49 protein-coding genes and 2 pseudogenes are annotated in these 57,276 nt (G+C 56.2%); 45 read left to right on the top strand and 6 right to left on the bottom strand.

Annotated elements, in window-relative coordinates:
• The 14 genes from ABEV74_RS14260 to gyrA form a co-directional block, all read left to right on the top strand.
• On the top strand, nucleotides 1-1,875 hold a 1,875-nt coding region (locus tag ABEV74_RS14260; RefSeq protein ID WP_430146832.1), incomplete at its 5' end, for a dynamin family protein.
• Nucleotides 1,876-2,199: 324 nt separating this feature from the next.
• Nucleotides 2,200-2,901, top strand: a complete 702-nt coding sequence (locus tag ABEV74_RS14265) for a response regulator transcription factor (protein WP_062492817.1) — start codon at nucleotides 2,200-2,202, stop codon at nucleotides 2,899-2,901.
• Nucleotides 2,898-4,370, top strand: coding sequence for a HAMP domain-containing sensor histidine kinase (locus ABEV74_RS14270; protein ID WP_430146834.1), 1,473 nt, complete (start codon nucleotides 2,898-2,900; stop codon nucleotides 4,368-4,370). Before ABEV74_RS14265 ends, ABEV74_RS14270 begins: the two co-directional genes overlap by 4 nt.
• 200 nt (nucleotides 4,371-4,570) lie before the next feature.
• Nucleotides 4,571-5,479: a LolA family protein gene (locus tag ABEV74_RS14275; protein WP_244863784.1), complete on the top strand. Its 909-nt coding sequence runs from the start codon at nucleotides 4,571-4,573 to the stop codon at nucleotides 5,477-5,479.
• Nucleotides 5,480-5,483: 4 nt separating this feature from the next.
• Nucleotides 5,484-7,214 (top strand): M56 family metallopeptidase, encoded by a 1,731-nt coding sequence (locus ABEV74_RS14280; RefSeq protein ID WP_430146835.1) that lies wholly within the window; start codon nucleotides 5,484-5,486, stop codon nucleotides 7,212-7,214.
• Nucleotides 7,215-7,469: 255 nt separating this feature from the next.
• Nucleotides 7,470-7,646 carry a hypothetical protein gene (locus ABEV74_RS14285; protein ID WP_160327794.1) on the top strand — a complete coding sequence of 59 codons (177 nt, stop codon included), beginning with the start codon at nucleotides 7,470-7,472 and terminating at the stop codon, nucleotides 7,644-7,646.
• A gap of 764 nt (nucleotides 7,647-8,410) precedes the next feature.
• Nucleotides 8,411-10,204, top strand: coding sequence for an ABC transporter ATP-binding protein (locus ABEV74_RS14290; protein ID WP_430146837.1), 1,794 nt, complete (start codon nucleotides 8,411-8,413; stop codon nucleotides 10,202-10,204).
• Nucleotides 10,201-12,063 carry an ABC transporter ATP-binding protein gene (locus ABEV74_RS14295; protein WP_062492822.1) on the top strand — a complete coding sequence of 621 codons (1,863 nt, stop codon included), beginning with the start codon at nucleotides 10,201-10,203 and terminating at the stop codon, nucleotides 12,061-12,063. Before ABEV74_RS14290 ends, ABEV74_RS14295 begins: the two co-directional genes overlap by 4 nt.
• 112 nt (nucleotides 12,064-12,175) lie before the next feature.
• Nucleotides 12,176-13,363, top strand: a complete 1,188-nt coding sequence (gene purT / locus ABEV74_RS14300; protein ID WP_430146839.1) for a formate-dependent phosphoribosylglycinamide formyltransferase — start codon at nucleotides 12,176-12,178, stop codon at nucleotides 13,361-13,363.
• A 452-nt stretch (nucleotides 13,364-13,815) separates the two neighbouring features.
• A complete protein-coding gene (locus ABEV74_RS14305; protein ID WP_244863605.1) occupies nucleotides 13,816-14,640 on the top strand; it encodes a GDSL-type esterase/lipase family protein in 825 nt (274 codons plus the stop codon).
• 17 nt (nucleotides 14,641-14,657) lie between these two features.
• Nucleotides 14,658-15,677, top strand: a complete 1,020-nt coding sequence (locus tag ABEV74_RS14310) for an ABC transporter ATP-binding protein (protein WP_430146841.1) — start codon at nucleotides 14,658-14,660, stop codon at nucleotides 15,675-15,677.
• Entirely contained in the window at nucleotides 15,670-16,656 is a 987-nt protein-coding gene (locus ABEV74_RS14315) for an ABC transporter permease (protein ID WP_062492826.1), read from the top strand. Before ABEV74_RS14310 ends, ABEV74_RS14315 begins: the two co-directional genes overlap by 8 nt.
• 36 nt (nucleotides 16,657-16,692) lie before the next feature.
• Nucleotides 16,693-18,672, top strand: a complete 1,980-nt coding sequence (gene parE / locus ABEV74_RS14320) for a DNA topoisomerase IV subunit B (protein WP_430146843.1) — start codon at nucleotides 16,693-16,695, stop codon at nucleotides 18,670-18,672.
• Between the two features lie 42 nt (nucleotides 18,673-18,714).
• Nucleotides 18,715-21,165, top strand: a complete 2,451-nt coding sequence (gyrA, locus tag ABEV74_RS14325) for a DNA gyrase subunit A (protein WP_430146845.1) — start codon at nucleotides 18,715-18,717, stop codon at nucleotides 21,163-21,165.
• Here the strand turns inward: gyrA and ABEV74_RS14330 are convergent.
• On the bottom strand, nucleotides 21,156-21,383 hold the full coding sequence (locus ABEV74_RS14330; RefSeq protein ID WP_430146847.1) for a hypothetical protein: 228 nt from the start codon (nucleotides 21,381-21,383) through the stop codon (nucleotides 21,156-21,158). The two genes, gyrA and ABEV74_RS14330, sit on opposite strands and share 10 nt — an antisense overlap.
• 140 nt (nucleotides 21,384-21,523) lie before the next feature.
• Between ABEV74_RS14330 and ABEV74_RS14335 the strand changes: the two genes are divergently transcribed.
• Nucleotides 21,524-21,982 carry a MarR family winged helix-turn-helix transcriptional regulator gene (locus ABEV74_RS14335; protein ID WP_062492830.1) on the top strand — a complete coding sequence of 153 codons (459 nt, stop codon included), beginning with the start codon at nucleotides 21,524-21,526 and terminating at the stop codon, nucleotides 21,980-21,982.
• Between the two features lie 804 nt (nucleotides 21,983-22,786).
• On the opposite strand, the gene ABEV74_RS14340 is transcribed toward ABEV74_RS14335, so the two are convergent.
• From ABEV74_RS14340 to ABEV74_RS14350, 3 genes are read right to left on the bottom strand one after another with little or no spacing between them, the layout of a single operon-like run.
• Entirely contained in the window at nucleotides 22,787-23,524 is a 738-nt protein-coding gene (locus tag ABEV74_RS14340) for an RluA family pseudouridine synthase (RefSeq protein ID WP_430146849.1), read from the bottom strand.
• Complete coding sequence (locus tag ABEV74_RS14345; RefSeq protein ID WP_062492832.1) at nucleotides 23,521-24,390, bottom strand: class I SAM-dependent methyltransferase; 870 nt, start codon at nucleotides 24,388-24,390, stop codon at nucleotides 23,521-23,523. Before ABEV74_RS14345 ends, ABEV74_RS14340 begins: the two co-directional genes overlap by 4 nt.
• The gene (locus tag ABEV74_RS14350; protein ID WP_430146852.1) at nucleotides 24,377-25,102 is read right to left on the bottom strand and encodes a response regulator; all 726 of its coding nucleotides are present in this window, start codon (nucleotides 25,100-25,102) and stop codon (nucleotides 24,377-24,379) included. Before ABEV74_RS14350 ends, ABEV74_RS14345 begins: the two co-directional genes overlap by 14 nt.
• 76 nt (nucleotides 25,103-25,178) lie before the next feature.
• Here ABEV74_RS14350 and ABEV74_RS14355 point away from each other — a divergent pair, with 76 nt between their 5' ends.
• Entirely contained in the window at nucleotides 25,179-27,269 is a 2,091-nt protein-coding gene (locus ABEV74_RS14355; protein ID WP_430146854.1) for a sensor histidine kinase, read from the top strand.
• Between the two features lie 71 nt (nucleotides 27,270-27,340).
• Here the strand turns inward: ABEV74_RS14355 and ABEV74_RS14360 are convergent, their stop codons facing one another.
• Both ABEV74_RS14360 and ABEV74_RS14365 read right to left on the bottom strand, forming a co-directional pair.
• Nucleotides 27,341-27,466, bottom strand: a complete 126-nt coding sequence (locus ABEV74_RS14360; protein ID WP_430146856.1) for a hypothetical protein — start codon at nucleotides 27,464-27,466, stop codon at nucleotides 27,341-27,343.
• A 183-nt stretch (nucleotides 27,467-27,649) separates the two neighbouring features.
• On the bottom strand, nucleotides 27,650-27,967 hold the full coding sequence (locus ABEV74_RS14365; RefSeq protein ID WP_335338498.1) for a helix-turn-helix domain-containing protein: 318 nt from the start codon (nucleotides 27,965-27,967) through the stop codon (nucleotides 27,650-27,652).
• 138 nt (nucleotides 27,968-28,105) lie between these two features.
• On the opposite strand from ABEV74_RS14365, the gene ABEV74_RS14370 reads away from it, so the two are divergent.
• The 29 genes and pseudogenes from ABEV74_RS14370 to ABEV74_RS14510 all read left to right on the top strand — a co-directional run bounded on the left by ABEV74_RS14370 (nucleotide 28,106) and on the right by ABEV74_RS14510 (nucleotide 56,860).
• Nucleotides 28,106-28,297, top strand: a complete 192-nt coding sequence (locus tag ABEV74_RS14370; RefSeq protein ID WP_062492837.1) for a hypothetical protein — start codon at nucleotides 28,106-28,108, stop codon at nucleotides 28,295-28,297.
• A 126-nt stretch (nucleotides 28,298-28,423) separates the two neighbouring features.
• Complete coding sequence (araA, locus tag ABEV74_RS14375; RefSeq protein ID WP_430146858.1) at nucleotides 28,424-29,914, top strand: L-arabinose isomerase; 1,491 nt, start codon at nucleotides 28,424-28,426, stop codon at nucleotides 29,912-29,914.
• A 374-nt stretch (nucleotides 29,915-30,288) separates the two neighbouring features.
• On the top strand, nucleotides 30,289-31,344 hold the full coding sequence (locus tag ABEV74_RS14380; RefSeq protein WP_213527350.1) for a FecCD family ABC transporter permease: 1,056 nt from the start codon (nucleotides 30,289-30,291) through the stop codon (nucleotides 31,342-31,344).
• A gap of 59 nt (nucleotides 31,345-31,403) precedes the next feature.
• Nucleotides 31,404-32,372, top strand: coding sequence for a FecCD family ABC transporter permease (locus ABEV74_RS14385; protein ID WP_430146894.1), 969 nt, complete (start codon nucleotides 31,404-31,406; stop codon nucleotides 32,370-32,372).
• A 408-nt stretch (nucleotides 32,373-32,780) separates the two neighbouring features.
• Nucleotides 32,781-33,743 carry an ABC transporter permease gene (locus tag ABEV74_RS14390; RefSeq protein ID WP_430146860.1) on the top strand — a complete coding sequence of 321 codons (963 nt, stop codon included), beginning with the start codon at nucleotides 32,781-32,783 and terminating at the stop codon, nucleotides 33,741-33,743.
• A 16-nt stretch (nucleotides 33,744-33,759) separates the two neighbouring features.
• Complete coding sequence (locus ABEV74_RS14395) at nucleotides 33,760-34,539, top strand: carbohydrate ABC transporter permease (RefSeq protein WP_430146862.1); 780 nt, start codon at nucleotides 33,760-33,762, stop codon at nucleotides 34,537-34,539.
• A 104-nt stretch (nucleotides 34,540-34,643) separates the two neighbouring features.
• Nucleotides 34,644-36,029 carry an ADP-ribosylglycohydrolase family protein gene (locus ABEV74_RS14400; protein WP_430146864.1) on the top strand — a complete coding sequence of 462 codons (1,386 nt, stop codon included), beginning with the start codon at nucleotides 34,644-34,646 and terminating at the stop codon, nucleotides 36,027-36,029.
• A 4-nt stretch (nucleotides 36,030-36,033) separates the two neighbouring features.
• Nucleotides 36,034-36,924 (top strand): AraC family transcriptional regulator, encoded by an 891-nt coding sequence (locus tag ABEV74_RS14405; protein WP_430146866.1) that lies wholly within the window; start codon nucleotides 36,034-36,036, stop codon nucleotides 36,922-36,924.
• A gap of 115 nt (nucleotides 36,925-37,039) precedes the next feature.
• Complete coding sequence (locus tag ABEV74_RS14410; RefSeq protein WP_430146868.1) at nucleotides 37,040-38,434, top strand: ADP-ribosylglycohydrolase family protein; 1,395 nt, start codon at nucleotides 37,040-37,042, stop codon at nucleotides 38,432-38,434.
• A gap of 5 nt (nucleotides 38,435-38,439) precedes the next feature.
• Nucleotides 38,440-39,120 carry a hypothetical protein gene (locus ABEV74_RS14415; RefSeq protein ID WP_430146870.1) on the top strand — a complete coding sequence of 227 codons (681 nt, stop codon included), beginning with the start codon at nucleotides 38,440-38,442 and terminating at the stop codon, nucleotides 39,118-39,120.
• A 28-nt stretch (nucleotides 39,121-39,148) separates the two neighbouring features.
• A pseudogene (locus ABEV74_RS14420) lies at nucleotides 39,149-39,208 on the top strand (hypothetical protein); the annotation flags it as partial.
• On the top strand, nucleotides 39,209-39,928 hold the full coding sequence (locus ABEV74_RS14425; RefSeq protein ID WP_430146872.1) for a sensor histidine kinase: 720 nt from the start codon (nucleotides 39,209-39,211) through the stop codon (nucleotides 39,926-39,928).
• On the top strand, nucleotides 39,921-40,196 hold the full coding sequence (locus tag ABEV74_RS14430; RefSeq protein ID WP_430146874.1) for a response regulator: 276 nt from the start codon (nucleotides 39,921-39,923) through the stop codon (nucleotides 40,194-40,196). The genes ABEV74_RS14425 and ABEV74_RS14430 overlap by 8 nt, the downstream gene beginning before the upstream one ends.
• Nucleotides 40,197-40,214: 18 nt before the next feature.
• Nucleotides 40,215-40,583, top strand: a complete 369-nt coding sequence (locus tag ABEV74_RS14435; RefSeq protein WP_430146876.1) for a hypothetical protein — start codon at nucleotides 40,215-40,217, stop codon at nucleotides 40,581-40,583.
• Nucleotides 40,584-41,261: 678 nt separating this feature from the next.
• Nucleotides 41,262-42,302 carry a nucleotidyltransferase family protein gene (locus ABEV74_RS14440; RefSeq protein WP_062492857.1) on the top strand — a complete coding sequence of 347 codons (1,041 nt, stop codon included), beginning with the start codon at nucleotides 41,262-41,264 and terminating at the stop codon, nucleotides 42,300-42,302.
• On the top strand, nucleotides 42,299-43,450 hold the full coding sequence (locus ABEV74_RS14445; RefSeq protein ID WP_430146878.1) for a glycosyltransferase family 4 protein: 1,152 nt from the start codon (nucleotides 42,299-42,301) through the stop codon (nucleotides 43,448-43,450). The genes ABEV74_RS14440 and ABEV74_RS14445 overlap by 4 nt, the downstream gene beginning before the upstream one ends.
• Nucleotides 43,434-44,510: a glycosyl transferase gene (locus ABEV74_RS14450; RefSeq protein WP_430146880.1), complete on the top strand. Its 1,077-nt coding sequence runs from the start codon at nucleotides 43,434-43,436 to the stop codon at nucleotides 44,508-44,510. The genes ABEV74_RS14445 and ABEV74_RS14450 overlap by 17 nt, the downstream gene beginning before the upstream one ends.
• Nucleotides 44,491-45,912, top strand: coding sequence for a phosphomannomutase/phosphoglucomutase (locus ABEV74_RS14455; protein WP_430146882.1), 1,422 nt, complete (start codon nucleotides 44,491-44,493; stop codon nucleotides 45,910-45,912). The genes ABEV74_RS14450 and ABEV74_RS14455 overlap by 20 nt, the downstream gene beginning before the upstream one ends.
• A 477-nt stretch (nucleotides 45,913-46,389) precedes the next feature.
• A complete protein-coding gene (locus tag ABEV74_RS14460; protein WP_430146896.1) occupies nucleotides 46,390-46,770 on the top strand; it encodes an LLM class flavin-dependent oxidoreductase in 381 nt (126 codons plus the stop codon).
• Nucleotides 46,771-46,805: 35 nt separating this feature from the next.
• A complete protein-coding gene (locus ABEV74_RS14465) occupies nucleotides 46,806-48,314 on the top strand; it encodes a 4-hydroxyphenylacetate 3-hydroxylase family protein (protein ID WP_430146884.1) in 1,509 nt (502 codons plus the stop codon).
• Complete coding sequence (locus ABEV74_RS14470) at nucleotides 48,268-49,746, top strand: 4-hydroxyphenylacetate 3-hydroxylase family protein (RefSeq protein ID WP_430146886.1); 1,479 nt, start codon at nucleotides 48,268-48,270, stop codon at nucleotides 49,744-49,746. The genes ABEV74_RS14465 and ABEV74_RS14470 overlap by 47 nt, the downstream gene beginning before the upstream one ends.
• 24 nt (nucleotides 49,747-49,770) lie before the next feature.
• Complete coding sequence (locus ABEV74_RS14475; protein ID WP_430146887.1) at nucleotides 49,771-50,847, top strand: LLM class flavin-dependent oxidoreductase; 1,077 nt, start codon at nucleotides 49,771-49,773, stop codon at nucleotides 50,845-50,847.
• The gene (locus ABEV74_RS14480; RefSeq protein WP_430146889.1) at nucleotides 50,825-51,022 is read left to right on the top strand and encodes a MetQ/NlpA family ABC transporter substrate-binding protein; all 198 of its coding nucleotides are present in this window, start codon (nucleotides 50,825-50,827) and stop codon (nucleotides 51,020-51,022) included. Before ABEV74_RS14475 ends, ABEV74_RS14480 begins: the two co-directional genes overlap by 23 nt.
• A gap of 321 nt (nucleotides 51,023-51,343) precedes the next feature.
• Nucleotides 51,344-52,042 carry a DNA alkylation repair protein gene (locus ABEV74_RS14485; RefSeq protein ID WP_430146890.1) on the top strand — a complete coding sequence of 233 codons (699 nt, stop codon included), beginning with the start codon at nucleotides 51,344-51,346 and terminating at the stop codon, nucleotides 52,040-52,042.
• Nucleotides 52,043-52,190: 148 nt separating this feature from the next.
• Nucleotides 52,191-53,408, top strand: coding sequence for a GTP-binding protein (locus ABEV74_RS14490; protein WP_430146891.1), 1,218 nt, complete (start codon nucleotides 52,191-52,193; stop codon nucleotides 53,406-53,408).
• 142 nt (nucleotides 53,409-53,550) lie between these two features.
• Nucleotides 53,551-53,997, top strand: a complete 447-nt coding sequence (locus ABEV74_RS14495) for a Fur family transcriptional regulator (RefSeq protein ID WP_213526783.1) — start codon at nucleotides 53,551-53,553, stop codon at nucleotides 53,995-53,997.
• A gap of 189 nt (nucleotides 53,998-54,186) precedes the next feature.
• Nucleotides 54,187-54,489 carry an ArsR/SmtB family transcription factor gene (locus ABEV74_RS14500; RefSeq protein WP_062492869.1) on the top strand — a complete coding sequence of 101 codons (303 nt, stop codon included), beginning with the start codon at nucleotides 54,187-54,189 and terminating at the stop codon, nucleotides 54,487-54,489.
• Between the two features lie 106 nt (nucleotides 54,490-54,595).
• Nucleotides 54,596-55,570 (top strand): LLM class oxidoreductase, encoded by a 975-nt coding sequence (locus ABEV74_RS14505; protein WP_430146892.1) that lies wholly within the window; start codon nucleotides 54,596-54,598, stop codon nucleotides 55,568-55,570.
• A gap of 66 nt (nucleotides 55,571-55,636) precedes the next feature.
• A pseudogene (locus tag ABEV74_RS14510) lies at nucleotides 55,637-56,860 on the top strand (NAD(P)H oxidoreductase).
• Nucleotides 56,861-57,276: the final 416 nt, after the last annotated feature.

The raw sequence follows: 57,276 nt of genomic DNA on the forward strand, positions 1-57,276 counted from the left end.
GCGCCGCTGCGCGAAGCGGCCGCGCGGCTCGGCCGGGCCGCCGAGCTGCTCGCGCCGTTTCCGGCGCTCGGCACGCAGGCGGCCGCCATGCGCGCCCGCGCGGAGAGGCTCGCGCACAGCCGCTTCACGATCGCGCTGTTCGGCGCGTTCAGCGCGGGCAAGTCGTCGCTCGCCAACGCGCTGATCGGCGAGCCGGTGCTGCCGGTATCGCCGAATCCGACGACCGCGGCGATCAACCGCATCGTGCCGCCGGCGGAATCGTTTCCGCACGGCACGGCGCGCGTCGTCATGAAGACGCGCGAGGCGATGCTGAGCGATTTGCGCTATTCGCTCGCGCTGCTTGGCGAAGAGGTGGACGGCGTCGACGAGGCCGGTCTGCTGCGGCGGATCGCGTCGCTGTCGCCGGAAGCCGTTCGCGCCGGCGCGCGGCCGCATTACAGCTTCCTGAAAGCGGCGCATCAGGGCTGGGAGGAGAATGCGCCGCTGCTCGGCCGGGAGCTGGCCGCCGACCGGGAGCAGTACCGCCGCTTCGTAGCGGAGGAATCGCGTTCCTGCTTCGTCCGCGAAATCGAGCTGCATTACCGCTGCCCGATGACGGATCAGGGCATCGTGCTTGTCGATACGCCGGGCGCGGACTCGGTTAACGCCAGACATACCGATGTCGCGTTCAACTATATTAAAAACGCGGACGCGGTGCTGTTCGTCACCTACTACAACCACGCGTTTTCGCAGGCGGACCGGCAGTTTCTGACGCAGCTCGGCCGGGTGAAGGACCAGTTCGAGCTAGACAAAATGTTTTTCCTCGTCAACGCCGCCGATCTGGCCGCTTCCGCCGAAGAGCTGCAGGGCGTGCTGGCGCATGTCGAGCGCAACCTGCTGGAGCACGGCATCCGCTTCCCGCGGCTGTTCCCGGTATCGAGCCTCGAGGCGCTCGACGCCAAGCTCGCAGGCGACCGGGAGCGGCTGGCGCGCTCGGGGCTCGCCGCTTTCGAAGACGCGTTCATCGGCTTTACCCGCGGCGAGTTGGGACAAGTCGCGCTATCGGCCGCCGAGCAGGAACTGGAGCGGACGAGGTCGACGATTGCGGACTGGCTCGCGGCGGCGGAAGGCGACGCCGCGACACGGGAAGCCGAGCGCCGCAGATGGCGAAGCCTGGCTTCCTTCGCGGCGCGCCGCGCGGCCGAACTGGCGGTCGAACCGGTGCCGTCCCGTATGGCGGACGAGCTGCGGGAGCTGCTGTTCTACGTGCTGCAGCGCATCCGGTTCCGGTTCGGCGATTTCTACAATTTGGCGTTTAATCCGTCCGCGCTGCAGGACGACGGCCGCGATATGCGCAAGACGCTTTGGCTGGCGTGGCTGGAGCTGCAACGGCTGCTGCAGACGGAGCTGTCGCAGGAGCTGCTCGCGACATCGCTGCGGATGGAGAAGACGGTTACCGCGCTGTGCGGCGAAGCCTACGGCCGGGCGGCAGGGGAGCTCGCCGCCGAGCTGAGCGGATATGCGCCTGCGCCGTATGCTCCGGAAGAGCTGCCGACGCCGGAGCCGCCGGCCGACTGGACGACCGACGCGGTAGAGGCCAAGTGGCTGTGGAGCCGGTTCAAGTCGCCGCGTCACTTCTTCGAAGGCGACGGCAAAGCGGCGCTGCGCCAGGAGCTGGAGAAGCTGCTGGCGGAACCGCTGCAATCGTGGTCGTCGGCCCGCGAGGCGGAATGGAAGGAGCTGTACGCCGGACATTGGGAGCGTCTGTGCGCCGCGGCATCGGCCCGGCTCAAGGAAGATGCCGCTGCGTTCGTCGAAGGGAAGATCGCTTCCCTGGAAGACGGCGCCGATCCGCAGTCTCTCCGCAAGCTGCGGGACGATCTTGCGAAGCTATAGACGTCCGGACCGATAGGCCGGAACAGGAGAAGGGGCTATCCCAATAGGTCTTGAATGACCTGGGGATCGCCCCTCTTTTTTTAGCGCTTTGGTAAAATGAAAAGTAGTCCTCCCGCCAGATGCTTGCCCATAACTTGCTGAAAAAGGCGGCGGTGGATTAAAAATAATGGTGTCAAAAACGCGCACGGCATCAAACGGAGGCCGCTTGTATACATTTTACGCGGTTAGGGAAATTTCGGACAGACGGATCAATTATAAAGAAAGTATATAATTTGCGATGATCAAAACCTGATATGTTACATTGGGACACAGGAGGGAGCATTCATGAAGGGCAGCCTGCTGCTGGTAGAAGACGATCCGGAAATCGCCCGCGTTGTTCGCGATACGTTGAGGAGGGAAAACTATCATGTGACGTGGTCGACGAGCGGTCTGGAAGGGTGGGAAGATTTTTTAAAGCAAGCTTACGATCTTGTACTCGTCGATCTGATGCTGCCGGAGATGGACGGCTTTGACCTTTGCAAAAATATTCGCTGGAAAAGCGACGTCCCGATCCTGATCATCAGCGCACGCAAAGAAGACGAAGTCAAGGTGAAGGGCCTTCATCTCGGCGCAGACGACTACTTGACGAAACCGTTCAGCCTGGCGGAACTGAAAGCCCGCGTGGAGTCGCTGCTTCGCCGGTGGCGGCGTTACAAAGGGCAACCGGCGCCGGAGAACAAAACCGAATACATGGGCGGCCTGACCTTGTATTGGGACCGGCAGAAGGCTGAACTGGACGGCTCCGAAATTGCTTTGACGGCCAAAGAATTCGATTTATTGAGCGTGCTGGCGCAGCATCCCGAAACGGTCTTTTCCAAAAGCGAATTGTACCGGCACGTTTGGCAGCAAGCGGACGCGGCAGGACTGCATACCGTCACGGTCCACATTAAATCGCTTCGGGAGAAGCTTGCCGACCCGGTGAAAAATCCGCGGTTTATCCAGACCGTGTGGGGAAAAGGCTACCGGTTTATCGGTGAACCGCTATGAAAATCAAAACGTGGCTGTTGCTGTCCTATTTTATCGTCATGATTCTCCCTTTGACCGCCGCGTATGTCCTGTTCGTCTGGGTTCAGGCCTATCATAAAGATTTGAATGTGGAAGAATACGTGCAAAAACAGGCTCATTTGCAATACTTGATCTCCGTTTTGGACGATCCGAAATGGTATGAAATAAACGCGGAACGCGCGCAAGTTGAAAAGCTGATTCAACCGCAGGTTTCGATCGTTCTCTATAATCGCGACGGTGTTGTGCTCTACACTTCGGATCCTTTGCGCGTTTCGCCGCAATTTTCACTTGGCAGGAAACAATTGTACGAAAATCTGTATTCCCTGCAACAAGGCTACCGCGCTTACGGCTACAAGCAGCCGGTTTTTTCAGGCCCCGAACTGGTCGGGTTTTTCGACATCCAATTGAGCCGCGACGAATGGGTTTCGGGCGTATCGCAGCGCGGTTGGCTCGTGGCCGGCGTTTTTATAGGCTTGTTTACGCTGATCTACTTGGCCGTCGTGATGGGGGTCAATCGCAAGTTAAACAGCAGGTTGACTCATTTGATGCGGCAAATGACCGCTTTCGCCAAAGGGGACACCGTCCAGGAATTGCCCGGGGGGAAAGACGAGATCGGACAATTAACCGGACACTTTCACAAAATGCGCAGGCAAATCGAGGCTGCAAGAAAAAAGCTCGCGCAAGAGCAGCGGGAAAAAGAATTCATGATTGCGGCCATTTCCCATGACTTGAAAACGCCGCTGATGTCGATCTGCGCTTATGCCGAGTCGCTGGCTTCGGAGCAGGAGTTGTCCGCGAGCGAGCGGGAAGAGTACCGCGGCATTATCGTCGAGAAAGCCAACCACATGAAACAGATGCTGGACGATTTATTGATGTATATCTTGCTGCAGTCGCCTACCTATGAGATCGAACTGGTGGAAGTGGACGGCGGTGAATTTTTCGACATGCTGGTTTCCGATTATGAGCCATTGTGCAAAGAAAAACATATCCAGCTCCTCGTTCGCAGCGATGTGAGTGGCAATGTCCGGGTGAACCCGAATCAAATGATCCGCGTCGCGAACAATCTGATGAGCAATGCGCTGCGGCATACGAAAACGGGAATGCGGATCTGGCTTGCGGCCGCTTCGTCGGATCGCCTCCCCATGGAGTGGCTGTTCGATTTCGTGAAAGAAGAGGCCCGGTTGGATACGCCGGACAGCGTATTTTTTATCGTTCAAAATGAAGGGGAGGGCATTGCGCCAGACAAGCTTCCGCACGTGTTCGATCCGCTTTATCAGGCAGATCCGGCTCGAGGAAAACAAGCTGCCCGCGGGGCCGGCCTTGGACTTAGCATTACGAGGCGAATTTTGGAGAAGCATGGCGGCGACGTTGCGATTTATTCCAAGGAGAATATCGGCACTTGCGTAATCTGCCGCCTGCCCTTAATGAACGAAGAAGGTGAACGGACATGACAAAGATAAAAAGAAAAGGATGTTTGGGCTTGATCGGGCTAATGACGATCGGACTTTTCGGCTGTTCGTCCAACCCGGACTTTTTACCGGAACAAGTTCTTCAACATGCGCTGGATCGATCGCATGAACCTAGCGCGCATTACGTCGAAGTTGAAATGAAAACTACCGATGGGACAGGAAAAGAGCCGGAGCTGATCCTCATGAAAGAATGGGCGAGCAAGGACGGCAAAAGGCGGACCGAGGCGGAGGCTCAGGACGGAAGCGGGAAGACGGTTACCGTCCATGACGGCGCCCGGCTGATCATCTATATGCCTGAGCTCAAGCAGGCGATGGTCAGCGATGATCCGGAACTGCTCCAAATCGGACAAACGTCGCCGAAAAAGCAAGCCGAGCAGCTGCTGCAAATGATTCAGCAAACCCATGAGATTTCCGCCCGCGGGGAAGAAGAAATTGCCGGCCGAACAACGTACCGGCTCATGGCCAAGGCGAAAGACAGCACCGCGTTGTTAGGGGATCAGGAACTGTGGATCGACAAGGAAAATTGGATGGTTTTAAAATCGGTTTCGACATCCGGCAACATTCGAACGGAAACGACATACACCAAAGTGGAGCTGAATCCGGATATTCCGGCTGATACGTTTGCGCTTGAACTTCCCGAAGACGTTGAAATTCAAGATTTGAACGAAATGAATCCAACCCGCGAAATCACCATGGAGGAAGCGGTTGAAAGCATCGGAAAAACGTTTCTCCATATTCCCGAAAAGGACGGACTCGCCATTTCCCGCATCGAATTGACGGAATTGCAAGGCGAGCTGAAACGAAATGAGGTGAATCTGGATTACCGGAAGGACGGGGTTCCTTATTTCACGATGTCCGTGTTTCCGTCTCAGGAAGATTCCGAAGGGGAAGAGCAATCCGCGGCCCTTCCCGGCGAGAAACCTGTCAAGATTCGCGGCCAAGCAGGGGTATGGATGGAAATGAATGATTTCCGTTCGCTCGTTTGGCAGGAACAGGGGCTGAATTACTCTGTCTTGTTTATCGATCCTAACTTATCGCTGGATGAGTTCAAAGCGCTGGCGGATACGATGATTCCTGTTCAAAAGGGGTGAAGGGATGAACATTTTGCCCGATAATCTGGCCATGATATCGGTCGTTGCGCTGGCCGTCATCATGAACGTCGTTTCGGTCTGGCTGCCGAAAAAAGCCGCAACCGCTGCGGAAATTTTGTTGGCGGCAGCGGCGCTGACCGGGTTGTTCGTCCGCTTTCCGGTTGGACAGGCGATACTGCTGACGGCCATCGGCGCCCATGCATATGCCGCTTTTTCGGAGTTGATCGATCGAAACAAACGGGAGATGCGAATGGCGCTCCGGCAAAAACTGCAGGAAGTCCGGGCGGTCGAAATCGTTCAGCGCAAAGATGCGAGGCGATTGGCGGCGGATGTCGCGTTGACCGGCTTGGTCAGTCTGGGGGCGGTGCTGTTTTTTGGGCTGGCGCCTGAAACCTATGCGGCATTGAAGGTGTTTATCGTCTTTATGATGATTTCCGTATCGATACAGACGATAGAACGGGCGGCGAATTTTTATTCCGCCCGCCTGTATTGGCTTCCGGAGGAGGAACATCTTGTCGTGCTGTCCCGGTTTCAGCCGAGGGATTTTCCGCTCCGGGAATTGAAAGAGGCAAGCGTCTGGTCGTCTCCCGACCTGCTCAGGCTGCATCCGCTTTTTACGTTCATGTCTTCGCATCAGGATTATACCCGTTCGTTCGGACAAGTGCTGAAGCTTTCGTTTCCCGGGGAAACGATTTACTTGTCGCCGGATAACGCCGTTCATTGGCACCGGCTCCTTGCTCCTTTCGCTTCCGCTTCGGACGGGACCGGCGGGAAAGAGAAAAAAGTGCTGCCTTTGTGGCACCCTGCCGTGCTGAAACGGTTGTTTTGGAAAGGTTATTATGCCTCCACCGTTAAAGGCGTGTCCGCCTATACCGGACTTTTGGCGATTTTGCTTTGGCTTAAAGCGCCGGCATGGGCTGTCGGCCTGTTCGTCTTGTTATGGTGGGTTTTGAATTTCTACGTTTCGGATCGGGTGTTAATCGCCGCGACGGATGCCGAACCGATCACGGAAGGGGAAATTTTTGAGCGGGCGCAAACGATTTTCAGAAAAGCAGGCATTCCCCATACCCGCCTGTTTTCCGTCGATTCGCCGGATTATAACGGCTTTGCCACCGGGATGAATATCGGACGCGGCGCGATTATGCTGACGACAGCCACATTGCAATTGCCGTCCCCGTCCGTCGAAGCGATATTGGCGCACGAAGCGGCCCATATCCGCAAGCGCGATGTGTTGACGAATCAGCTGGCGCGGTTCCTTTTTATCGGATTGCTGGCCGGTATGGCGTATCTGTTTTTCGATGAACTGAAGTGGCTCGCGGAAAATTTCAAAATCGCGATGTTTTTGTTGATTTATGTTTTCATGCTCGTTTTCCCCATGTATCTTTCCTTTATCGCCCAGTGGACGGAGGTGAGAGCGGATTTTACCGGCGCAGCTTGGCTTTCCGGAGGAACCGTGCAGATGGCGCAAGGATTGACGGATTTGGCGGCCGCCCAGGACCGCGATCTCGAGAAATCGATGGCGCACCGCATGGCCGACGGCCGTTCGTCTAAGAGCCGCGCTTCGAGCGCTTCGAGTCTGGAACGGGATTCGTGGCTCTGGAGATTTCTCGAATTTCAATTCATGGCCCACCCGCCGTTGTATTGGCGGATCGGCAGTCTCGCCCGCAACGGGAATTGGCGCGAAGCGAGAAAGCGCTGGCTGAAGGACAGATTCAAGGAATCGCTGCCCGGCTGACCGGTCGGCGATCCTCGCCGGCACCCATGATCCGATATCGACGGCGGGGGGACTTATCCGCACTGAATGATAGCCGGGAGGCGAATTGGGCGACCATATCCATTCGCTTGCGTTAATTTGGGGCGTTGCGACAAACGGACTCATCCATGTTTCAAAAATGGTTTGGGTTTAGTTGTGGTGCGCCTTTTTTTGTTTTCGGCTGCCTGTCCGACTAAAAACCATCCTGAAAAAGGAGGGTTATGAGGCGTATGCGGCGTGGTTGAAGCAGCAGCGCTCCCGGACGTTGCCGAAAAGCCTGACCGGGCAGGCGATCGCTTACAGCTGCTGGACGACCTGGATAAGGAATGGACCAAGCGAGGGTTGCGCCTTGTCCGCTATGCTGACGATTGGCTTGCGGCAAACCGCGTGTTCGGACATGCAGGCTGCGATTGAGGCTTCCATTCACGATCCTCCGTTAACTATCTTCCATTCACGATCTTCCATTCACGATCCTCCGTTAACTATCTTCCACTAACGATCCTCCGTTAACGATCATAACGAAACTGACAATCGCTATTTGGCGAAAAATCGAAGTTCCGGAATTGTAACGAATCTGAGCAACGCTATTTGCTTAAAAGTAGTCCAATTCAGGCGGTATATCGTAAATTAAGGTGGCTCAGATTCGTTACACCCCCAAAAGCAGCTTATGAGCAAAAATAAGGCCTGTGATATTCGTTAGAGAAATGTTCTGTCTGAGAAATAACGTTCTGAGGAGAAACGTGCTATCTGAGAAACAACGCTTTGTCTGAGTAACAACGTTCCGTCCGGTCGAATACCGGATGAAGAAAAGCTGACAACAGCATAGTCGAAGTCTGCTCCTGCCGCTATGTGAAGGCGATTTGACGTTCACATTCTATTTTGGGAACCCGGATTGCTGGAAGGCGTTTTTCGGGACGGGTGTTGTTGAGGGGAAGCCGTAAAGAGGATGAAATTTTCTTTTTTTATTTTTACCGTTAATTCGCGCAAAAATTGAGCAATACCGTGATGTTGAACACGTATTCGCCTTATTTTGGAGAATACACCCCAAACTTGATTCCAATTGCGAACGGAAGCACGCACAATGTAAAATACGGAAATTTCTTATGTTTGCCGTTGTTACACGATGCTGATAATATTCATTCATGCTTACAAAATGAAACGAGGAGAGGGAGTTTCAGTTGGACGTATTCAGGCAGCTCAAGGCATTTTATTGGTCGGAACGCAAGCTGTTGTTCGTTTCGATCATCTGCCTCACCTGCGCGACGGCGCTCGGGCTTGTGTACCCGAACTTGCTGCGGTTTCTGATCGACGATGTTATCATTGCGGAAAGGTTCGATCTTGTGCCCGCGCTCGCGCTGTCGGTCGTCGGCGTTGTCGCCCTGAAAGGGAGCATGCAGTTTCTGCACGGGCTGTGCGGCGGAAGGCTCGGCAACCGCGTCGCCTTCAACCTGCGCAATGCCTGCTACAACAAGCTTCAGTATTTGTCGTTCCAGTACTATGACAAGGCGAAGACGGGCGACCTGATGTCGCGGCTGACCGCCGACCTCGAGGCCATCCGCAACTTTATCGGATTCGGCTTCGCGCAAATTCTCAACATGGTTTTGATGATCGCGTTCGGCGCAGCCATGATGCTGTCGATTCACTGGCAGCTCACGCTCATTACGCTGATAACCATTCCGTTTCTGGCTTACACGGCGATCCGCTTCGAACGGAACATCCATCCGGCATTCCGGGAGATGCGGCGGGCGATGAGCAACCTGACGACGGCGGTTCAGGAGAACATTACCGGGGTGCGCACGGTCAAGTCGTTCGCCAGAGAACCCTACGAGGTTGACAAATTTTCGATCCGAAGCCAGGCGTATCAAACGAATCAGGTCGGCGCCGCGCTCATCTGGGCGAAATACTTTCCGGTGATGGAGCTCGTGGCCAACCTGTCGCCGGTCATTCTGCTCGTCGTCGGCGGTCTGTATGTTATCAACGGGCAATTGTCGCTCGGCGAACTGGTCGCATTTTTCAGCATGATCTGGTACATCATCGGTCCGATGTGGGGCATCGGCTTCCATATTAACAACTATACCCAGTCGAAAGCTTCCGGCGAACGGGTGCTGGAACTGCTGAACGAGTATATTCACATCCGCAACGCCGACAACGCGATCGTCTTGAAGGACGATCAGGTGAAAGGACATGTCCGCTTCGAGAACGTAACTTTCCATTACCCGGACAAGGCGCCCGCCCTGAAAGATTTTTCCGTCGACGCCAAGCCCGGTATGGTAATCGGCCTGCTCGGCGCGACCGGTTCCGGCAAGTCGACCGTCATTCAGCTGCTGATGCGCGCCTACGATGTCCGCAAAGGCCGTATTACGCTGGACGGCATCGATATCCGGGAGCTGGACCTCGAAAGCCTGCGCAGTCAGATCGCGCCGGTGTTCCAGGAAACGTTCCTGTTCTCCGCCTCGATTCGTGACAATATCGCTTACGGGGTCAAGGACGTGACGATGGAGCAGATCGAACGGGCCGCCAAACTGGCCAAAGCGCATGATTTCATCATGGAGCTGCCCGATGGCTACAATACGGTCGTCGGCGAACGGGGAATGGGGCTGTCCGGCGGCCAGAAGCAGCGGATCGCCATCGCCCGCGCGCTGATCAAAAATCCGCGCATTCTCGTGCTGGACGACGCGACGAGCGCCGTCGACATGGAGACGGAGCACGAAATCCAGGCCGGCTTCAAGGAACTTATGGCCGGAAGGACGACGTTCATCATCGCGCATCGCATTTCGTCGCTGCGCCATGCCGACGAAATCATCGTGCTCGAAGATGGCAACGTCATTCAGCGTGGCACGCACGAAGAACTCATTTCGGTGCCCGGCCATTATCTGGACACGTACAATATCCAGTATGCCGACCGTCCGGACCGGGAGGACGTCGTACAGCAAGACGTCGTACAGCAAGTAGAGAGGAGAGTCGCGCAGTGAGCGAAGCGGAGAAGAACCGGGGCGGCGGGGAGAAGCAATCGTCCGCCCAGAACTTCGACAAACGGGAGCGGTTCGTCTACCAGGATGACGACGTCATCGAGAAGCCGTTCAACTGGAAGCAGGTCGCTCGCCTGTTCACTTATATGAAGCCTTACCGGAAGCAGCTGCTGCCGCTCGTCATTGCCATGATGGTGCTCGGCACGCTGACGCGGCTCGCCATCCCGGCGATCGTCATGCTGGCGATCGACGAGGCGATCCAGCCGGTATCCGGCGAGCCGGACAAAGGCAAGCTGTTCATGTATGCCGGCCTCATGCTAGGTTTATATATTATTCAGTGGGCAGCCAACACGTTCCGGATCCGGTTCACGAACATTATCGGCCAAAAAGTGATTTACGATTTGCGCCACGCACTGTTCCGGCACATTCAGAAGCTGTCGTTCCGCTTCTTCGACAAGCGGCCGGCCGGTTCGGTGCTTGTGCGGATCACGAACGACGTGAACGCGCTGCAGGATCTGTTCACGAACGGCGTCGTCAACCTGATGATGGACTGCGTACAGCTTGTCGGCATCGTCATCATTTTGCTGGCGTGGAACTTCAAGCTCGGCCTTGCCGTTATGATTACCGTTCCGCTCATGTTCGTCGTCTCGAGCGCGCTGCGGAAGCGGATCCGGTTCGCCTGGCAGGATGTGCGCATGAAGCAGTCGCGCATCAACTCGCACTTGAACGAATGCATTCAGGGCATCAAGGTGACGCAGGCGTACGTGCAGGAAAAGGACAATATCCGTTTCTTTCACCATATGAACACGATCAACAACAAGGCATGGAACAAAGCGTCCGCGCTGAACCAGACGTTCGGACCGATCATCGAGCTGACGGCGGCGGTCGGCACGTTCATCCTGTTCTGGTACGGCTCGGTGCTTATCCAGCAACAGGAACTGACGATCGGCCTGCTGGTCGGCTTCGCGAACTATATCGGCAACTTCTGGGAGCCGATCAACCGTCTCGGCCAGATGTACTCCCAGCTGCTGATCGCCATGGCTTCGTCGGAGCGGATATTCGAATTTATGGACGAAAAGCCGACGGTCGGCGAGTTGCCCAACGCGCGCAAGCTGCCGCCGATTCGCGGCGACGTCACGTTCGACAGCATCGTGTTCGAATACGAGAAAGACCGGCCGGCGCTCAAAGGCATCTCGCTTGACGTCAAGGCGGGGCAGTCGATCGCGCTTGTCGGCCATACCGGTTCCGGCAAGAGCACGATCATCAACCTGCTGTGCCGTTTCTACGATCCGGTGCAGGGACGGGTGCTCGTCGACGGACAGGACATTCGCGACGTCACGATCGAGAGTCTGCGCTCCCAGGTCGGCATCGTGCTGCAGGATACGTTTATTTTCTCCGGCACGATTCGCGACAACATCCGGTTCGGCCGGCTCGATGCGACCGACGAGGAAGTGGAGGCGGCGGCGAAAGCGGTTCGCGCCCACGATTTCATCATGTCGCTGCCCGACGGTTACGACACCGAGGTGCAGGAGCGCGGCAACGTGCTGTCGATGGGGCAGCGGCAGCTGCTCTCGTTTGCCCGGGCGCTGCTGGCGGACCCGCGCATTCTTATTCTCGACGAGGCGACGGCCAGCATCGATACGGAAACCGAGCTGCGCATTCAGGAAGCGCTCAAGACGCTGCTTCAGGGACGCACCTCCTTCATTATCGCGCACCGGCTGTCGACGATCCGCCATGCCGATACGATCGTCGTGCTCGACCACGGGCGTATCGTCGAGCAGGGCAACCATGACGAGCTGATGGCCCATCGAGGCGTTTATTACGGGCTGATCGAAGCGCAATACCGTTTCCTTTCGGCTTGATTATCCTTGATTTTTAGAAAGCAAACCTCCACAATGGAAGAAACAAGCATCTGCGTTGGCTTGCGTATGGGCTTAGCCGGCGCGGACTTATCTTCCGAGGAGGTTTTTTTTCTTGTTTAACGGTTACGGTTCACCATTGACAGCAAAGGCCCGCAAAATGATGCTGCTCGGCGCGGGCGAACTCGGCAAAGAAGCGGTTATCGAGGCGCAGCGGCTCGGCGTGGAGACGATTGCGGTCGACCGGTACGCGAACGCCCCGGCGATGCAGGTCGCCCATCGCGCCTATGTCGTCGACATGCTGGACGGCGAAGCGCTGCGACGCGTTATCGAGGAGGAGCGGCCGGACGTGATCGTGCCGGAGATCGAGGCGATCGCGACCGACACGCTTGTCGAGCTGGAGCGCGAAGGCTACCGGGTAGCGCCGACGGCCGCCGCCGCCCGGCTGACGATGGACCGCGAAGGAATCCGCCGGCTGGCGGCCGAGAAGCTCGGGCTGCCGACCGCGCCGTACCGGTTCGCCGACACGCTGGACGAGTTGCGAGCGGCCGTGGCCGAGCTTGGCACGCCGTGCGTGGTCAAGCCGATTATGAGCTCTTCCGGCAAAGGGCAGTCCATCTGCCGGGCCGAGACGGAAATCGAAGCTTGCTGGAATTATGCGATGGAGGGCGGACGGGCGAAGAAGGGGCGCGTCATCGTCGAAGGGTTCGTCACGTTCGAGTCGGAAATAACGCTGCTGACCGTCCGGTCCGTTTCCGGCACCGCGTTCTGCGCGCCGATCGGCCATGTGCAGAAGGACGGCGACTATATCGAGTCGTGGCAGCCGCACGCGCTGACCGACAGGGAGCGGGAAGAAGCGGAGGCGATTGCCCGCGCCGTGACGGATGCGCTTGGCGGGTACGGCATATACGGCGTGGAGCTGTTTTTGACCAAGGATGGCGTGCTCTTCAGCGAAGTGTCGCCCCGTCCCCACGATACCGGAATGGTCACGATGGCGACGCAGGATTTGTCGGAATTCGCGCTGCACGTCCGGGCCGTGCTCGGCTTTCCGGTGCCGGCGATCCGGCTGCTGACGCCCGGCGCCTCGCATACGCTGAAGGCGGACCGGGATGCGGAGTCGTTCCGGATCGGCGGCGTGGAGCGGGCGCTTGCTTTGCCGAACACGCAGGTGCGTCTGTTCGGCAAGCCGGTGACGAAGACCGGCAGACGGATGGCCGTGGCGCTCAGCACCGCCGGCAATACGGAAGAAGCCCGGGCGCTTGCCCGCCAGGCGGCCGAAAGCCTGACGCTGGAATACGACTGACCGGCTGACCGCGATGCTTTTGCAAACCGCCGGCTGCGGCGGGCGGCGGAAACGCCAGGTCGATCGGCGGTCCGGAGACCTGGCCGCAACCTGCTCGACTCGGCCGGAAACCGGGCTGCAGCCACGCAGTAGCCCGGCCGCAACCTGCTCGGCGCTCCGCCCGTGCCGGGCGCAGCCCTGCTCGAGACCCGGCCGCGCCTGCTCGAAAACCCGGCTGCTAATCGGGCTGCAGCCCGCAGGAGCCAGCCGGAAACCGCACGCAGCCCGGCCGGAAACCGCGTCGACCGATGCTCCGTTTCCGGCCTTTTTCCGTTTCGTTCGGCGCAGATCCGCTCGATTAATCGGTGGTATGATTTGCAAATTGCGAACGGAACTATTATTTTTATTAAGTATAAAGCATAGCGAAGAAATGAAGGGCGGATCATCCTTTTCGGAAAGGGGGACTACATGCGTTGTATCGTTCCACGAGTTCCGCGAGATTATGGCGCATCGTCGGGCTGACCGCGCTGGCTGCAACGCTGCTGCTCCTGGGCGGCTTCGTCTATGCGTTGCAAGACATGCTGAATCCGCGTCTTCCGGCGCCGGCTGAGGCGACGAAACCGTCGCCGGAAGCGTCGCAGCCGGGTTTGGCGGAGGCGGCCGAAGTGAACGTCGTGGCGATCGGCGATTCGCTGACCAAAGGAACGGGCGATGCGACAGGCGAGGGCTATGTCCGGCAAGTCGTAAACGGCCTCTCGGACCTTTGGGACAAACCGGTGAAGCTCTTGAACAATCTGGCGGTGGCCGGAATGCGCACCGATCAGTTGCTCGAGAAGCTGAAGCGCGACAGCGGATACCGTTATGCGATTCGTCAAGCGAATCTCATTCTGCTGACGATCGGCGGCAACGATCTGTTCCAGCATGCCCAGTCGGGAGCCGAGGAAGAAGGGGACGTGATCGATCCGCAGCGGCTGGAACGGATGCTCCCCGGAGCGCTGAAGCGGTTCGAGGAAGTGCTGTCGCTGCTGAACAGGCTGAATCCGAATGCGACGGTCGTCTACGTCGGCCTGTACAATCCGTTCTACGATTTGATGGAGATGCGGGACGGCAGCCTGCAGGTGCAGCAATGGAACGAGCGGGCTTACGCCTTGATCCACCGGTATCCGCAAATGCAGATGATTCCGACGTTCGACTTGTTCGAGAGCAGAATCGGCGATTACTTGTCCCCGGACCATTTTCATCCGAATCATGACGGTTACGCGCAGATCGCGGCGCGCATTATGCAATCGCTGAAATAATCGAAGGGGGATCTCATATGGGAACGACGACGAGGCTGTCCGTTATTCCCGGTCCGGTCGGCGGATCGGAGCGCGCGGCCGGCGGGCGGGAGACGGTGCTGTCGGTGAGGGGACTCCGCAAAAAAATTAGAGGCAAGTGGATTATCCACGACGTCACCTTCGACGTTCGGGCCGGCGAAATATTCGGATTTCTCGGGCCGAACGGCTCCGGCAAGACGACGACGATCCGGATGCTGGTCAATCTGATCCGGCCGACGGAAGGGGAAATCTTGATCTGCGGCGACAACGTCGTCCGCCATCCCGAGCTGGCGCTTCGCCATGTCGGCTGCATTGTGGAAAACCCGGAGATGTACGATTATATGACCGGATGGGAAAATCTGGAGCATTTCGCCCGCATGGTGAAAGGGATCGATGCCGCGCGCATCCGCGAGGTGGCGGATATCGTCGGCCTGGAGGACCGGATATTCGACAAGGTCAAAACGTATTCGCTCGGGATGCGGCAGCGGCTCGGCATCGCCCAGGCTTTACTGGGACGGCCGAAGCTGCTTATTCTCGACGAGCCGACGAACGGTCTGGATCCGAAAGGGATCAAAGAGCTGCGCGCCTTCGTCCGCATGTTGGCCGACAACGGTCTCAGCCTGTTCATCTCGAGCCATCTGCTCAGCGAAATTCAATTAATGTGCGACCGGGTCGCGATCATTAACAAAGGCCGGGTGCTGGCGGTCGGCGAGGTGGAAGAGCTGATCGCGCAGGCCGGCTCGTACGTCATCTGGCAGCTCGACCGGACGGAGGAGGGGAAGCGGCTGCTGGCGGAAATACCCGGCGTCGCGTTCGTCGCCGAGGGACAGCACCGGATCGACGAAGGCGTGCTGGCCGGCATGCGCGAACCGATCGTGACGACGATGCCGGCGGAACGGATCCCGGCGGCGGTCGAGAAGCTTGCGAAGCGGGGAATCGGCGTGCGCGGGGTGCAGCGGCAGGCGCCGACGCTTGAGGAGCTGTTTCTGAGCATGACGGAGGACGATAGCCGTGAATGAGATGCTGCCGCTCATCCAGAACGAGACGCTGAAAATCTGGAAAAAGAAACGGTTCTTCGTCATCGTGCTGATTCTGGTCGTGCTCATTCCGGTTTTCACCTACGCGCAGCTGACCGTGTCGCGCAACAATGCGGAGAAGTTCAAAGACTGGCGCAGCCAGATGATCCAGCAAATCGCCGATTACCAGAATACGCTGGCAAGCGACCGCATACCCGAGGAGTGGAAGCGGTACAGGCGCGTGGCGATCCAGCAGCTTCAATATTATTTGGAGCGCGACATCAATCCGAATGCGCCGAATGCGGTGACGTTTACCCGCGGATTTATGAACAACGCGGTAACGATGTTCATTCCGCTTATGGTGCTCGCGATCGCATCCGATCTCGTGTCGGGCGAGCGCTCGTCCGGCACGATCAAGATGCTGCTGACGCGGCCGGTCCGCCGCTGGAAAATTTTATTCAGCAAGCTGGTGGCCCTGACGCTCTACGTATCGTTGATCGTGGTGACGACCGCCTTGCTCTGCTACTTGATTTCCGGGCTCGTATTCGGCTACGATGGGTGGACCATGCCGGTGTTCACCGGCTTCCAAATTAACGGCTCCGAGGTCGACAGCACGTTCGTGCACGCCGTTCCGCAATGGCAATTCATGATCATGCAGGCCGGACTGGTCTGGTTTTCGGCCATGACCGTGGCGATGCTGGCGCTGATGGTATCGGTGCTCGTCCGCAGCACCGCGGCCAGCATCGTGACGATGATGGCTGCGGTCATCGCCGGGAGCATACTGGCCAATATGTCTTCCTCATGGGAAACCGCGAAATATGTGTTCAGCGTCAATCTGCAGCTGACCAATTATTTGGACGGCACGCCGCCGCCGATCGAAGGGATGTCGCTCGTCTTTTCGCTTGCGGTGCTTGCGGTTTGGGCGGCTGCGGCGCTCGTCGTGTCCTTCGGCGTCTTTACGAAGCAGGACATCTTGAATTAAAATGGTTGAGGCTCAACTTCGACAAGGAGGACGCGTATGGCTGAGCAATTGGATTTGTTTGATCAACAAATGGCTTCCGCTTCATCCGATCGTCAATACGAAGCCGATGACATACAAGTACTGGAAGGACTGACCGCCGTCCGCAAGCGGCCGGGCATGTATATCGGCAGCACGAGCAGCTCCGGGCTGCATCATCTGATATGGGAAATCGTCGACAATGCGGTGGACGAGCATCTGGCGAAATTTTGCGACGCGATCGACGTCACGATTCATAAGGACGGGTCGATCACGGTCAGGGACAACGGCCGGGGCATTCCGACGGGCATGCACAAAATCGGCATCCCGACGCCGCAGGTTGTCTATACCATACTGCACGCGGGAGGCAAGTTCGGAGGCGGCGGCTACAAAAAATCCGGCGGTCTGCACGGCGTTGGCGCTTCCGTCACCAACGCGCTGTCGGAGTGGCTGGAGGTCGAAATTTACCGCGATGGCAAAATACATAGACAGCGGTTCGAATATTGGGTGGACGACGAGGGCAAGGAGCATGTCGGCGAACCGGTGACCGGTCTTGAAGTGATCGGAAATACGAACCGGACGGGTACGAAGGTGACGTTCAAGCCGGACCCGCGCGTCTTTCACGGCAACATCAACGTCAATTACGATACGCTGGCGGAGCGGCTGCAGGAAATCGCGTTTCTCAATTCGGGCCTCAAGGTGACGCTGCGGGACGAGCGCAGCGGCAACCAGGACGTCTTTCATTACGAAGGCGGCGCCCGCCAGTTCGTGCAATTTCTGAACGAGGGCAAGTCGGTGCTTCACGAGGCGATCCATTTTATGGCGGAGAAGGACGATATCGAGGTTGAGGTGGCGCTGCAATACAACGACGGCTACACGGAAACGATCGCCTCGTTCGTCAACTCGATTCCGACGCGCGGCGGCGGAACGCACGAGACCGGCTTCAAGACGGCGTACACCCGCGTCATGAACGAATACGCCCGCAAGACGTCGCTGCTGAAGGAGAAAGACAAAAATTTGGACGGCAACGACTTGCGCGAAGGGATGATGGCCGTCATCAACGTGAAGATGGCCGAGGTCGAATTCGTCGGCCAGACGAAGGACCAGCTCGGCAGTGCGATCGCCCGCAGTGTCGTGGACTCCGTCGTCTCGGAAAAGATGCAGGTATTTCTGGAGGAAAATCCGCAGATCGGGCAGACGCTCATCAAGAAAGCGATACAGGCGTCGAAGGCGCGCGAAGCGGCCCGCAAGGCGCGGGACGAAATCCGCAGCGGCCGCAAAAAGAGCGAAAGCTCCAACCTGGGCGGCAAGCTGACGCCCGCGCAGTCGAAAGACAGCGCCCGCAACGAGCTGTTTATCGTGGAAGGCGATTCGGCGGGCGGTTCGGCGAAGCAGGGACGGGATTCCCGCCACCAGGCGATATTGCCGCTCAAGGGCAAGCCGATGAATCCGGAGAAAGCGAAGCTGGCCGACATCCTGAAGAACGACGAATACAAGGCGATTATCGCCGCCATCGGCGCCGGCGTAGGCTCGGAGTTCGAGATCGAGGACTGCAACTACGGCAAAATTATTATTATGACCGACGCCGATACGGACGGCGCGCACATTCAGGTGCTGCTGCTCACCTTTTTCTACCGGTATATGAAGCCGCTCATCGATGCGGGCCGGATCTATATCGCCCAGCCGCCGCTGTATAAAATATCGCGAAAAAGCGGCAAGCTGAATACGGTCCGGTACGCGTGGACGGACGAGCAGCTGCAAAATTATTTGAAGGAGTTCGGCAAAAACAGCGAGCTTCAGCGCTACAAGGGGCTGGGGGAGATGAACCCGGAACAGCTGTGGGAAACGACGATGAATCCCGAAACGCGGACGCTGCTTCAGGTCCAGATCGAAGACGCCGCCAAGGCCGAGCGCCGCGTCTCGACGCTGATGGGCGACAAGGTCGATCCGCGGAAAAAGTGGATTATCGAAAACGTCGACTTTACGGAGTATGAAGAATAGTGGCGGCAATGAACGGTCTGGAAAGATAAGGGGGGAACGATAGTGAGCATCTTGGAGCAATTTTTGCCGGCGTTCCTCGAGGAGGTCGTAGGGGACCGATTCGGCCGGTATTCCAAATATATTATTCAGGACCGCGCGATACCCGACGTGCGCGACGGGCTGAAGCCGGTGCAGCGGAGAATTTTGTACGCGATGTACGATTCCGGCAATACGCCGGACAAGCCGTACCGCAAGTCCGCGAAGACGGTCGGCGACGTGATGGGCAATTATCATCCGCACGGCGACGCCTCCATTTACGAGGGCATGGTGCGGATGGCCCAGCCGTGGAAGATGGGCCATGTGCTGATCGACGGGCATGGCAACTGGGGCTCGCTGGATGACGACCCGGCAGCCGCCATGCGTTACACCGAAGCGCGTCTGTCGCCGATCGCGATGGAGCTGCTGCGCGATATCGACAAGCGGACGGTGCAGTTCAAGGACAACTTCGATAATACGACGAAAGAGCCGGTCGTCTTGCCGTCCCGGTATCCGAACCTGCTCGTCAACGGCGTCAGCGGCATCTCGTCGGGTTTCGCGACGGAAATTCCGCCCCATAATTTGCGCGAAGTGATCGATGCCTGCATCGCCATTATGCAAAATCCGGATACGACGCTGGAGGAGCTGATGGCGATCGTCAAAGGTCCGGATTTTCCGACAGGCGGGCTCATTATGGGCGGCGACGGCATCCGGGAAGCGTATTCGACCGGCAAAGGGCGCATCTATATCCGGGCGAAGACGGATATCGAGGAGCTGCGCGGGGGCAAACGGCAAATCGTCATTACGGAAATTCCGTACCAGGTAGTAAAATCCCGCCTCGTCACGGCGATGGAAAATATCCGCCTGGAGAAAAAAGTCGAAGGTATCGCCGAGGTTCGCGACGAAAGCGGCCGCGAAGGCCTCCGCATCGTCGTCGAGCTGAAGAAGGACGCCGATGCCAACGGAATTTTGGCTTATTTGCTCAAAAAAACCGACCTGCAAGTCACGTACAATTTCAACATGGTGGCGATCGTCAACAAGACGCCGCGGCAGCTCGGCCTGAAGGAGATGCTGAGCGCCTATATCGATCATCAGAAGGAAGTCGTCACCTACCGTTCCCAATACGAGCTGGAGAAGGCGGAAGACCGCGCGCATGTGCTGGAAGGGCTCGTCAAGGCGCTGAATCTGCTGGACGACGTCATCGCGACCATTAAAGCGTCGAAAAACCGGCAGGATGCCCAAAACAATTTGGTGGCGAATTTCGGATTTACCGAACGGCAGGCGGACGCGATTCTGACATTGCAGCTGTACCGGCTGACCAATCTCGAAATCGTGACGCTGGAGAAAGAGCTGAAGGACGTCAAGAAAAAAATCGATTACTTGAACGGGATTTTGAAAAGCGAGAAAAAATTGCTCGGCGTTATTCGGGACGAGCTGCAGGAAATTCGCGACAAATACGGCATCGACCGGCGGTCGGAAATTCAGAGCGAAGTCGAGGAGCTGAAAGTCAACCTCGAGGTGATCGTCAATTCCGAGGATGTGCTCGTGACGCTCAGCCAGGACGGTTATATCAAGCGGACCAGCATGCTTTCGTTTACCCGTTCCGGAGGAGAATGGTTGGGCGGGGGCGTCAAGGAAGGCGATACGGTACGCCATCTGTTCGAAGTCAATACGCTGGACAATCTGCTTCTGTTTACGCGCAAGGGGCAGTACTTCCTGCTTCCGGTCCATCAAATACCGGAGTTCAAGTGGAAGGAAACGGGGACCGCGCTTGTCAATGTCGTGCCGCTTCCGAAAGACGACGCGATCGTCAGCGTCGTGCCGGTCAAAGATTTCAACGTTCCCGGCCGGTCGCTGCTGTTCTTCACGAAACGCGGACAGGTGAAGCGGACCGAGCTGGCGGAATACGCGACGACGCGGTCGATTGCGATAACGGCGTGCAAAGTGGCGGACGGCGATGAGGTGGTGCGCGTCCTGCCGTCGGACAACACGCAGCATGTTCTGCTCGTCAGCAAGAACGGAATGGCCATCCGCTTCGCGGAGAATGAAGTGAACGCGATGGGACGGGCGGCCGGCGGCGTACGCGGCATCCAGTTGAAGGAAAACGACGAAGTCGTGGCGGCGGAGCTGGTGGACGATGAAGGGGAACTGCTCGTATTGTCCGATCTCGGCTTCGGCAAGCGGACGCTGCTGGTCGATTACCCGGTCCAGGGGCGCGGAGGCAAAGGTATCGCCACCTTCGAGTTCAAGGAAGGCAAGCGGGTTCGGCCGAACGGCTCCGCGCTGGCCGGCGCTTACCGGTGCAAGGAAGCTAGCGAGCTTGTCGTGCTGACGGCGTCCGGGCAGCAGCATACGGTATGGACGGAGAAGGCGCCGATCGAAGAACGGAAATCGGTCGGACGCTCGCTGGTGCCGCTGGAGAAGGGCGATGCCGTCATCGCGCTGTTCCCGCTGGCAGGCGGCGGGCATCAATCATAAGGGCGATGGGGCGGATCGAGCCGCTCCAATAATTGAATAATGGCGTCGAACATGACCCACAATGGCACCGGTTCATCGGGTTTTTCCAGCCATTGCGGGTCTTTTATTATGTCTAGCGCGCGAATTTTGCGAACAATTTCCGTTTTTTTGTCGTCCACTTTTGGTTCACGCTCCTTGAAACGATCGGTTTCGAGCCGGGGCATCAGCCTATATGCCAATTTATGTCTTCCCGTGTCAAATGGTTCGTCGTTTTCGTCGATTAATGGCGCAAATTATTAATTGCATTAACCTTTTATTCGACAAAGCGCCATGGTATAATTATAAGAAAATCGATCATAGGAAGTTGGTGACGGATAGGATGTCGGAACAATTTGCCCGAATTTGGATGAAGCTGACGAAGGAGTGGAAAATCAGGCTGGAGGAGGAATTGGCGCCCGGACTGACGGAAGGGCAGTTGAACGTGCTGGAGCTGCTTGCGGAGCATCAGCCGATGAAGCCGTCCGATCTTCTCCAATATTTGTCGACTACGCCTGCCGCCATAACGACGCTGCTTGACCGTATGGAGCGAAACGGCCTGATCGAACGGACGCGCGACGCCGGCGACCGCCGGATCGTATGGGTGACGCTGACGGAGAAGGGCGAGTCGGAAGTTTCCAGAGGCGTGAACGTCAGAGATTCGATCGTTCGGGAATCGCTGGACCGCATTTCCGTCCATAACCAACAGCTGCTCGTATATTTGCTCGGCAAGATCGCCGGCATGGATACGGAGCCGTCGCAGCTCATTCAACCGGCCATCAAGAAGAAGGCTGTCATGTAAATAGACGATAGAGAGCCAAAAGACCGTCTTCGGGCGATTCGCCCGAAGACGGTTCTCGGCTCTCTCTTTTCTAACCGTCCGCACCATCCGTCCAATCGCCACCGGTCAGTCTGTGCGCCTCGCCATCCATCTAATTGTCGCCGGTCCGTCGGAGCGTCCCGCTATTCGTCCAATCGCCGCCGGTCCGTCGGTGTGCCCCGACATTCGTCCAATCGCCGCCGGTCCGTCGGCGTGCACCGCCATCCGTCCAATCGCCGCCGGTCCGTCTGTACGCCCCGCCATTCGGTCCAATCGCCGCCGGTCCGTCAGTGCGCCCCGCCATTCGGTCCAATCGCCGCCGGTCCGTCAGTGCGCTCCGCGTCTTCCGTTAATCGCCGTCGATCCATCAGTGTGCCTCGCCATCCATCTAATTGCCGCCGGTCCGTCGGCGTGCACCGCGTCTTCCGTCTAATCGCCGCCGGTCCGTCGGCGTGCACCGCCTTCAGCGCCCCCCCGCTCCCGGCAGATTACTTTGGCGGAAAAGCTGCAAAAATACAGGAATTTTGGCCCAAATAAATGACTATGGCGCAAAATCCTGCAAAAATACAGTATATTTTGGCAGTTTTCGCCAATCTGGCTTGGACGGGGCAAAAATACTGCATTATCGCAGGAATTTTCGCGTTTTGGCTATTTTATGCCCGAAAAAGCTGCACTTTTGCAGCATTGCTTTTGCATTGTTTTGCCTATCCATGCTCTGTCCAGGCAGCTCAGGCGGCGATTCGCTACGCTATCACTTTCCTGGCCGTTCTTTTTTATATTCCGCGGTTATTCCGCCGCATCCGTTTCGGCCATTGCCGCCGCTGCCGCGAGCTGCTCTTCCGGCCATAGGCGCCATGGAGCCGCATGGGCGGGAGGAAGGGAGCGAAACGTCATCCACTGCTTGGTGACCGGGTGGGCGACGGCGACCATGGCCGACCATAGCGCTATCGTCCGGCCATCCTCCGGCTTGCTGCCGCCGTACTTGACGTCGCCGGCAAGCGGGCAGCCGATGGCGGCCATCTGCGCGCGGATTTGATGCGGCCGTCCGGTATGGAGCGTGACGGCGACGAGCGTCAAGCCGTTCGCCTGACCGGCCGTCCGGTAAGTCAGGACGGCTTCCTTGGCGCCGGGCGCCGGCCCCGGGAGCGCCGTTACCCGGTTGCGCGCCGCATCCTTGAGCAAATAATGGGTCAGCCTGGCGGATGCCGGCTTTGGCGAGCCGTGGACAACGGCGATGTACGATTTGCCGAACGCCCGTGTCCGTACGGCGTCGGAGAGCCGCGAAGCGGCTTTCGACGTTTTCGCGAACAGCATGGCGCCGCCGGCCGGGCGGTCGAGACGGTGGACGAGTCCGAGATACACGTTGCCCGGCTTGTTGTAGCGACGTTTCAGGTCTTCGCGAAGCAGGGTAAGCATGTCGGGATCGCCGGAATCGTCCCCTTGCGACGGAATGCCGGGAGGCTTGACGACCGCCAGCAAATGGTTGTCCTCGTACAGAATCGGAATTTCCGGCTTCATCGTCATCGCTTTGCTTCCCAACGCCCGAGAATGCCGCACGGTAGCGTCAGGCCGGAGGCTGTCACCGGCAAGCCGATTTCGCCCGCGGTAATGCTGCCGCCGAATCTCCGCTGCATCGTAAGGTGCAGCATATTGTGCAGGACGATCGGCGACAGGCCGGTCGTATACGAATTGATGAGCACGAACAGCGGACGGTCCGATATAATGGACATGCACGATTGCAAAAACGGGTACAGGCTCTGCTCCAGCTTCCACATTTCGCCGCCCGGTCCGCGTCCGTACGAGGGAGGGTCCATAATGAGCGCGTCGTATTTGTTGCCGCGGCGCTGTTCCCGTTGTACGAACTTGAATACATCGTCCGTAATGAAGCGGACGGGGCGGGATTCGAGCCCGGACAGCCGGACGTTGTCTTTCGCCCACTGCACCATTCCTTTGGCGGCGTCGACATGGCATACTTCCGCGCCTGCGGCGGCGGCCGCAACGGTAGCGCCGCCGGTGTAGGCGAACAGATTGAGCAGGCGGATCGGCCTGCCTGCGTTCCGGATCTTGTCCATCATCCATTGCCAATTAACGGCCTGTTCCGGGAACAGGCCGGTATGCTTGAAGTTGGTCGGCTTGATGTAAAATTTCAAGTCGCCGTAAGAGATGGTCCAGCGCTCGGGCAAGGCGGTCCGGAACTGCCACCGGCCTCCTCCCGAAGAGCTGCGGTGGTAATGGCCGTCAGCCTGTTTCCAGCGTTCCGTCTCGCGTTCGATCGGCCAGATGATTTGCGGATCGGGGCGGCGCAAAATGTAGCTGCCCCACCGTTCCAGCTTTTCCCCTCCTCCGGTGTCGAGCAATTCGTAGTCGTTCCAGTCTTTAGCGATGTACATGCGATGCGATTCCTTCCTTGGCGTTAAATTTGTATCCGACACCCCGCACATTGACGATCCACTTCGGATTTGCCGGGTTGTTTTCGATTTTTTTGCGCAGATTGCTGATATGAACCATCAACGTCCGAGTATCGCCCATACTGTCAGTTCCCCAGACTTCCTGGTAAAGCAGATCCAATTCGAATACGCGGTTCGGGGTTTTGGCCAGAAAAGCGAGCAGGTCGAATTCCTTGGCCGACAGGGCGACCGGTTTGCCGTTCACTTCGACTGTCCGGCCCGCCAGATCGATGACCAGCCCGTCGAACCGAATCGTTTCCTCTTCATCCGGCTGCATGCCGGAAAGCCTCGCGCTTCGGCGCAAATGGGCCTTAACCCGCGCCACAAGCTGACTCGGGCTGAACGGCTTCGTAATATAATCGTCGCCTCCGACCGACAAACCGTGTATAATGTCGGTATCGTCGCTTTTGCAGCTGAGAAACAGGATGGGAACGTCCGAGTAACGGCGAAGTTGCTGACAGACTTCGATGCCGTCGATCCCTTTGAGCAGAATATCCAACAGGATCAGATCCGGACGGACGGCGCTTGCCATGGCCAGGGCGTCTGAACCGTTGTCTGCCGTATGGACGTGATATCCTTCACGTTGGAGATATAGACTGATGAGTTCCGTCATTTCCGGTTCGTCGTCGACAACCAGAATTTTGCAACCGTTCATCTTCCATCCTCCTTGCTTTCTCGACTATTATAACGAAGCGCGAATGTTGAATCAATGAGCACGTGGAGGGATACCGGTGCGCAGGATCGTGTGGGCAGCCGTCTGCTCCGTTATGATCGGGTTATGCTTCGCCGGATACGCAGCGCCGGCCGGCGCCGCCGCGCCCCGGGCCGAAGGGGGAACGCTGGATCTGAGCGGCTGGAACTTTGAACGCGACGGAACGGTGCCGTTGGCGGGAGAATGGATGTTCTACGGCAGCCGTCTGCTTCCTCCGGATACGGATTGGCAGCGGGTTGCCGGCTTGCCCGTGCAGGTGCCGGGGACATGGAATTACTATCCGGAAGAAAGCGGAATGAAGGGCGGCCAGGGCTACGCGACATACCGGCTGAACATCCGGCTGCCGGATGGGGACGAGCCGTTCGCGCTTCATATCCCGAATATTCTGACCGCATACAAGCTGTGGGCGAACGGGCGCGAGCTGGCGTCGGCCGGAAGGGTGGCTGTCGAAGCGTCGCAATCGCGAGCGGAACAAACGCCTCGCATCGTCATCCTGCAGCGCGGCGCCCGAACGGTGGAATTGGTGTTGCAGGTTTCCAACTACGAGCATCGCAAGGGCGGTATTCGCCAAAATCTGACTGTCGGGACGAGCCAGACGCTAATCGCCGCCCAGATGAAAAAAACGGCCATTACGATGATCGTTTTGGGCAGCCTGCTCATTATCGGCTTTTATCATATCGGCTTGTACGTGCTGCGCAGACAGGAAGGGTTTACTTTATATTTCGGATTGCTGTGCCTGTTCGTAGCCGCGCGGATCAGCGTGACCGGCGAAGCGATTTTGCTGCAATGGCTCCCGCTCGGCTGGGAGATTGGCATGAAGATCGATTACATCTCGTTCGCGCTGAGCGGTGTCGCAGGATACGCTTATATTTACCGGCTGTTTCCGGGCGAAGCCTCCAAAGCCTTTATGCGGGCGGCGCTCATAAGCGGCGGTGCGCTGGCGCTGCTCGCGCTGTCGACGCCGTCCATCGTCTACACGAAGCTGCTGGGAGGATATCAACTGTACATTTTCGTCGTTTGCGTCTATTCGCTGTATGTCATGGCGCTGGCTTGCTGGCGCAAACGGGAAAGCGCGGCGTTCGCCATGACCGGCATACTCGCGTTCGCGGTTACGGTTGTCCATGACATGCTGATGTACAACGAATGGCTGCAATCGACGGAACTGGTGCCGTTCGGACTTTATTTTTTCATTCTGATGCAGGCGCTTATTATATCCGGCCGGTTTTCCGGCGCGCTGCGGCGCGTCGGTCAAGTAACCGGCGAGCTTCGCGAGCTGAACGCCCACTTGGAAGAGCGGATTGCGCAGCGGACGGAAGAGTTGAGGCGTTCCAACGAAACGCTGGAGCGTACGAACCGGGAACTGGAGCGGATGGAGCGTTCGAGACGACATCTGATCACGAATATTTCGCATGATTTGCGGACGCCGCTGACGCTTGTCCGAGGTTATCTGGAAGCGATGAAGGACGGTGTGGTGAAAGATCCGAAGCAGCAGGACAAATATATCGGCATGATGCTGAACAAGCTGGGAGCGCTGAACGGACTGATTCAGGATTTGTTCGAGCTGTCGAAGCTGGAAGCGGGGCAAATCCCGTTCCAGTTCGGCGATGTGAAGCTGGCGGATTGGGCGGCGCGGCTGTGCGAGCATTACGAAATCGATGCGGGAACGAGAGGGATCAAGCTGGACTGCAGCTTCCGCTCCGGCGGCGCGCCGTGGAATCCGGAGCATGCGGTCATCCGCATCGATACGGCGCGTATGGACCAGGTGATGGCGAATTTGATCTACAACGCTCTCGATCATATGGAAAGCGGCGGCCGCATCCATATCGTGTTCGATTACCGTCCCCGCGACAACCGGCTGGAAATCGCCGTGCATGATACGGGACCGGGGATCGATCCGGAGGACATGCCGTTCCTGTTCGATCGTTTCTATAAGAAGGACAAGTCGCGAAATTCCGCGAAATGCAGCGGCAGCGGACTTGGGCTTGCGATCGCCAAAGAAATCGTGGAAACGCACGGCGGCACGATCGAGGCCGACAGCGTTCCCGGCGAAGGCAGCGTATTCCGGATCAGGCTGCCGGCAAAGGAAGTGAAAGGAAGCGGAGGCTGGTGAATAGACGGCAGGGCGGAGCGTCTTAGTCTTATCGGCCGCTTCCCTTGCGCTGTCCGCGCCTACGGCGCCCGTTATGCCGGCGTCGGTTCCTGCCTGCGTCCGATCGCTTTGGCCGAAAGGGTGGCAACGGCCGCCCAAGACAAAGCGGCGCCATGCCGGAAGGCGATGGCGGCCGCCGGTTCGCCATTCGCCGTCATCTGGCCGGCGCCTCTGCTGACGGCGGCCATAGGCTTGTCCGAGCGGTTCCGGGACCGCGTTCCGGCTCATTGTCGAAAGGGCGGCGGCCAATGCGCGAAAGCGGCCTGACCGGGCGTAGGCGGCGGGGCAGAGTCCCGGCGCGCAGCGGGGGTTCGAGGGCGCCTGGCGGTCGGCCGGGGCTTCTAGTCGGCTTGCCGGATCGCATCCCTGATTTTGTCGAGTGACTTTTGGCGCTTTTCCTGATCCATGTCGTCGAGCAGACGGATGATTTCGATTGCTTCCGGCGTCACTTGGGGAGCGCCGCGGCTGTGCACGCCGCCGATCATGTAATCGACCGATACGCCGAAAAAGTCGGACAGTTTGATCAGCGTTTCATAAACGGGCTGCCGGTTGTTGATTTCGTAATGACTGTATGCCGAGCGGGTAATGCCGATTTGTCTGGCCACTTCTTCTTGTGATAAATTTCTTTTCAGACGCAGTTCCTTTAAACGTTCTCCCATCGTCATCGTATTACTCCTCGCCAGACCGGGCTTCCGGAAAAAGGAAGTACCGGTGTACTCTTACCTGCTACTAGTACTTTATGATACAAAATGTATCAATGTCAAGTATTATCGAAAAAGCGGAAAGGAGAAAGCAAGATGGTTTTGACCTTCGTATGCGATTGCGGCAACCGGGTGGATTTTTTCGATACGGCGGATACGGACGAGCACGGCAGAGCGATTCTGGAGCCGGAAGACGACGACAGGCTCAAGCTGATGCAAGGCGAGGACGGCATGGTGTTTCGCTGCTCGTTCTGCAACCGTTCATACCGTGTGCTGGCGGTAAAATAATTCGCGAATGGCGGCTTCAGGCATATTGAATCGGCAGGAGAATCCGGCTACAATGGAGAGGTAACTTGTACGTACAAGATGAATCAAGGTTGTGTCATTTTAAGTTGCCGAAGGAGGCGTTTTCTTATGCTGCATACGAAGCCGTATACATTTTGGTTCGTAACGGGAAGCCAGCACTTGTACGGACCGGAGACGCTGGAGCAGGTCGAGAAGCATTCCCGCTACATAGCGGAACGATTGGATGCCGACGATGCGCTGCCGTTTGCGGTCGCGTTCAAGCAGGTGTTGACGTCGCCGGAGAGCATCCGGCGGCTCTGTCTGGAAGCCAATGCCGACGAACGCTGCGCAGGCGTAATCACGTGGATGCACACGTTCTCGCCGGCGAAAATGTGGATTGCCGGCCTGTCGGAGCTGCGCAAGCCGCTGCTGCATCTTCATACGCAATTTAACCGGGATATTCCATGGGACAGCATCGATATGGATTTCATGAATTTGAATCAATCGGCGCACGGCGACCGCGAATACGGATTTATCGGAGCAAGGCTCGGCATCGCCCGTAAAGTGGTCGTCGGATACTGGGAGGATGCGCGGGTGCGGGAGCGCATAGCCGCCTGGATGCGAACGGCCGTCGCTTATACCGCCAGCCGCGGGTTAAAGGTCGCGCGGTTCGGCGACAATATGCGCCAGGTCGCGGTGACCGAGGGCGACAAGGTCGAGGCGCAGGTGAAATTCGGCTGGGCGGTCGACGGCTACGGGATCGGCGATCTCGTGGACCGGATGAAAGCGGTTTCCGAAGCGGATGTGAGACGGCTGCTGGACGAATACGCCGAAACGTACGACATATCCGCCGATACGCGCGGCAATCCGGCGCTGTGGGACGCCGTCGCCGAACAGGCCCGTATCGAGCTTGGCCTAAAGTCGTTTCTCGAGGAAGGAGGCTTCCAGGCGTTTACGACGACATTCGAAGATTTGCACGGGATGAAGCAGCTGCCGGGACTTGCGGTCCAGCGCCTGATGGCGGCCGGTTACGGTTTCGGAGGAGAAGGGGACTGGAAGACGGCGGCGCTGACGCGAGTGATGAAAGTGATGGCCGGCAACGAATCGACGTCGTTTATGGAGGACTATACGTACCACCTCGAACCGGGTAACGAAATGATACTGGGTGCTCATATGCTGGAGGTATGTCCGACCATTGCCGCGACTAAACCGCGGATCGAAGTCCATCCGCTCGGCATCGGCGGCAAGAGCGATCCGGCGCGGATGATATTCGACGGACGGTCGGGCTCCGCCGTCAACGCATCGCTCGTCGATCTCGGACACCGGTTCCGTCTCATCGTGAACGAGGTGGAGGCGGTGCAGCCGGACCGGAGGATGCCGAAGCTGCCGGTGGCCCGTGTGCTGTGGAAGCCGCAGCCTTCGCTGGCCGAGTCGGCCGAAGCATGGATATACGCCGGCGGCGCGCATCATACGGTGCTGTCGTACAAGGTGACGACGGAGCAGCTGGAGGATTGGGCGGAACTGGCCGGCATCGAATGCGCCGTCATTCGCCAAGGAACCGATGTTCGCCAATTCCGCAAGGAACTGCTGTGGAACGAAGCGGCCTTGCGGCTGCGCTGAAGCGAATCGGCGGCCGGGCAAGCGGCCGGATGGAATGGCCGCTTGCCCGGGGGCTCCGTGCATATATGAAAAAGCAATAAAAGAAAGCGATATGTGAATAGAGATATAAAAAGAGATATGAAGATGTGAAAAGAGATGAATCAGAGGACTGATTGATCTCTTTTTTTTTCGCGTATGGAAGCCGATCGCACGATATAATTTTTGCCGAAAGTTATAGACAGGGAAAGCAAATCGATATAATATACGATAATGAGTATCATTATCACGACATACGAACGGAGGAAAGACCCGATCCAAGATTTTAGCTTACATTGCGGCATTGCCGGAAACGAACAACATGCAAAACCGTAACATCGAAGTAAAGGAGAACCGATATGCAAGCTGTATCCGACATGACGAATGATGCGGCTCAGCCGTCCGCGCCGGTCATCCGGTCCAGGCCGCTGGCCGCCGCCATTATTCTGTTCGGCGGCTTCATCGCCCTCGTCGTTTTCGTCGCCGTATCCGTAATGTTCGGCGCGGCGGATATCGATTGGATGACAGTGTGGGAAGCGATATTTCGTTTCAATCCGGACTTGACCGCGCATCAGATCATACGGGAACTTCGCCTTCCCCGCGTGCTGGGCGGGGCGATGGTCGGCGCGAGCTTAGCCGTCGCGGGGGCGATGATGCAAGGGATGACGCGCAACCCGATGGCGGATTCCGGCCTTTTGGGCCTGAATGCCGGAGCGGGCCTCATGATGGCGATATGCTTCGCCTTTTTTCCCGGACTGTCGTTTATGACGCTTATTTTGTACGCTTTCGTCGGCGCGGGTATCGGCGCCGGGCTCGTTTACGGCATCGGTTCGCTGGCGCGGGGAGGATTGACGCCGCTTCGCCTTGTGCTCGCCGGAGCCGCGGTCAGCGCCCTGATGACGGCGCTCAGCGAAGGCATCGCGCTATATTTCCACATCGGCCAGGACCTGGCGTTCTGGTTTGCGGGCGGCGTGGCGGGGACGACATGGGAGCAGCTCGGATTGATGGCGCCGTGGGTCGCCGGCGCGCTGCTCGCCGCGATCATGCTGTCCCGTTCGATCACGCTGCTCAGTCTGGGAGAAGAAGTCGCGGCAGGTCTCGGACAGCGGACCGGACTCGTCAAGCTCGCGGGGATGGTCGTCGTGCTTGTGCTGGCCGGCTCCGCCGTCGCGGTCGTCGGGGCCGTCGGATTTGTCGGCCTGATCATTCCCCACCTTACACGCTACCTTGTCGGCGTCGATTACCGCTGGATCATTCCGTGCTCGGCGATACTCGGCAGCCTGCTCGTCATTCTCTCCGATCTGGCGGCGAGAACGATCAATCCTCCCAGCGAAATTCCGCTCGGGGCGCTGATCGCGCTGCTTGGCGTGCCGTTCTTTCTTTATCTGGCGCGTAAAGAGAGGAGAGGATTGTAGTGGAAACGTACCAGGTGTTAACCGGCCAACGCCGCAGAATAAGGCGGGGCATTGCGGTGATGGCGATCATCGGTGCCCTCGTCGTCGCCGCATTTGTGTTCAGCATGAACGTCGGCTATACGCCGCTGACGCCGGTTGAAGTCATCACGACATTGTTCGGCATGGGAACGGACAAGCAGTCGCTCGTATTGTTCGAGTTCCGGCTGCCGCGCATCGTCATCGCCATTTTGGCGGGCGCCGGATTGGCTGTGTCCGGCTGCATTCTGCAGGGCGTTTCCCGCAATGCGCTGGCCGACCCCGGCATTCTCGGCATCAATGCCGGCGCAGGGCTGTTCGTCATGCTCGTTGTCTCGCTATTCCCGTCATTGCCGATCGGTTCGATCTTTTTGCTCCCGCTGCTCGCCCTGCTCGGGTCGGGGCTGGCGGCGCTGCTCGTCTATGCATTTGCGTACAAGCGGCATGAAGGTATCTCACCGACCAGACTTGTGCTCGCCGGCATTGCGGTTGCCGCGGGCATCAATGCGGCGATGATCGTGCTGACGCTGCGGCTGAATCCGGAAAAATATCAGTTCGTCGCGACATGGCTCGCCGGGAGCATATGGGGATCGAACTGGAAATACGTGCTTGCGCTTCTTCCGTGGATCTGTCTGCTTCTTCCGTACGTTTACAGCAAGGCGCGCGCGCTCGACGTGTTGAACCTCGGCGAACAGACGGCCGCGGGATTGGGCGCGCCCGTCGAGAAGGAGCGGCTCGCCCTGCTGGCGTCCGCTGTGGGCCTGGCCGGCACATCCGTCGCGGTAAGCGGCGGCATCGGCTTCATCGGCCTGATCGGCCCCCATCTGGCGCGCCGTCTCGTCGGTCCGCAGCATCGGCTGCTTCTGCCGACATCCGCGCTGACCGGCTCGCTTCTGCTCATAGTGGCCGATACGATCGGCCGCTGGATTCTCGAGCCGTCCGAAATTCCCGCCGGCATCGTCGCCGCGGTGATCGGCGCGCCGTATTTTCTGTATTTGCTGGCCCGCAGATGATGCGCCGCATCGTCGCGGCATAGCCGCCCCCGATCCGAATCGAACCGGGACTTGTCGCCCGGTTCGAAATCGGCATCGGACTGCCACGGTCCATGCTCTCCGCCGCTTCCCGGCGGAAGGCGACGCCAAGCCGGGTTTCTCTCCAGCTCTTACCCTAACCTCGCGATTCGTGCCCACTACGTTTTTCGCAATCGTCCGTAATCCGGACAGCCCCAAAAAGATCGTTTACAAATATGAATGTCCAGTAATTTGGATATTCTCCTTTTGCCTCCTGCTGTATGATAGCATCATAAGATGTATACGCTTTCACCAAAACTTGAAGACGGGAGTGGTAACTGAAGTCCATGGAGCCTTACCGGAAAGAACAGTGATGACGACGGGGCTTGTATACAGAGAGGATGTATCGAAATGAATAATGCGCAAAGCGGGTCCGTTCCGGATTTGACCGCTGCCTTGCAGCGGGGACGGCTGTGGAGGAAGCTCAGAAAGCAGAAAATACTGCTCTGCTTCAGTATTCCGTTTGTCATTTGGGCGATTGTATTTTGTTACGCGCCGATTTGGGGCTGGATTATGGCTTTCCAGGATTATAATCCGGGAAAAGGGATTATGGGCAGCGCGTGGGTCGGGTTCAAGCATTTCCAGGCGTTTTTCCAGGATGAAATGTTATTTGCGCTGCTCCGCAACACATTGGCGATCAGCGTGCTGAATATCGTATTCGGCACATTGGGAGCCGTTATTCTGGCGCTATTGCTGAATGAAGTGAAAGGCGTCTTCTTCAAACGTACGGTCCAAACGGTATCGTATCTCCCCCATTTCATCTCGTATGTGGTCGTCGCCAACCTTTTTCTGACGCTCCTGTCGCCTTCCGACGGGCTGGTGAACCGGATGCTGATGAAGCTGGGGATCATCGACGAGCCGATCTTTTTCTTCGCCGAGCCTCATTTGTTCTGGATACTGGTCGTCGGCATCAATGTATGGAAGTCCATTGGTTGGGACGCCATCATCTACATTGCCGCCATGTCTGCCGTAGACACCGAATTGTACGATGCGGCCAGCGTGGACGGCGCGGGACGATTGCGCAAAATGTGGCATATTACGCTGCCCTGCATTCGTCCGACGATCGTCGTACTGCTCATCCTGAGCGTCAGCGGCATCTTGAACGCCGGATTCGATCCTTCCTATTTGCTGGGCAATCCGATGGTTCGCGAGTACTCCGAAGTCATCGATACGTATGTGTACAGAATGGGGCTTGGAAACGCCATGTATTCCTTTGCGACGGCAGTCGGCCTGTTCCGCCTGGTTGTATCTCTGGTCCTGTTGTTTATTGTGAACCATATCGCCAAGAGATTGGGCGAGGACAACATTCTGTAAGAAGAGAGGTAACCGGATGAGACATAGATGGAAAGATATCGCTTTTGATACGGTCAATACTTGCGCCCTCGTTTGCTTGATGATCGTGACGCTGTATCCGTTTTTGCATGTGCTCGCTTACTCGTTGAATGATGCGGTCGATTCCATGCGCGGAGACCTGACGTTTTTTCCCCGCAAATTTACGCTGTCCAACTACGCGGTCATCTTCCGGTATGACGCATTGGTTGACGCCGCGGTTATGAGCGTGCTCCGCACCGTAATCGGAACCGTAACATCCGTGTTATGTACGGCGATGCTGGCCTATGCGCTGACGAAGCGGGACCTTGTAGGCTACAAGTTTTGGAATACGCTGTTCATCTTGACCATGTTCGTGTCAGGCGGCTTGATCCCGACCTTTATTTTGTTCAAAGCGATTCATATCTACAATACGTTCTGGGTTTATATTTTACCGGGGCTGATCAGCGCCTTTCATATGATTCTGATTCGCACCAACTTCAAGACGATTCCCGACTCGTTGATCGAATCGGCGTATATCGACGGCGCAAACGATCTGTACGTTTTTTTCCGGATCATGCTGCCGCTGTCCACGCCGGTCATGGCGACAATCGGCTTGTTCGTAGCGGTGGGCCAATGGAATTCGTGGCAGGATACGCTTTTCTTCACTATCGGCAACGACCTGCAGACGCTTCAATACGTACTGATGAAAATATTGAATCAAACCGAAGCGGGGGCGATGATCAATCAGACTTCGGTTTATATTACGCTGCCTTACAGAAACAATGAAAGGGAATTATAGCCGTTTTTCGAAATTTTTCAGCTGATTATAGCAAGACGATCGTCCTCATTATTATATAAGATGAAGATGAGAATGGTATCTTGAATTGTAGCGGGGTGGCGGATATGGAGTACTACGATCAATTGCCGAATCTGATCAGGCTGGAGTTGATTCAGAAGAAAGAGGAAGGCAGCGATGTGGCCGAATTTGAGAGTAAGGTCGCGAACTTGCCGGCGGATGAGCTTAAGCAGCAGCAACTGTATGACGAGCTGCAGGCGCTGCCGGTCGCCCATGACTTTCCGTTCGCGGAACCTTCGGATTTGGCAGGAATCCGCAATCTCCGGCCGGAAGGACCGAGGAAAATCACGCGCGACTGGCCGGAGGAGCGATGGAAGGACAAATTTTATGGCGCGTGGTTGGGGAGATGCGCCGGCTGCGCCTTGGGCAAGCCGCTGGAATACGAGCCGTTCGTTGCGGGAGCCGGCGGAAACCCGGGATGGAAAAACATTATGCTCTGGTTCCAGGGCGCGGACGCCTGGCCGATTCGCGATTATACGCCGGGCCGCTCCCGCGCCGAAGAGCTGGGCTTGCGTCTGCAGCCGTGGGGCTCCGAACCGAGCTATCGGGAAAATATCCGGTACATGGAGACGGATGACGATCTCCGGTATACGATCATCGGCTTGATTATGCTGGAACGCAAAAGTCTGAATTGGAGCACGCCGGATATCGGGAAGCTCTGGCACGAATACCTGGACTGCGGGGATGTCTTTACGGCGGAGAGACAAGCGTATATCAATTTCCACCGTTTGTTTGACCCGGCCGGGGATATCGGCGAGGAGCAATGGCAGGCGGCGAAGGATAAAGTCCGCATGCATCTCAATCCGTACCGGGAATGGATCGGAGCGATGATTCGCGCCGACGGCTGGGCCTATGGGGCGGCGGGCAATCCGGAACTGGCCGCGGAGCTGGCATGGCGGGACGCTTCGTTCTCCCATGTGAAGAACGGGATTTACGGCGAGATGTTCGCCGCGGCGATGATATCCGCCGCATTCGTCACCGATGACATCGACGAGGCTGTCGAAATCGGCTTGAGCGAAATTCCCGGCACGTCCAGGCTGGCCGCCGATGTGCGGGCCGCGATCGAAATTGCCCGGTCCTCGACAAGCCAGGAGGAATTGGTCGGCCGGATATGGGACCGGTTCAATCACTACCACTGGGTTCATACGAACAACAATGCCGCGCTGGTCGCCGCCGCCCTGATCTATGCCCGGGGAGATTTCGAGAAAGCGATTACGACCGCTGTACTCGGCGGCTGGGATACGGACTGCAACGGCGCGACGGCGGGGTCCGTTATGGGCGCGATGCTCGGGGCGAGCCGTCTGCCGCAGCGATGGACCGGCCGATTTCATGATACGCTGTATGCGGGAATAAAAGGCTTTAACCCGATCGCGATTTCGGAATGCGCGAATCGGAGCTATAACGTATTTCGCAACATCGGGGCGCAAGGGTGAGAAGGTGGAAGAAAAGTACCGATACGATCATGAGATGCCGCTTCGAGTCGACGAGTGGTCTCCCCGCACCTACGTCGAGCCGTTCCACTGGCACGCATCCCTGGAGATCGGCCTGTGCCTTTCCGGGAAAGGCTGGTTTTATTTCGGCGATAAAACGTACGAGGTGACCGCAGGGGATATTTTTGTCGTCAACAATTTGGAGCGTCATATCGCGCAATCGGATGCCGCAGATCCGAGCAACTATTTGTTTGTCAACTTCAGGCCCGAGCTGTTCGGCGACGGCGACAAGGAGCTGCTGCTGCCATTCGTCTATAATCCGAAGAAGTTTACGAATAAAATGGCCAAGGAGCTGCCGGCCGCCCGGCAAATCGGGGAATTGATCCGTCAAATGCGAACCGAACAGTTGAACAAGCAGGCGGGATACCGCCAGATCATGAAAGGCCTTTTGCTGCAAATATGCGCCTTGCTCCTCCGTCACTACAGCAATCATCCGGGCTGTAAGGAACAATTTAACCAAATATATGAGCAATATATGCGGCTGCAGCCTGCGCTCGCTTTTTTGCGGGACCGCTTCCGCGAAAATATCGGCCTGGAAGATATGGCGAAGCAGCTCAAGCTGAGCTGTTCCAGAGCCCGGCATTTGTTTAAGCACATTATGGGCGAGGGTTTTAAAGAATATTTGACGCAATTGCGCATCAACGAAGCGAAGAAGCTGCTGTCAGGGACGGAACGGACCGTAACGGAAATTTGCATGAGCTGCGGCTTTCAAAATATTAGCCCGTTTTATCGCGCATTCCGCCAGATTGTCGGGATGACGCCGCAAGCGTATCGCGAGCAGTCCGCTTTGTTCATTTTGCGCACGGAACAGGACGAAGAACCGGTATTTCCCGAATAGCGGCAAAATCGATTGCAAAGGAGAGGAAACGTTTGTCAACCATCGAATCGAGTGTCAAGACGATTCATACGAATCATCCGATACCGGAGAATTATATCGAGAAGGTGTATGCCGGTTGGGTCGGCAAGGTAATCGGCGTCCGTCACGGCGGCAATGTGGAAGGACGTATGAGCAGCTGCAGCGCACCTTCGGTGAAATTACGACGTATTTGCATCATTTTAAAAATTTTGCGGCGGACGACGATACGAACGGCCCGCTGTTCTTCCTGAGAGCGCTGGAGGATTATACGCATACGCCGGATATTACCGCGGAGCAGATGGGGCTGACCTGGCTCAATTACGCGCCTGACGGCCACGGCTTCTTTTGGTGGGGCGGTTACGGCAAGTCTACGGAGCATACGGCATACCTGAATTTGAGGAACGGGATACCGGCTCCGCGCTCAGGGTCCATCGAGCAGAACGGCGCCGCCGTCGCCGAGCAGATCGGAGGGCAAATCTTCATCGATGTGTGGGGGCTTATCGCGCCCGGGAACGCTCCGCTGGCCGCTCATTATGCGGAGAAGATCGCAAGCGTATCGCATGACGGCAACGGCAAATACGGCGGCATGTTTATCGCGGCCTGCATTGCGGCGGCGTTCACGGAGCGGGATGTGCACAGCATTATCGAGACGGGGCTGTCCGTCATCCCGTCCGATTGCGAATATGCCCGAATGGCCCGGGCCGTCATCGACTTTCACCGCAAGCATCCCGACAACTGGCGCGATTGCTTCCGGTTCGTATACGATCATTTCGGATATGACCGCTACCCGGGCGTGTGCCATATTATTCCGAATGCCGCGGTAATCATCTTGTCATTATTGTACTCCGGCGGCGATTTTTCGCGGGCCATCAATATTTGCAATATGTGCGGCTGGGATACGGATTGCAATGTCGGGAACGTCGGCACGATTATGGGGGTGCTGGTAGGACTGGAGGGGATCGATCCGTCCTGGCGGAAACCGATCAACGACTTTCTGTGCTGCTCCAGCGTCATCGGCTCGCTGAACGCGCTCGATCTGCCATGGTGTGCGGAATATATCGCGAAGCTCGGCTATAAAATCGCCGGCGCGGAGCCTCGCGGCAAGTGGAAGCCGATCTTGAACGGCGAAAGTCCGCAATATCATTTCGAGTTTCCCGGTTCTACGCATGCGTTCCGCACCGATTGGGACAACAAGGACCAGCACGTTACAAGCTTTGTGGAAAATACGGCCGAAGAAGCGGCAAGCGGAGAACGGTCGCTCAAAGCGGTATTTGACCGGTCAAGCGGCGGTTTCGGCTATCGCGTCTACCTCCAGACGTATTACCGTCCGGAAGACTTCAACGACAGCAGGTACGATCCGAGCTTCTCGCCGAAACTTTATCCGGGGCAAACGATCAAGGCGAAGGTTAAGGTGCCCGCGTCGGAGAGCAGAGCGATAGACTGTATGTGCGGGACCGGAATGCGGACACCCGCCATTATGCGGAGAAATTAACGGTTGTGCCGGGTCAATGGCTCGATTTGAGCTACCGCATTCCGGCGCTCGACAACGCGTGCTTGCTGGAAGCCGGCATAGAGTTTATCCCGGAGGGCGGATGGGGACCGCTCGTCGTGTACGTGGATGACGTAGATTTCACGGGCAGCCCGGATTATGCCATCGACTTCGCGCATGAGCGGCTGGAAAAGTGGCACGGTACGCATATCGAAGTCAGCCAATTCACGTATTTGCGGGGTAAATGGACGCTCGACGAAGGGAAGCTGAGCGGAAGCTATTACGGGGAAACGGCGGAATGCTACACCGGAGATTTGAACTGGCGGGATTATGAATTCACCGCAACGGTCATGCCGAAGCTCGGCGGTTATCACAATATCCAATTCCGTGTGCAGGGCGGGATTCGTTCCTATGCCGCCGGATTGGCCGAGGGCAACCGGCTTTGTCTGTATAAAAACGACAACGGCTATCGAGAACTGGCAAGCGTCGATTTGAATTGGTCGACTGGCCAAGAGTACCGGATCGGGGTCAAGGCTCAGGGCAATCGGTTTGAAATCGCCGTAGACGGCGAGGTCAAACTGGTGTATGTGGATCGGGACCGCCCGTATTTGAACGGCATGATCGGTTTTTCCAACTCCAAGGGAAGCCATACGCATTACGCGTCATTTCGTCTGAAAGGACTGGAATAGCTCGTGCCCTGTTTTCAAAATCGTCGAAATCGAAGGCAAAGATGAAATCGCCGAGCTGGGCCATACCTTCAACCTGATGTCCACAAGATTGAGAGAGTTTGTCGAAGAAGTATACGAAAGTCAGATCAAGCGGAAAGATCTGGAGCTCAAGCAAAAACAAACGGAGTTGAAAGCGCTTCAAAGCCAGATCAATCCTCATTTTTTGTTTAATACGCTCGATTCGATCCGTACCGGCGCGCTCCGAAGCAGGGACGACGAAACGGTTGAAAAAATCGAGCTGCTGGCCCAGTTGTTCCGGAGAACCATCAGCTGGCAGGACGATTTCATTCCGGTCGAAACGGAACTGGGGTTTGTCCGGGACTATATCCGGCTGCAGCAGCTGCGGTTCAAAGAGAAAATCAGGTTCGTCCTGGAAGTCGATCCGGCGGCGGAAGGGCTGCGGATTCCCAAGTTCATTATTCAGCCGATTGTGGAGAATGCGATTATTCACAGTATTGAGAAAAGCGCGACGAATTGCCTGCTGCATCTGTCGGTCCGGACGGACGAACGGACGCTGCGAATCGCGGTCGAGGATAACGGCGCCGGATTTGCGCCCGAGAAGCTGGAGGAAGTACGGCAATCCCTGCAAAATAACGGTCCGGAGAGCGGGACGAAAAGCATCGGACTGCGCAATGTTCATGACCGGATCGTGTATCTGTACGGGGAGCCGTTCGGCGTCGAACTGGAGCGCATCGCTCCGAGAGGCGCGAAAGTGACGCTGCTGCTGCCATTACAGATTCGCAATGGAGGAGGCCGTGCCGATGTATAGAGCCATTATCGTGGACGACGAAGCCGATGTCAGAGAAGGGCTGCAATTGCTCGTGAATTGGCAGGAACGCGGTTTCCGCATCGTCGGGGAAGCGGCGAACGGAGCGGAAGCTTTGGCGTACATGCCGATCTGGCGCCCGGATTTCGTCATCACGGACATCCGTATGCCGGTGCTGGACGGCTTGGAATACATTCGTAAAGTGAGGCGGCAATTTCCGGAAATCGCCGTTGTAGTCATGAGCGCATACGGTGAATTCCATTACGCGTAAGAAGCGATTCAGCTGGGCGTGCTCGATTTTCTGCTGAAGCCGTTAACGAGGCAGTCGTTGGCGCAGTGCATGGACAAAGCGAAAGCGCTGCTCGACGAACGTGATCAGCTTCGCGGCCGAGAACGGGCAGAACGCCAGTTTATACAGGAAAAGTGGCTTCAGGAATTATGCCGCGGCAAGCTCGTCAAGCCGGACGAATTGAAATTGATCGGAGATATGCTGCACTGCGAAGATGATGAATGTTTCCAGGTTCTGCTTCTGGAGATGGACGATTATGAGCGGTATGTGGCCGAATGCTCGGAATCGGAGCTGGACCTGAAGCGGTTCATGATCCGGCCAAATGCGCAATCGAGAAGAAACCGGCGCTTTACTATTCTGATAGACTGAAATGATCTGCGATTATCGATGCGAATCCGAAACGCAGATGCCAGCCAATACGATGGTGAGGTGATCGGGGCAGCGATCGAGCAATAACGGCAGCTTAAAGCCCGTTCCGCCGAAATGGCGGTGCGGGCTTTGCGCTTTGCGCATTCGGGATCATGCTGGAGCGGGCGTGCAATCGAGATATAAAAAGAAATTCATAAAGATTCTGAAATTTTTCCCGTATTTCCATCCAATTTCGGCGCTATTTACCATGAACAGGACTTGAGCCGCCCATTTATTCGGAATAAAATTTTGTTAGCACTCAATATTACCGAGTGATAATAACATAGTCGAAAGGAGGGAGAACATGAAACGGTTAAATAGAAATGCAATTCGCCGCCTCTTACGATCTGCAGCGGTTTGGCGAAAGCGCCCGCTCAAAATTCCTCCCAAAGCCTGATATGGCCGCATCCCGCAGAAAACTCCTAAAAACTTCATAATCGAAACAAAAGAAGATTTTTTAAAACCAATGATTTTTACTGGGCAAGTCGAGCAAGATCAAGCTTGTCCACAAACAAAATGCGCAATACGTAGTTGCTTTTAGGGGACCGCGTATTACGGAGTTTTGTTGGCCGAAAGGCGTGAGGATCCCTGGCTTTAAACAATGCTTCTTTTTTTATTTTTAGGAGGGTGGTTCGAAATATGAATGCACTGCTGCTTGCTGGAGGACTGGGAACACGGTTAAGACCTTTGACGGAAAATTTGCCCAAGCCGATGGCTTTGGTGGCTAACCGCCCTTGGCTGGAACATCTGATCGTTCATCTGAAAAAACAGGGGATTCGGCACTTTGTTATCGCGGTAAAGCATTACCCCGAAGTGATTGAGAACTATTTCGGCACGGGCGAGAAATGGGGCGTAAACATTCAGTATGCCGTGGAACAAACGCTGCTCGGCACTGCCGGTGCCATCAAAAACGCCGAGCCTTATCTGGACGACCGGTTTATCGTCATCAATGCGGATATCGTTCATGAAATCGAGATCGAGCCGTTGCTCGCATTCCATAAACGACACGGGGGAGGCGTGACGATCGGATTAACCGAGGTGGACGACCCGACGCATTACGGCGTTGTCGAGCAGGACGGAGAAGGACGCATCCTCCGTTTTGTGGAAAAACCTCGCCTGGAAGAAGCGCCTTCCAATCGGATCAATGCCGGAATATATGTAATGGACAAAGAGATGCTGCGCTATATTCCGGAACAACAGGAGGTATCGATCGAGCGGGAAACATTTCCTTTACTGATTGAAAAGGGGGAAGGAGTCTACGGGACCGTCATTTCCGGTTACTGGATGGATATGGGGACGAAAGAGCGGTACCGCCGTATCCACTGGGACTTGTTAAATCGGGCATACCGGCTGCCGCTTCCGGGCCGGCAAAACGGAAAAGGAATCTGGATCGGCAAAAACTGCGATATTCATTCCGGCGTACTTCTGATTCCTCCGGTTCTGATCGGGGACAATGTAAAAATCGGAGAACGCTCCATTATCGGACCGTTTAGCGTGATCGGCAACGATTGCGTAATCGGAAAGCATGTGCGCTGCGCGGAGACGATTATGTGGGACCGCTGCCTGGCCCATAACGGTGTCGTGATGAACAATTGCATTTTCGGATACGATCTCGAGATCGGTTCGAAGCATATTTTGCACGAAGCGGTGATGAGCCGGATCGGGGTGTTGCAGGCATGACCCGGATCGCTTATGTCAGCACTTACGTACCGCAAAAGTGCGGTCTTGCGACCTATACGTTTCATTTAAGACAGGCGGTGAACGGCGCGAAGGACTGGAAAGGCAAAGACCCGGTCGTCGTGCTTACCGGCAACCAGCAAGAGCCTGTCGAAGACCCGATTCTGTGGCCGCTGCGCCGCGACGAAGCGGACGATTACGTGAAAATGGCCAGAAGAATCAATCATTCCGATATCGACGTCGTATCCCTTCAGCATGAATTCGGGATATTCGGCGGCGAAGCGGGAGCCCATATACTGCAATTCATACGGCATTTGGAAAAGCCGCTTGTGACGACGTTCCATACGGTATTTGAGCGGCCTCTTCCGCCCTATCGCGATATTCAGCAAGAAATAGCCGAGAAGAGCGCGAAAATTATCGTGATGAATCGCAAGGCGATCGAGTACTTGCATGAATCGTTCGGCGTTCCCGTCGAGAAGATATGCTTTATCCCGCACGGCACGCCCGAGCCGGATCCCGATCGAAGAGAAGCGTTCCGGCAGCAATTGAACTGGAACGGCCGCAGCGTCTTGATGACCTTCGGCCTGTTGAGCCGCGGCAAAGGACTGGAGCTGATTTTGAACATCCTTCCCGACATCGCCAAGCAAGTTCCGGATGTGCTGTATGCGATTGTCGGACAAACGCATCCGGAGGTGAAAAAGCGGGAAGGCGAGCGTTACCGGGACGAACTGCGGGAGCTGATCCGCAGCAACGGCATGGACGCGCATGTCGTCATGATCGACCGGTACATGGAAGAGTCCGATCTGGTCAAGCACATTATGGCTTGCGACATTTACGTGACGCCTTACCCGGGCTTGCAGCAAATTACTAGCGGAACGCTGGCTTATGCCGTAGGACTGGGAAGGCCGGTATTGTCTACCCCGTATTCGTACGCTACCGATTTGTTGCGCGACTACCCGGAACTGTTGGTCGACGCCGGGGACGCGGCTGCGTGGACGGAGAAAATCGTTTCGCTTCTGAAAAATCGCGAGCGGCTGGAAGCATGTGCCCGCAATATGGGGCGCATCGGCCAAACGATGCACTGGCCGGAAATCGGCAGACAACATGCGGCGTTGTTTGCCGGGGTGAGAGAAGTTGCAAACGTCCGTTAATCGTTTCAAACATATTCTCCGTCTCACGGACGATACGGGAATCGTGGAGCATGCTCTCGGCCGGATTCCCCGCCGCAAGGAAGGGTACAGCACGGACGATCAGGCCAGAGCGCTTTGGGCTTGTCTGGAATGGCTTGATTTGGCCGGAGAAGAGGAAGCCGGGAAGCTGAACGATCTGATCGATACTTACTTGGCTTTTCTGCTATGGGTGCAAAAGGATAACGGGCATTTTCACAACAATATCGCGTACGACCGCACGCAGGAGAAGGAAGCGCCGTCGGACGACTGCCTGGGGCGCTGCTTGTGGGCAGCCGCGCTTGCGCTGGTGCGCTTGCGGGAGCCGGAGCGCCGCGTGGCGGCGGAGACGGTGCTGGAAAAGGCGCTGACGCAAGTGTCCGCGATGCGCTTCCTGCGCGGGCAGGCTTATGCGATGTCGGCTTTAAGCCTGTTGATCGCTCACCGCTATCCGCGTCATTTGATGAACGAGCTGGAAATGCTGACGCAAAGGCTGGTCGATGCTTACCGTTCGCAGGCCGCTGCCGGCTGGAACTGGTTCGAGCCGGTCGTCTCGTACAGCAACGCGATCCTGCCATGGGGGCTGCTGAATGCGTATGAAGTCGTCCGGGATAACCGGATTTTGAACGTGGCGACCGAAAGCCTCGATTTTCTAATCCGGTTGTCGACGAATGAGAAAGGGCAAATTCGCCCCGTCGGCAACAAAGGGTGGTGCAGCCGCGAAAGCAGGGCGCTGTGGGACCAGCAGCCGATCGACGTCATGAAGCTGTGTCTGGCCGCTGCGAAAGCATTCCAGATAACGGGGACGACCCGTTATGCGGAAATTGCGGCGAAATGCCGGGACTGGTTCTATGGGGAGAACGATGCGGGCGTTTCCATGGTTAACGCGGCCGAAGGAAGCTGTTACGACGGATTGACGGATACGGGCCCGAACCTGAACCAGGGTGCGGAAGCGGTCATCTCTTACCTGATTACAGAGGCGCTTTATCTGAAACAGATCAATCAGAAGAGAGAGGTGGATCCTTATGCAGCTTGCACAACGTAATACAACTCGAATTCCGGGAGACGTGTTCCGGGAGTACGATATTCGCGGCAAAGCCTATGAGCAAATCGATCTTCCTTTCTGCTATCTGCTCGGCAGAGCGTTCGGGGAAAAGGCCGGAGCGGACGGCGCGAATACGGTGGTGGTCGGACGGGACAACCGCAAATCCTCGCCCGAATTTCACCGGGCGCTCATTAGCGGACTGCAGCAATCCGGCTGCCAGATCATCGATATCGGCGAAGTGACGACACCCATGTTCTATTATGCGCTGGAATATTTGAAGCGCCCGAGCGGCGTCATGATTACGGCCAGCCACAATCCCGGAGACGAGAACGGGTTCAAGATCGCAATGAATTATTCGACGATCTACGGAGAAGCGATCCAGGACTTGCGAAAAGCGATGTGCAGGCTGGCGGAAGAAGACAACCTGCCGTCAACGTTCGATTGGAATATGGATTTGCTGCAGCGGCAAGACATCGAAACGCCCTATTTGTCTATGCTGAAAGAAAAAATCGTGCTCGGACCGCGCAAGTTGAAAGTCGTAGTCGACTGCGGGAACGGCACGCCATCGCCGTTCGCTCCGAAGGCGTTGAGAAATTGGGGCTGCGAAGTGGTGGAGCTTTACTGCCAATCGAATCCGGACTTTCCGAACCATCACCCGGATCCGGTCGATCCGAAAAATTTGACCGATCTGATCGAGCGGGTGAAAGCCGAGCAGGCCGATCTCGGCATCGCGTTCGACGGAGACGGCGACCGGCTCGGCGTGGTCGACGAGCAGGGTAATATTTTATGGGGCGACCAGCTTATGATCCTGTTCTGGCGGGAAATTCTTCCCAAATATCCGGGCTGCGAGGCGCTCGTGGAAGTCAAATGCTCGAAGGCGCTTATCGAAGAAATCGAGAAGCTGGGTGGCAAGCCGGTGTTTCATCGAACCGGGCATTCGCATATCAAGGCCTCGATGCGCAGGCTGAATACGCCGTTTACCGGCGAAATGTCGGGCCATTTGTTCTTCCGCGACGAATATTTCGGATTCGATGACGGGCTGTATGCCGCCGGGCGGCTGCTGAGAATCGTGAGCCATACGGACAAGCGTCTTTCGGAATGCTTTGCGGACGTGCCCCGCTATTGCGCGACGCCCGAGACGAGGGTTCCGTGCCGGGAAGATGAAAAAACCGGCATTTTGAACAAGGTGAAGCAGCATTTCCGCGGAAGTTACGAGACGGTTGAAGTGGACGGTGTCCGGGTGCTGTTCCCCGACGGCTGGGGACTTGTCCGCAGCTCCAACACACAGCCGATCCTGGTGCTGCGGGCGGAAGCGGAATCGCAGGACGGGCTGAAGCGGATTAAAGCCGAGCTGGAAAAAGCGCTGCGCGCAGCTTCCCCTCAATTGCCGATCATGTGGTGACCGGTGACCGGTTCTGAAAAATCGCATTGACACTATGGCAGGCGTGTGTTAAATTTTGGTTAAATGCATAGTAATCATATGGGAATGCCTAGCTGACAAGTTGGAGGCCTTGTTCTCTTGTTCGACGAGAGTTTCAAGGCCCCTTTTTGAACTGAAAAAAGCCCATCAGACCACTGAAGGCTCTAGTTGCAATGATGCTGCGGCATGTTGCAATGACGAGCTTTTTTCATTTTCGGGAGGAGAATTTGATGAAGGTGCGTTTTTCCTGGTTTACGCCGACGAACGGCGACGGCGAACGAATCGGTCTGACCAAGCCCGAAAGGGAACCCGATCTGGACTACATCGTTGCAGTGGCCAAAACGGCAGAACGAGTGGGGTTTGACGGGATTTTAGTCCCTGTCGGAACCCCTTTTCTGGATTCCTGGATGGTCGGCTCCGCTGTCGTTCACGCTCGAATTCGGCATACGCATTCATGTTATTGTCCGCGAAACCGAGAAGGAAGCCTGGGAAGCCGCCGACAGGCTCGTTTCGGATATCGACCCGGCGGTCGAGCAGCGGATGAAACAGTATTACCGGGAAGCCGATTCCGTGGCCCAGTCGAGAATGAACCGGTTGCTGCAGGGCGATTACCGGTTTGACAAATACAAATGGGCCGGCATCGGACGGGTTCGCAAAGGAGCGGGCACGGCCGTCGTCGGAAATCCCGAGCAGGTCAGAGAAGGTCTGCAGGAATATATCGATATTGGCGTGACGCATTTTATACTTTCCGGGTTTCCCCATCTGGAGGAAGCCGAACGAACGGGACAATTACTGCTTCCTTTATTCGAAAAGAACGATTCCCTGCAGCGGCAAGCATAGCGGGTACGAAACAATTAGAAAATTCAGGGAGGAGAATGATGACGCTGACACGCGGAGAACGATTTATTCAAAGCCTGAAGGATGGACGGAGTATCTGGCTGGACGGAAAGCGGCTGGACGATGTGACGGGCCATCCGGCATTTCGGGGCACATTGCGTACGTTAAAGCATCTTTTCGATACGTTGGACAACAAGGACGTCCGGGAGCAAGTCGGGTTTTGGAATCCGGCGACAAACGCCTATGCCCATAGCTCCTTTCTCGTGCCTGCCAGCAAGGCGGATTTGCAGAAAAGGAGAGACGCCTTCGCCTATTGGGCGAATGAAACGTACGGCGTGATGAGCCGCCTGTCCGATTATGCCCGTTCCCTGGTTACAGGCTGGTATGCGTCACGGCACGAATTCGCTTCGTTCGATCCGCATTTCGACGATAAAATTACACGCTATTACGAAGAGGCAAGAGACAAGGATTTATTCCTTACGACCGCGTTGCTAGACCCGCAAATCGACCGTTCCAAAAGTCCGAGCGAGCAGCGGCACCCGGACGCCGTGCTGCGCATCGTCAAAGAAACGGAGGACGGGGTGGTCGTCAGAGGAGCGAAAATGATCGCGACGGCCGGCCCTTACTGCCATGATTTTCTGATCTTCCCTTATTACCGGCTGAAAGAAAACGAACAACAATACGCCCATCTCCTGATCGTTCCCGCCAACCTGCCCGGCTTGCACATCATTTGCAGGGAATCTTTTGCGTCCCTTCAAGACGACAACCACCCGTTAAGCGCGAAATACGAAGAAATGGATGCGGTGCTGTTATTCGACGATGTGCTGGTCCCTTGGGAGCGCGTTTTGTTGAAGGGAAGCGCTCAAGGCATTTGGGAGCTTCGCATGAACGAGACCGCGAACGCCCTCGCTTTTCATCAAACCGTCGTGCGGCTGCTCGCGAAGCTGGAATTTGTCGCCGGCGTTTCGTTTGCGGTTGCCGACTCGATCGGGGCATCCGGCTTCCTGCACGTTCAGGAGAAACTCGGCGAACTCGTCACCCAGGTGGAAAGCATAAAAGCGCTTTTGCTCGTCTCCGAAATTCAAGCCCGCCGCAACGATGCCGGAACCGTGCTGCCTGCGCTGAGCCCGATCGAAACGGCGAGAAATTTGGGAACCCGCTATTATCCGCGAGCCATTGAAATTTTGCAGCAGATCGGAGCAGGCGGGTTTATGCAGGTGCCGTCGACATTGGGCGAGCTGGATGGACCGCTCGCGAACCTGATGAAAACATGCTACGCCGGCAAGCAGATCGACGCGGAACATAAAGTGCGGCTGTTCAAATTGGCATGGGATTTGGTCGGCAGCCCGCTGGGCTCCCGGCATGAGCTGTACGAGCGTTTTTATGCCGGCGATCCGGTGAGGACGTATGCCAATCAATACCTGTATGCGGATAAAAGCGAACTGACCGGACTGATGCGGAATTTCAGACAAACGCACGCTGCAAGAGAGGAGGGTCTCCATGAATCCGACAACGCCGGGCCAGCATTATCGTACACGCCTCAATGACGCCAGAACGGTATGGCTTGCGGGCGAGCGCATTGCGGATGTTCCCGGTCATCCCGCCTTCAAAGGAACCGTGGACACCGTCTCGTCCCTTCTGGATCTGCAGGAAAAACCGGACACCCGGGACGATTTGACATTCGTCAGCCCCGGCAGCGGCAAGCCGGTCAATGCCGCCTTTCTGGTGCCGTTCGGCAAGGAGGACATCCTGCGCCGGCATACGGCTTTTCGAATCTGGTCGGACGCCACCTTCGGCATGATGAGCCGGTTGTCCGAATACTCGAGATCGCTGCTGACCGGCTGGTATGCGAGCCGCCATCGTTTGGGGGGCGACGCCCGAAAAGGGTTCGCGGATAAAATAGCCGGTTACTACGAACAAAGCCGGGACGGAGACTGGCTGTCCACGACGGCGCTTCACGATCCGCAAATCGACCGTTCCAAGGGGCCTTCCGAAGCCGGCGATCCGGATGCGTATCTGCGGGTCGTCAAGCAGAACCGCGAAGGGATATGGGTGAGAGGCGCCAAAATGATTGCGACCGCGGCCCCCTATGTGGACGAGATTTTCGTATTTCCTTTTCATCGAAGGTCGTCCGCGGACTTGGCGTATTCCACGATGTTTGCCGTTCCGGTCGGCACTCCGGGGCTTCATGTCGTCTGCCGGGAATCGTTCGCCTCGGATCGCCACGAAGATTATCCGCTTAGCGCCAAGTACGACGAGATGGACGCGGTCATTATATTCGACGATGCGTTCGTTCCGTGGGAACGCGTCTTCATCCACGACGACCCGGAAGCCATCTGGCAACTCCGCCAGGACCCAGCCGCCGTCGCGTTAAGCCAGCATCAGACGGTCGTTCGGTTGATCAGCAAGCTGAAATTTGTCGCCGCGGTCGCGAATGAAATATCGACGGCTATCGGCGTCACCCATCATCTGCATGTTCAGGAAAAGCTGGGCGAACTGCTTGTGCAGGTGGAGACGATCAAGGCTCTTCTTGCCGTATCCGAGGAGCTGGCGGAACCGGACGGGGAGACCGGAGTATGGCTGCCGGCCATCGATCCGTTAACGACGGCCCGGAACTTGGGAAGCCGTTATTATCCGCGGGCGATCGGCATTTTGCGTCACCTCGCCGCAGGGGGACTGATGCAGACTCCGGCCACGGTCGCCGAGCTGGACGGACCGATCGGACCGCTTGTGCAAAAATATTATCGCGGTGCCGACATTCCCGCATCGGAGCGCGTCAGGCTGTTCAAGTTGGCCTGGGATTTGATCGCGAGCCCGTTAGGCTCCCGCCACGAGCTGTATGAAATCTTTTACTCGGGCGATCCGGTGAGAACTTACGCGGCGCAGTATCTGGGATACGACAAGGCAAAGCTGACGGACCCGGTGTGGAAGCTGATCGGCAACGCCGCGAACGATCGCGTACCGGCGGCAAAGGAATAGAGCGTAAAGGAAAGGTGAGCATCGATGAGCATGCAGTTCGCCATCTGGGGTTCGAATATTGCGGGCGGTTTTCTTCGTTCCGCGGTCGAGCAGGATAAAGACGCAAGCTTCGCTTACAATTTGCGGCTCGCTCAGCTTGCCGACTATCTCGGCTACGAGGCGATTTTGTATCCCGTCCGCTATATCGGAGCGATCGGCGGAGGGAATTCGGGGAGCGGCCAACTCGATCCGCTGGCGACGGCGGCGGCGATCGCGGCCGCGACCCGCCGGATTCGCCTCATCAGCGCCGTCCTGCCGGGCTTTTTGCCGCCGGTAACGTTGGCGAAGATGGGCGCGACGATCGATCATATTAGCTCGGGCCGTTGGCATGTCAATCTGGTGACCGGCTGGTTCCAGGAGGAGCAGGAGATGTTCGGCGTCCCCTGGATCGGCCACGACGAGCGCTATCGGCGTTCCGAAGAGTATATCGAAGTTTTGAAAGGACTTTGGCAGCACGAAACGTTCACCTTCGACGGCCATTATTACAAGATCAAGGAAGGCAGAATCCGGCCTTTTCCTTACCAGCGGCCGTATCCGGTCATTTTTCAGGGGGGGAACTCCCAGGAAGCGCGGAACATGGCCGCCAGACTGTCGGACTGGTATTTCATCAACGGCGCGCCGACGTCTGAAATCATAGAGCAGATTCGCGAGGTGAGCGAAATGGCTGCCCAGCACGGCCGAACGGTTCGGTTTGCGGTGAACGCGTTTGTGATCGCAAGAGAATCCGAACAGGAAGCCCGCGAGGATATATTGGAGCGTGCCGATCATTCCGCGATCCGTCAATTCCAGGAAAGGGCGAAAGGAGCCGAAGGCATGTGGACCCGTGCCGCAACCGTCAGCGATTTTGTCGCGAACAACGAAGGATTCCGCACGGGGCTGATCGGTTCCTATAGCCAGGTGGCCGATAAAATCGCGGAGCTGCGCAGCGCGGGCGTGCAGATGCTGCTGCTTACGTTCCGGTTTCCGCTGAAGGAGCTGGTCGAATTTCACGAATATGTCATGCCGAAGATGCATGAAGCAAGGACTGCCTCGCTTTCCAATGCCGAGGGCCATCGTTTGTAAACCAAGGGAGGGGGAAGAAACCCCGGACCAATATATGAATCTCGTAGCGGTGAAGACGGCGGACAAGGACAAGCAGTTCGTAAAAGATCTCGTAGAGGCCTATCAATCCGAGGAGTTCAAAAAAGTGACCGAAACCCGGTTCGAAGGATTTGTCAAACCCGATTACCAAAAATAAGGTTGCCTGTTCGGAATCTGGCTTGCCGGAGGAATAGGAATGAATGCGACGATCAGTCAAATCGATAAGCATTTCCGAGCATTTCGAAAGCCACATCCATCGTTATGATAGCGTGATGGCACAATATTTCGCCAGTCGCGCGGAAAGGAATCGCGATTCCAAGGGTTCGAACTTTCCTAGCGGAATCTATGGAGCCTGATCCATGCTGCGGGCGCAGGACGGATCAGGCTTTGCTTCATTCTGTTCCCGACTGTAGAATGAGATATAGGGAGGATTCTACAGGATCGAACGGTTGCCATAACGAACGGTAAGGAGTATACAGTGGAGAAAACGATTAAAGACCAATTAAAGGAACTGGCTGATGCCGGCTATCAAAAATTCGCGGCTGCGCTGATCCCGAACGTCGATCATGTGTTGGGCGTCCGCTTGCCGCAGCTGCGCAAACTGGCCCGGGAAATTGCCGGAAGCGATTGGCGCGCCTATCTGGCGCAAGCGGATGATGAATTTTTCGAGGAAGTGATGCTGCAGGGCATGGTCATCGGCTATGCGAAGGCGGATGTCGAAGAAATTTTGCGCTATGTTGCCGCATTTGTGCCCCAAATCGATAACTGGTCCGTATGCGACAGTTTTTGCGCGGGACTGAAGTTCACCCGTTCGCATAAGGAGCGGGTATGGCATTTTTTACAGCCTTATCTGGCTTCGGACCGGGAATATGACATCCGTTTTGGCGTCGTCATGCTGCTCAATTATTATATTGACGAGTCATATATTCATGATGTGCTGCGATGGCTGGACCGTATCCGGCATGACGGCTACTATGTGAAAATGGCGGTGGCATGGGCGATATCGATCTGTTTTGTGAAGCTGCCCGAACCGACCATGGCCTATCTGCAAAACCATTCTCTGGACGATATCACGTACAACAAAGCGCTGCAAAAAATTGTAGAATCCCATCGGGTGACGGAGGAAACGAAAACGCTCATACGCAGCATGAAGCGAAACCGATCGCGAAGCGGTTGACGAAACAAGCATGACCTGCTAGAATTTCCTTAAACGTAATTATTACATTTAAGAAAGGGATACGAAATCAGCGCGAAGCGAGCCGGGTTTCAGCCCCGGCTTTACACTTGCGCGATAAGCGTAAAAATTACAATTAAAAGGTGATGGTATGACGCAAAACAAAATACCGGTTACCGTATTAAGCGGATATCTGGGAGCGGGCAAAACAACGGTTCTGAACCATGTGTTGAACAATCGCGACGGCTTGAAAGTGGCGGTAATCGTCAACGATTTAAGCGAGGTCAATATTGACGCTTCGCTCATCAAGGATGGGGGAGGACTTTCGCGGACAAACGAAAAGCTGGTCGAAATGTCCAACGGCTGCATCTGCTGCACCCTTCGGGAAGATTTGCTCCGCGAGGTGGAGAAATTGGCGAAGGAGCAACGTTTCGACTACATCCTGATCGAGTCCACGGGAATCGGCGAACCGATTCCTGTCGCGCAAACTTTCACTTATATCGATGAGGAGCAGGGGATCGACTTGTCCCGATATTGCCGGCTCGACTGCATGGTCACGGTTGTGGACGCCTATCGCTTCTGGCATGATTTTTCATCCGGAGAGACGCTGCTCGATCGGAGCCAGGCTGTGGGAGAGGATGACACCCGCGAGGTTGTCGATTTGCTGATCGACCAGATCGAATTTTGCGACGTGCTGCTGCTGAACAAATGCGACATGGTGGAAGAGGACGAGCTTGCGAAGCTGGAGAGCGTTCTTCGAAAACTTCAGCCGCGAGCCAAAATCATTCGGACCGAGCATGGCCGGGTAAATCCGTCGGATATTTTGAACACCGGTTTATTCAACTTTGAAGAAGCAAGCACATCGGCCGGTTGGATCCAGGAGCTGAAAAAGCCGGTCCATACGCCGGAGACGGAAGAATACGGCATTTCCTCTTTTGTTTACGAACGCGTCAAGCCGTTCCATCCCGGAAGACTGATGCGATGGATGGAAGACTGGCCATCCGAGGTCGTCAGAGCGAAAGGAATCGTCTGGCTCGCCACCCGCAATCAGTTGGCTCAAAGCCTCAGTCAGGCGGGGCCGTCTATCCAATTCGGACCTTCGGGATATTGGATTGCCGCTTTGCCCCGGGAAGAACGGGAAGCCATACTTAGGGAAAATCCGGATTTGGCCGAACAATGGAACCCCGAATACGGAGACCGCATCAACAAGCTGGTATTTATCGGGATCGACATGGATCGGGCCCGTCTCATCTCCAGCCTGGATGTCTGCTTGCTGACCGAAGAAGAAATGAAGCGGGACTGGAGGCTTTTCCCGGACGATTTGCCGAATGCCGCGATAGACACAAGCGATGCCGCTTCACCGTCATGAGCGGGCGGTCATGGGACCATGGCTCCGACAGCATGGCAACAGCGCAACGGAAATGATACAATAGGGTCAATCAAGTTGCTCGTTGCAATGGGAACGGATCCGATCACATCAAGGCCGATTTTCGGAAAGGAAAGGGAATGGAATGTCTGGTTCCGGTACAGTACAGGAAATGATTGCGGTCATGTCCAGAAACGGATGGAGAATTACCGATCAGCGGAGAACGTTGGCTCAAATTTTTGCCGATCATGACGGGTACTTGTCCCCGAAAGACGTGTACGATCAAATGTGCGTGAAGTACCCGAGCGTCAGTTTCGATACCGTTTATCGCAATCTCCGCATGTTAAGCGAAATGGGAGTTCTGGAGCAATTTTATTTTATGGACGGCGGATTGAAATTCAAGGGAAGCTGCCATTCTCATCACCATCACCATCTGATCTGTCTGAACTGTGAAAAGACGCTGACATTCGATTACTGCCCTTTGGAACAAAACATGGACCTTCCCGGAAATTATAAAATCGTAAATCACCGATTCGAGATTTATGGGGTTTGCGAAGACTGTCAAAATCAAATCTCTTCGCCCGCAGAATGACGCGAACTTTGGTCTCCGCTCCGGACGCACGGACCGTGCGTCCGGATTGTCATTTCATAGATGCGGATTGACAGACCACAATTGAATTGCAACCGTACGCGCCGCAATGTTAGAATAATGAAAACTTCGATCGTCGGCGCTAGGTCGGCGTACGCAAAATGATACAATTTCAGGCATCTGGAGGTAGCCATGGAACTTTTGGACGTATTCAAGGCTTTGTCCAATGAAACAAGGCTGCAAATCATACAGTGGTTAAAAAATCCGGAGATTCATTTTCCCAAACCGCTGCACGGGGATATTAACGAAGACGGCGTTTGCGTAAGCGACATCCATAAAAAAGTGGGATTGTCGCAATCGACCGTGTCCCTTTACCTGTCCATGCTGCAAAACGCCGGATTGATAAAAGCAAAACGCATTGGGCAATTTACTTATTATAAGAGGGACGAAGAAAATATCAAAAAAATGACCGAGTGGTTATCGACGGAATTGTAATTTGAAATGTTTGCAAGCCGCTTTTTGATCCTTGCAGGATGCCTCATTTTATATTATTATATCGATAATTATAGATATTTATGAATATGGATATAGAGGGACGAAGATGAGTCGGTTTGAAAAGCACAAAGGTTATTCGCGCATGTTTAAAGAGAATCGGTTGACGCTCGGCTTGTTCTTTCCTTTGGAATCCTACGAAGGCAGCGTGCCGGAGATGAACATAGAAAAGCAATTGAAGCTGGCAAAAAGAGCGGAGGAGCTTAATTTTGCCGCATTGTTCGTCAGGGATGTGCCGCTTCATGACCCGTATTTCGGGGATGTAGGCCAAATTTACGATCCGTGGGTCTATCTGGGGTATATAGCCGCCCATACCCAAAACATCGCGTTGGGGACCGCAAGCATTATTCTGACCTTGCGCCATCCTTTGCATGTAGCGAAAGCGGCAGCTTCCGTCGACCGCCTGTCCGGCGAACGGCTTGTGCTCGGGGTGGCGACCGGGGACCGGCCTATCGAATTCCCGGCGTTCTCCGTCAATTTCGAAGAGCGCGGCGCTTTGTTTCAGGAAGCCGTATCGGTCATGAAACAAGCGTGGAAAGAAGGTTTTCCGACGATCCAATCGCAGCGAGTCGACCTGACGAACGGGGATCTGCTGCCCAAACCGCGTCTGTCGGATATTCCGCTGCTGGTAACCGGCCACAGCTCGCAGTCCCCTGAATGGATTGCCCAAAACGGCGACGGTTGGATGTATTATCCCCGGAATATCAAATTCCAGGCGGAACTGATCAAACATTGGCGAACGTTCACCGATCAATTCAAACCGTTCAGCCAATCGCTCTATATCGATTTGATGGAAGATCCGAATCATGCTCCTGTACCGATTCATTTGGGGTTCAAAATCGGGCGCAAACCATTAATTGAATTTCTTGAGTTTCTGCAAAATGTGGGCGTCAATCATGTCATCATCAACCTCAAGTACGGCCATCGTCCTGTCGAAGACGTGATCGAAGAATTGGGAGCGGAAGTCGTACCGCATTTTCCCGCATTAACCGGCGGAACCGCAGCCGGACAAAATCGTTCATGAACAGGGCGGGCGCTGTTGCGGCAGTACCGGTTGGGATCACTAATATCCGTTAAGGGAGTGGCTCAAATGAAAGTGCTGACGATCGTTTCGCATCCGAGAAGAAGTTCGCTGACGTTTTCCGTTGCCGAACGTTTCGTTCAAGGACTTGCCGATGCCGGCCATGAAGCGGAAATCGCCGACTAGTACGGGGAGGAATTTGATCCGCTCGTCTTCGAAAAAGACGAACCCGACTGGGATAACCCGCACAAGAGCTATTCCGCGCGCGTTCAAGCCGAAATGGCGAGGCTGAAACGAAACGAAGGGCTTGCGTTTATTTTTCCGTTATGGTGGTATTCGTTGCCGGCCATTACGAAAGGCTATATAGACCGCACGTGGAACTACGGCTTTGCGTATGGCGGAACGAAGCTGCCGCACAAAAAAGTATTGTGGATTCCGCTTGTCGGAGAGACGGAAGAAAGCTTGCGAAAACGAAATTTCGATACGATGATTTCCCATTATCTGAATGTAGGTCTGGCCGGGTATACGGGCATTTCCCAATCGGAAGTGGCATTTCTGTACAACTGGCACGGGGAGCGGTGGCGGGATGCGGCGAAGCTCAGCAGCGTCAAGCAGAAATACGGGCTGGACGTCGCGGGCGTATACGTCGTGCTGGACCTCTCTTTGGGTGAGAGCCATCCGAGAAACCAGGGCATTCTGAAGCTGCTGGAGACGATGGAAGGGTGCTCGACCGTCGAACTGGCGATTCAGTCCGTCGGCAGTCATCTTCGTCCTTCGGACCCGGCGGGTGACGACATCGCGGTCAAGTGGCTGGAGCAGGCGCTCAAAATTTGCGAGCGGCGCAACATCGACATTTTGCTGTACACGCATCTGTCCTTCTGGATCGAGCGCCACGAAGATGCGGTGCGGCTGTGCCGGCGGTTCAATCATCCGAATCTTGGCATCGTGTTCTGCGGCTACCATTGGTACGCCGTTGACAGGACCAATCTGGCGGGCTTGCTGCGGGAGGTGTCGCCGTACCTGAAGCAGGTGAACTTGTCCGGCAGCCGTCCGAGTCCGCACGGCTTCGGCAATGTCGCTACGATCGAGCCGTTGGATGAGGGCGAGCTGGACAATTTCGCGTTGCTCGGACAGCTGAAAAAGATCGGTTTTGACGGGATGATCGGCTTTCAGGGCTGGAGCGAAGGAGGCGACGCCTATTCGAAGCTGCGACGCTCGCTCCAGGCGTTCCGCGACATGGAACGGCGGCTTGAGGCGCATCCGCACTGGGCGGAACTGGGCTTGCTCCCGTAATCTTTTGGCAACCTCGATTCGATTTTCCATGAATCGAGGTTGCTTTTTTTACGGGAAAATAAAACATCAGCATAAATTGCGGGCGTATGCCAAACAAAATCCGGTTGAATTCGTAGCTTCATAAGCCGATAAAGTCGGAGTTTCGAGACAGACGATCATCGTCCCGCGGGAATTTCCCGGGGGATCGTTTTATATAATGGGGATATAACGGGCATCGCTTGGTTTTTATGAATAGGCTTTCTTGATTGGAAGAAACATTTCTAGTAATATTCACTATTATTCGACTTGATTTCATAACGGCACACATCGAGGGGGAGATGAGATGAAATGAACACCTGCAGAACGGCAAGCCTCGCGGTCCTTTTGATTCTAATTATTTTCGTAAGCGCTTGCAAAAAGGGTTTCGGATGCTCACG

The sequence above is a fragment of the Paenibacillus cisolokensis genome, assembly GCF_050481165.1.
Lineage (GTDB): Bacteria > Bacillota > Bacilli > Paenibacillales > Paenibacillaceae > Paenibacillus_AH > Paenibacillus_AH cisolokensis.

What these genes read in the sequence shown, in the direction of transcription:
- ABEV74_RS14350 (WP_430146852.1), bottom strand. Translation starts at nt 25,102, where the DNA reads ATGAACGGTTGCAAAATTCTGGTTGTCGACGACGAACCGGAAATGACG.
- ABEV74_RS14265 (WP_062492817.1), top strand. Translation starts at nt 2,200, where the DNA reads ATGAAGGGCAGCCTGCTGCTGGTAGAAGACGATCCGGAAATCGCCCGC.
- ABEV74_RS14370 (WP_062492837.1), top strand. Translation starts at nt 28,106, where the DNA reads ATGGTTTTGACCTTCGTATGCGATTGCGGCAACCGGGTGGATTTTTTC.
- ABEV74_RS14430 (WP_430146874.1), top strand. Translation starts at nt 39,921, where the DNA reads ATGTATAGAGCCATTATCGTGGACGACGAAGCCGATGTCAGAGAAGGG.
- araA (WP_430146858.1), top strand. Translation starts at nt 28,424, where the DNA reads ATGCTGCATACGAAGCCGTATACATTTTGGTTCGTAACGGGAAGCCAG.
- ABEV74_RS14445 (WP_430146878.1), top strand. Translation starts at nt 42,299, where the DNA reads ATGACCCGGATCGCTTATGTCAGCACTTACGTACCGCAAAAGTGCGGT.
- ABEV74_RS14270 (WP_430146834.1), top strand. Translation starts at nt 2,898, where the DNA reads ATGAAAATCAAAACGTGGCTGTTGCTGTCCTATTTTATCGTCATGATT.
- ABEV74_RS14365 (WP_335338498.1), bottom strand. Translation starts at nt 27,967, where the DNA reads ATGGGAGAACGTTTAAAGGAACTGCGTCTGAAAAGAAATTTATCACAA.
- ABEV74_RS14335 (WP_062492830.1), top strand. Translation starts at nt 21,524, where the DNA reads ATGTCGGAACAATTTGCCCGAATTTGGATGAAGCTGACGAAGGAGTGG.
- ABEV74_RS14385 (WP_430146894.1), top strand. Translation starts at nt 31,404, where the DNA reads ATGGCGATCATCGGTGCCCTCGTCGTCGCCGCATTTGTGTTCAGCATG.
- ABEV74_RS14490 (WP_430146891.1), top strand. Translation starts at nt 52,191, where the DNA reads ATGACGCAAAACAAAATACCGGTTACCGTATTAAGCGGATATCTGGGA.
- ABEV74_RS14345 (WP_062492832.1), bottom strand. Translation starts at nt 24,390, where the DNA reads ATGTACATCGCTAAAGACTGGAACGACTACGAATTGCTCGACACCGGA.
- ABEV74_RS14475 (WP_430146887.1), top strand. Translation starts at nt 49,771, where the DNA reads ATGAGCATGCAGTTCGCCATCTGGGGTTCGAATATTGCGGGCGGTTTT.
- ABEV74_RS14440 (WP_062492857.1), top strand. Translation starts at nt 41,262, where the DNA reads ATGAATGCACTGCTGCTTGCTGGAGGACTGGGAACACGGTTAAGACCT.
- ABEV74_RS14360 (WP_430146856.1), bottom strand. Translation starts at nt 27,466, where the DNA reads ATGACGGCGAATGGCGAACCGGCGGCCGCCATCGCCTTCCGGCATGGC.
- ABEV74_RS14495 (WP_213526783.1), top strand. Translation starts at nt 53,551, where the DNA reads ATGTCTGGTTCCGGTACAGTACAGGAAATGATTGCGGTCATGTCCAGA.
- ABEV74_RS14400 (WP_430146864.1), top strand. Translation starts at nt 34,644, where the DNA reads ATGGAGTACTACGATCAATTGCCGAATCTGATCAGGCTGGAGTTGATT.
- ABEV74_RS14455 (WP_430146882.1), top strand. Translation starts at nt 44,491, where the DNA reads ATGCAGCTTGCACAACGTAATACAACTCGAATTCCGGGAGACGTGTTC.
- ABEV74_RS14470 (WP_430146886.1), top strand. Translation starts at nt 48,268, where the DNA reads ATGAATCCGACAACGCCGGGCCAGCATTATCGTACACGCCTCAATGAC.
- ABEV74_RS14275 (WP_244863784.1), top strand. Translation starts at nt 4,571, where the DNA reads ATGAAAGAATGGGCGAGCAAGGACGGCAAAAGGCGGACCGAGGCGGAG.
- ABEV74_RS14465 (WP_430146884.1), top strand. Translation starts at nt 46,806, where the DNA reads ATGATGACGCTGACACGCGGAGAACGATTTATTCAAAGCCTGAAGGAT.
- ABEV74_RS14380 (WP_213527350.1), top strand. Translation starts at nt 30,289, where the DNA reads ATGCAAGCTGTATCCGACATGACGAATGATGCGGCTCAGCCGTCCGCG.
- ABEV74_RS14390 (WP_430146860.1), top strand. Translation starts at nt 32,781, where the DNA reads ATGAATAATGCGCAAAGCGGGTCCGTTCCGGATTTGACCGCTGCCTTG.
- ABEV74_RS14500 (WP_062492869.1), top strand. Translation starts at nt 54,187, where the DNA reads ATGGAACTTTTGGACGTATTCAAGGCTTTGTCCAATGAAACAAGGCTG.
- ABEV74_RS14310 (WP_430146841.1), top strand. Translation starts at nt 14,658, where the DNA reads ATGGGAACGACGACGAGGCTGTCCGTTATTCCCGGTCCGGTCGGCGGA.
- parE (WP_430146843.1), top strand. Translation starts at nt 16,693, where the DNA reads ATGGCTGAGCAATTGGATTTGTTTGATCAACAAATGGCTTCCGCTTCA.
- ABEV74_RS14480 (WP_430146889.1), top strand. Translation starts at nt 50,825, where the DNA reads ATGCCGAGGGCCATCGTTTGTAAACCAAGGGAGGGGGAAGAAACCCCG.
- ABEV74_RS14340 (WP_430146849.1), bottom strand. Translation starts at nt 23,524, where the DNA reads ATGACGATGAAGCCGGAAATTCCGATTCTGTACGAGGACAACCATTTG.
- ABEV74_RS14505 (WP_430146892.1), top strand. Translation starts at nt 54,596, where the DNA reads ATGAGTCGGTTTGAAAAGCACAAAGGTTATTCGCGCATGTTTAAAGAG.
- ABEV74_RS14280 (WP_430146835.1), top strand. Translation starts at nt 5,484, where the DNA reads ATGAACATTTTGCCCGATAATCTGGCCATGATATCGGTCGTTGCGCTG.
- ABEV74_RS14395 (WP_430146862.1), top strand. Translation starts at nt 33,760, where the DNA reads ATGAGACATAGATGGAAAGATATCGCTTTTGATACGGTCAATACTTGC.